Source organism: Pseudomonas sp. ArH3a, assembly GCF_022648765.1.
Lineage (GTDB): Bacteria > Pseudomonadota > Gammaproteobacteria > Pseudomonadales > Pseudomonadaceae > Aquipseudomonas.
In genome coordinates this window covers 3161088-3218758 of record NZ_CP080330.1, presented here as the reverse complement: position 1 = coordinate 3218758, position 57671 = coordinate 3161088, and the positions used below count along the sequence as shown (strand labels likewise).

Below are 57671 nucleotides of genomic sequence, written 5' to 3'. Positions count from 1 at the left end.
AACACCACGCGCCGGAATACAAATGGGAGCAAAAGAACCGTCAATCCGTACTGGCAAAAATCACCGAGATGGACCCTAACCAAAGCTTCCCCTTCACCCACTACCACCAACTCTCTGAGCCTTGGGGAACCCCCATAGCAGAGGTGCCTCTGTCGCCACTTGAAACCCTGGCGCAAGCCGTCAAACAGCCCAAGCAAAAGCGTCAGCGAGCCAATAGCCGCGCATAGGCACGAACCGGCAGGCCAGGTTTGATCCAAAAGGGCAAAAGTGACGGCGGTGGAACGCCAGTGCTTTTCCCCTGCTGTTAGGTGAACCGTTTTACCCCGCCCCACCACGAGTGCAAAAAAGTATCAGTCCAAGTGCGCCCAAGGATTTGTCTTAACCCCATTTGAAGGCTGTAATCAACGCACACTCTTCCTGGCTACCTGTAGGAAGACACAACAACAATAACTGTCCTTCTGTAGCCCCTGGGCGCAGAAATGGAGTGCGCGATGAAGTTCACAGCAAAAACGCTGCTTGCCTGTTCTTGCATGACTGTATGCATGACCCTCAGCGCCGTCAGTTTTGGCGCGCAAACCCTGACCATTGCTACCGTCAACAACAGCGACATGATCCGCATGCAAAAGCTCTCGAAAACCTTCGAGGCCGAGCATCCGCAGATCAAGCTCAACTGGGTGGTGCTCGAAGAAAACGTGCTGCGCCAACGCCTGACCACCGACATCGCCACTCAAGGCGGGCAGTTCGACGTATTGACCATCGGCATGTACGAAGCCGCACTCTGGGGTGCCAAGGGCTGGCTGGAACCGATGAAGGACCTGCCGGCCTCCTACGACCTCGATGATGTTTTCCCTTCGGTGCGTGATGGCTTGTCCGTCAAAGGCTCGCTGTACGCCCTGCCGTTCTACGCCGAAAGCTCGATCACCTATTACCGCACTGACCTGTTCAAGGACGCCGGGCTGACCATGCCTGAGCACCCGACCTGGACGCAGATCAGCGAATTCGCGGCAAAACTCACCGACAAGACCAAAGAGCAGTACGGCCTGTGCCTGCGCGGCAAAGCCGGTTGGGGTGAGAACATGGCGCTGATCACCACCTTGGCCAATGGCTACGGTGCGCGCTGGTTTGATGAGAAGTGGCAGCCGCAATTCAATGGCCCTGAGTGGAAAGACGCGCTGAACTTCTACGTCGACAACATGAAAAAATCCGGCCCGCCGGGTGCTTCCAGCAACGGTTTTAACGAAAACCTGGCGTTGTTCAACAGCGGCAAGTGCGCGATCTGGGTCGATGCCAGCGTGGCCGGCTCGTTCGTCACCGACAAGACTCAGAGCAAGGTCTCCGAGCATGTCGGCTTCACTTTTGCCCCGCACGAGAAGACCGACAAAGGTACCTCGTGGCTGTACTCCTGGAGCCTGGCGATCCCGACCAGCTCCAAAGCCAAGGACGCCGCCAAGGTGTTCACCAGCTGGGCGACCTCCAAGGAATACGGCCAGCTCGTGGCCAAGACCGACGGTATTGCCAACGTGCCGCCAGGCACGCGCAAGTCGACCTACAGCGACGAATACATGCAGGCTGCGCCGTTCGCCAAGGTGACGCTGGAATCGCTGAAAGTTGCCGACCCGACCAGCCCGACGCTCAAGCCGGTACCGTATATCGGTATCCAGTTGGTGACCATTCCTGAGTTCCAGGCGATTGGCACCCAGGTCGGCAAGTTCTTCTCGGGCGCGCTGACCGGTCAGCAAACGGTCGATGCTGCCTTGACCGCCGCGCAGACCACTACCGAGCGTGAAATGAAGCGGGCGGGTTATCCCAAATAGTACGCAACCCCGTCATTAATGTGGGAGCGGGCTTGCTCGCGAATGCGCAGTGTCAGTCGACACATGCAGCGAATGACACAGCGCATTCGCGAGCAAGCCCGCTCCCACAGTTCTGTCTGCATCTGACTGGCCATGATCACCATGAATACACCCTCCAAAAACCGCCTGGCCAACCCCGGCTGGTTCCTTGTCAGCCCCTCGGTGGCCTTGTTGCTGCTGTGGATGATCGTGCCGCTGGGCATGACCCTGTACTTTTCGCTGATCCGCTACAACCTGCTCTACCCCGGCGAAAACCAATTCGTGGGGCTGGAAAACTTCACTTACTTCATCACCGACTCGGGCTTCCTGCCCGGCGCCACCAATACCCTGTTGCTGGTGGGGAGCGTGCTGCTGATCAGCGTGGTGTTCGGCGTACTGATCAGTGCTTTGCTTGAGGCCAGTGAATTTTTCGGTCGCGGCCTGGTGCGGGTGTTGTTGATTTCACCGTTCTTCATCATGCCCACCGTCGGTGCGCTGATCTGGAAGAACCTGATTTTCCACCCGGTGTCGGGGGTTCTCGCCGCCGTGTGGAAGCTGTTCGGCGCCGAGCCGGTGGACTGGCTGGCGCATTACCCGTTGCTGTCGATCATCATCATTGTGTCGTGGCAATGGCTGCCCTTCGCGATCCTGCTGCTGATGACCGCCATGCAGTCCCTCGACCAGGAACAAAAGGAAGCCGCGCGCCTGGACGGTGCCGGCGCCATCGCGATCTTCTGGCACCTGACCCTGCCCCACCTGGCACGCCCGATTGCCGTGGTGGTGATGATCGAAACGATCTTTTTGCTCTCGGTATTCGCCGAAATCTTCACCACCACCAACGGTGGCCCCGGCTACGCCTCGACCAACCTCGCCTACCTGATCTACAACCAGGCGCTGGTGCAGTTCGATGTGGGCATGGCCTCGGCCGGCGGCTTGATTGCCGTGGTCATCGCCAATATCGCGGCGATCATCCTGGTGCGGATGATCGGCAAAAACCTGACTGACAAGCCTTGAGGGCCGCGCCATGACGCTTCAACAATCCCGCCGCCTGCAAAGCCTGTTGCTCGGCACCTTGGCCTGGGCCATCGCGATCCTGATTTTCTTCCCGATCTTCTGGATGGTGCTGACCAGCTTCAAGACCGAAATCGACGCGTTTGCCACGCCGCCGCAGTTCATCTTCACGCCGACGCTGGAGAACTACCTGCACATCAACGAGCGCAGCAACTACTTCGCCTACGCCTGGAACTCGGTGGTGATTTCGTTCAGCGCCACCGCCCTGTGCCTGCTGATCTCGGTGCCGGCCGCCTACTCCATGGCGTTCTATGAAACCAAACGCACCAAGGGCACGCTGCTGTGGATGTTGTCCACCAAGATGCTGCCGCCGGTGGGCGTGCTGATGCCGATCTACCTGCTGGCCAAGAGCCTTGGCCTGCTGGATACGCGCGTTGCGCTGATCATCATCTACACCCTGATCAACCTGCCGATTGTGGTGTGGATGGTTTACACCTACTTCAAAGACATCCCCAAGGACATCCTCGAAGCCGCGCGCCTGGATGGCGCCACGCTGTGGCAGGAAATGGTCCGCGTGCTGCTGCCGATTGCCAAGGGTGGCCTGGCTTCCACGGTGTTGCTGTCGCTGATCCTGTGCTGGAACGAGGCGTTCTGGTCGTTGAACCTGACCTCCTCGAGTGCCGCGCCGTTGACCGCGCTGATCGCCTCCTACTCCAGCCCCGAAGGCTTGTTCTGGGCCAAATTGTCGGCCGTGTCGACCCTGGCCTGCGCGCCGATCCTGATTTTCGGCTGGTTCAGCCAGAAACAGCTGGTGCGGGGTTTGTCCTTCGGCGCCGTTAAGTAACGATTGCTTATAAAAATTCCAAGTGGAGGCCCATCCCATGGCCAACCTGAAAATCAAAAACCTGCAAAAAGGCTTCGAAGGCTTCTCCATCATCAAGGGCATTGACCTGGAAGTGAATGACAAGGAATTCGTGGTCTTCGTCGGCCCCTCGGGCTGCGGCAAATCCACCTTGCTGCGCCTGATCGCCGGCCTGGAAGAAGTCACCGAAGGCACCATCGAACTGGATGGTCGCGACATCACCGAAGTGACTCCGGCCAAGCGTGACCTGGCGATGGTGTTCCAGACTTACGCGCTGTACCCGCACATGAGCGTGCGCAAAAACATGTCGTTCGCCTTGGACCTGGCCGGTGTGGACAAGAAACTGGTGGAAAGCAAGGTCAGCGAAGCCGCGCGCATTCTGGAACTCGGCCCGTTGCTGGAGCGCAAGCCCAAGCAGTTGTCCGGCGGCCAGCGTCAGCGTGTGGCCATCGGCCGCGCGATTGTGCGCAACCCGAAGATCTTCCTGTTTGACGAACCGCTGTCCAACCTAGACGCCGCGTTGCGCGTGCAGATGCGCCTGGAACTGGCGCGCCTGCATAAAGACCTGCAAGCGACCATGATCTACGTGACCCACGACCAGGTTGAAGCCATGACCTTGGCCGACAAAGTGGTCGTACTCAATAGCGGCCGCATCGAACAGGTCGGCTCGCCGCTGGAGCTGTACCACCAACCGGCCAACCTGTTTGTGGCGGGCTTTTTGGGCACGCCGAAAATGGGCTTTCTCAAGGGCAAGGTCACCCGTATCGAGAGCCAGGGCTGCGAAGTACAACTGGACGCCGGCACCACCATCAGCCTGCCGTTGAGCGGCGCCAGCCTGAGCGTGGGCAGCGCGGTGACCCTGGGGATTCGTCCGGAGCATCTGGAAATCGCTTCACCCGGCCAAACCACCTTGACCGTCACCGCCGACGTCGGCGAACGCCTGGGCAGCGACACCTTCTGCCACGTCATCACCGCCAACGGCGAGCCGCTAACCATGCGGATTCGCGGCGACATGGCCAGCCAGTACGGCGAAACCCTGCAGCTGCACCTGGACCCGGCGCACTGCCATCTGTTCGACACCGACGGCGTGGCCGTGGCCCGACCACTGCGCGCTGCCGCCTGATTTCGCGAGATTTGTGATGAAACTGAATAAACAGAACCTCACCCAGTTGGCGCCGGAAGTCAAAACCCCGACCTACACCATTGCCAGCACCACGCAAGGTATCGCGCATATCGGCGTCGGCGGCTTCCACCGCGCGCATCAGGCGTATTACACCGATGCGCTGATGAACACCGGTGAAGGATTGGACTGGAGCATTTGCGGCGTCGGCTTGCGCAGCGAAGACCGCAAAGCCCGCGACGACCTGGCCGGCCAGGATTACCTGTTCACACTCTATGAGCTAGGTGACACCGACGACACCGACGTGCGCGTGATCGGCTCGATCAGCGACATGCTGCTGGCTGAAGACGGCGCCCAGGCGCTGATCGACAAACTGGCCAGCCCGCAGATTCGCATCGTCTCGCTGACCATCACCGAAGGCGGCTATTGCATCGACGACAGCAATGGCGAGTTCATGGCCCACCTGCCGCAGATCCAGCATGACCTGGCGCACCCGAAGTCGCCAAAAACCGTGTTCGGCTTTATCTGCGCCGCGCTGACCCAACGCCGTGCAGCCGGGGTTGCGGCGTTTACCGTGATGTCCTGCGATAACCTGCCGCACAACGGCGCCGTCACGCGCAAGGCGCTGCTGGCCTTCGCCGCCCTGCACAACGCCGAGCTGCATGACTGGATCAAGGCCAACGTGAGCTTCCCGAATGCTATGGTCGACCGCATCACACCGATGACCAGCACCGCCCACCGCCTGCAATTGCACGATGACCATGGCATCGACGATGCCTGGCCGGTGGTCTGCGAACCCTTTGTGCAGTGGGTGCTCGAAGACAAGTTCGTCAACGGTCGCCCGGCCTGGGAAAAGGTTGGCGTGCAGTTCACCGATGACGTCACGCCCTACGAAGAGATGAAGATCGGCCTGCTCAATGGCAGCCACTTGGCACTGACTTACCTGGGCTTTCTCAAGGGCTACCGGTTCGTACACGAGACCATGAATGACCCGGTGTTTGTGGCCTATATGCGCGCGTATATGGACCTGGACGTCACGCCAAATCTGGCGCCGGTGCCGGGCATTGACTTGACCGAGTACAAGCAGACGTTGGTGGATCGCTTCTCCAATCAGGCGATTGCCGACCAGTTGGAGCGGGTGTGTTCGGATGGCTCGTCGAAGTTTCCCAAGTTCACCGTGCCGACCATTAATCGCTTGATTGCCGATGGGCGTGAGACGGAGCGCGCTGCGTTGGTAGTTGCCGCCTGGGCGTTGTATTTGAAGGGTGTCGATGAGAATGGCGTGACTTACAAAATCCCAGATCCGCGCGCTGAGTTCTGCCAGGGTTTGGTCAGTGATGATGCGTTGATCAGCCAGCGGTTGCTGGGTGTGGAGGAGATTTTTGGCAAGGCTATTCCCAACTCGCCTGAGTTTGTGGCAGCGTTTGAGCGGTGTTTCATCAGCTTGCGCGACAAAGGCGTCACAGAAACCCTGCAACAACTTCTGAAGAAACCGGCTTAAACCTGTGGGAGCTGACTTGCCTGCGATAGCGGTGGCCCAGCCCGCCATGATCTGACTGATAGACCGCCATCGCAGGCAAGCCAGCGCCCACATTGGCCGCATTTTCACTCCAACAATAATGCTGAGCACTCCACCATGACCCAGCAAAACCTTTACCTCGGCATCGACTGCGGCACCCAGGGCACCAAAGCCATCGTCCTCGACGCCACCCACGGCAAGGTACTCGGGCTGGGCGCCGCGGCGCATACGCTCATCAGCGGCGCTAATGGCCGGCGCGAACAGCACACCCAGGAATGGCTGGACGCCTTCACGGAAGCCACCCACCGCGCCTTGCAACAGGCCGGTGTGGACGGCCAGGACATCCTCGGCATCGGTGTTTCCGGCCAGCAACATGGCCTGGTTTTACTCGATGACCAAGGCCAGGTACTGCGCCCGGCCAAGCTGTGGTGCGACACCGAAACCGCACCGGAAAACGAGCGCCTGCTGGCGTATTTGGGCGGTGAACGCGGCTCGCTGGAACGCCTCGGCGTGGCCATCGCCCCCGGTTACACGGTATCCAAATTGCTCTGGACCCGCGAGCAGCACCCGGACGTGTTCGCGCGCATCGCGCATATTTTATTGCCCCACGACTACCTCAACTATTGGCTCACCGGGCGTGCCGTCGCGGAATACGGCGATGCCTCGGGCACCGGCTATTTCAACGTGCGCACGCGTGAATGGGACGTGGCGCTGCTCCAGCACATCGACTCCAGCGGCCGCCTGGAAGCTGCCTTGCCTGAGCTGATCGAGGCGAATCAAAGCGTGGGCACGATCCTGCCGGCCATCGCCGAACGCCTGGGCATCAACCCCAACGCGCGCGTTTCCAGCGGCGGCGGCGACAACATGATGGGCGCGATCGGCACCGGCAATATCGCCCCCGGCGTGATCACCATGAGCCTGGGTTCGTCCGGCACCGTGTACGCCTTTGCCGAGCAACCGAATGTGAGCCCGCAAGCGTCGGTCGCGACCTTTTGCTCCTCCAGCGGCGGCTGGTTGCCGTTGATCTGCACGATGAACCTGACCAACGCCACCGGGGTGATTCGCGAACTGTTCGACCTCGACCTGGCCACCTTCAACGCCTTGGTCGCCGAGGCGCCGATTGGCGCCGACGGTGTGAGCATGCTGCCCTTCCTCAACGGCGAGCGCGTGCCCGCCCTGCCCCACGCCACCGGCAGCGTGCACGGCCTGACCATGACCAACCTGACCCGCGCCAACCTGTGCCGCGCGGTGGTCGAAGGCACCACTTTCGGCCTGCGTTATGGCCTCGACCTGCTGCGCCAGACCGGCCTGCAAAGCCACAGCATCCGCCTGATCGGCGGCGGCTCGAAAAGCCCGGTGTGGCGGCAGATGGTTGCCGATATCATGAACACCGAAGTGATCTGCACCGAACAAAGCGAAGCCGCCGCCCTGGGCGCGGCGATCCAGGCGGTGTGGAGCCAGTCCGGCGAACCCTTGGCCAGCGTGTGCGACAAATGCGTGAGCGTCGACCCGGCCAGCCGCACGCTGCCGGTGGCGGCCAATGTCAGCGCCTATCAACAGGCCTACGCGCGCTATCAACAACTCGTGGCAACCCTTTAAGAGCGAACGACTATGTATCTGGTGTGTGGCGAAGCGTTGTTTGATTTTTTCAGCGAAGAAGATGCCAGCGGGCAGCCTTCCAAGGTCAATTACAAAGCGATTGCCGGCGGTTCGCCGTTTAACGTGGCGGTGGGTTTGCGCCGCCTGGGCATCGACTCCGCGCTGTTCGGCGGCGTGTCCAACGACTTTCTCGGCCAGCGCTTGTTGCAGGTGCTCAAGGACGAAGGCGTCAGTGAGCAATTTTTGGTCGAGTTCCCCGCGCCGACCACCCTGGCGATGGTCGCGGTGGGCGCCAATGGCTCACCGCAATACAGTTTCCGTGGCGAAGGCTGCGCCGACCGCCTGCTGCAGGTTGTGCACTTGCCCACGTTGGGCCAGGAGATTCGCGGGCTGCATGTCGGCTCGTTTTCGCTGGTGGTGCAGCCGATCGGCGACACCCTGCTGAGCCTGGTCAAGCGCGAAAGCGGCAAGCGCCTGATCAGCCTCGACCCCAATGTGCGCTTGAACCCGCAGCCGGATATCCAACTGTGGCGTGACCGCGTGGCCGAGTTGGTCAAGCACGCCGACCTGATCAAAGTCAGCGATGAAGACCTGCACCTGCTCTACCCCGACCAGTCGCCGGAAAGCGTACTGCAAGGCTGGTTGCAGCACCGCTGCCAGTTGGTGTTCCTCACCCGTGGCGGTGACGGCGCTACGGTATTCAGCCGCCAGCACGGCAGTTGGTCGGCACCTGCAGTGAAGGTGGTGATGGCCGATACCGTCGGCGCCGGTGACACCTTCCAGGCCGCGTTGATTGCCTGGCTGACCGAGCAGCAGTTGGATTCGGTGGAAGGCCTGCAACAGCTCACGCGCACGCAGATCGACGCCATGCTCGCCTTTGCCATTCGCGCCGCCGCCCTGACCTGCAGCAAGACCGGGCCGGACCTGCCGTATCGCGCCCAACTTGGATGAACGCAACGTTTCATGAAGGTTTTGTCAGCCACGGCAAAATTAATCGATGGTTAATCGCGCGCGCCGAGAGTGAAGGTGTACCCACTTGCGGAGAACCACCATGAAACTGCGCACTTTGATGCTCGGCGGCGCCTTGGCACTGGCAGCCGTTTCGGGCCTGGCCCAGGCCGACACTCAAGCCACGGCGGCCAAACCTGTGCCGTATCGGTACGGCATGCCCTTGAACATCGACAAGGTCATTGCCATGAACGAAACCCAAACCAACGACTGTAAAGTCATCAATGCGGACATCAAGTTCGTCGATAATGCCGGCAAGATCAAAGACGTGGGCTACCTGAAAATGTCCGAAGCCTGTGATTTCCAGAATTGAAGCGTTGGACCAGCACCACAACCAACAACCGAGCCTTATTGGGCCTGGCGTTTACCAGGCCCACCGCTCTTTCGGTGACTCAACCTCACACTGGGCTTAATAATAGCTGCGCCCTGACACTCTTTGCAGAGGTAGCCTCTGTAGAGCAGGTGAATGGGAGTGTTTGAGGTCTTCGCGCAACCCGGCGATCAGGTTGCAAATGGCTCGACTGCTGTCGAGTTTGTCGGCGTTTATACCTTTGACTTCCAAATCCACTCGGTCGCGGTCACGGTCGTCATAGACTTTGATCGTCAACGAAGCATCTTCGGCTTTGGTGCATTCGCACCGTTTAGGCAGGAAACTTCCTTCAATAATGCTGCGAAGTTCTAATTCCGAAAGCATGGCCAACCTCTCCTTTTATGAGACTGCCAACAGATTATTGTGTGCCCGGCAGGCGCCTGCCTGCCACGTCTTACCGACCTTGGAAGACGCTTACAACCCCCAAGCCTACTCGGCAAAATCCGCTCTCGTTGTAACTTTTCCTCATAAGCGACACGCGCAGCTATATAAGTCTGCAGGTTCGGTGTACATCATCGGCGAATAGCATTGATTAAACGTTTATGCACTAAATTGAACATTGCGCTGCGACTCTTTCTGCAACATGTCGCAAACTATCAAAGTTGATATTGGCACCGGAATTCACCGCCACCAGGGTTTGCCCGCGCACGCCGTTTTGCTCGACAAACTGGCGAATGCCCGCGACGGCCAAGGCGCCTGAGGGCTCGGTGATGGAACGCGTGTCGTCGTAGATCAGCTTGATGGCGCTGCACAATTGGTCGTTGCTGACGGTGATGACTTCATCGACCCAGTCGCGGCAGATCTCAAAACCATAGGCGCCGACCTGCGCCACGGCGGTGCCGTCGGCAAACCCATCGACACTGGGCAGCACCACCCGCTCGCCCGCGCGCAGCGCTGCCAACAGGCAACTGGAACCTTCGGGCTCGACACCGACGATGCGCACCTCGGGCCGCAGGTATTTAACGTACGCCGCGATCCCGGCGATTAAGCCACCGCCGCCCACCGGTACAAAGATCGCGTCCAACGGGCCTTGTTGCTGGCGCAGTATTTCCATTGCCACGGTGCCTTGGCCGGCGATCACGTCCGGGTCATCGAAAGGCGATACAAAGGTGCAACCCGAGGTCTGGGCCAATTGCAACGCGTGGGCCAGGGCAAACGGAAAGCTCTCGCCATGCAACACCGCCTCGGCACCGCGCGAACGCACGCCCAGCACCTTCAACTCCGGCGTACTGTATGGCATGACGATCCGCGCCTTGATCCCCAACTCCCGCGCCGCCAGCGCTACACCCTGCGCATGGTTGCCCGCCGACGCCGTCACCACGCCACGCGCTCTTTGCTCGGCAGTGAGCTGCACCAACGTGTTGTAAGCGCCGCGAATCTTGAAGGAGAACGTCGGTTGTAAGTCTTCGCGCTTGAGCAATATCTGATTGCCCAGCAGTACCGACAACGCCGGTGCCACCTGCAACGGTGTGCGCACCGCCAGGTCGTAGACCGGTGCAGCGAGGATCTTCTTCACGTAGTGCTCAAGCAGGCCCGGGTCGGCGGTGTGGGGCGCAGTGCAGGTGCTCATGGGTGTCTCCTGGCTTTGTATACATGGCCCTGGAGACGGAAAAACAAAACCCGCCTCTAGGGCGGGTTTGGGTGCAGCCGTGTGCTATCCCGCCAAATGAGGAATGGCGGTAATAATGCTTGGCTGGCTGCGCAAGGTTTGAAAGGTCATGCAGCGAAATTAACCGGCGGTCACCGGGCAAGTCAATGGCCGCCCGCCATTTAGCCGGCGGGGGTTTACTAGAGATATACGAAACGTATACGCTTTGTATATCCATTTAACACAGTGAACCTCATGGGCATCGTCAAGATCACCGACCAACTGCACGAACAGCTTCGCCTGGCCAGCGCCGCCATGGACCGCTCCATCAACGCCCAGGCCGAGTTCTGGATCAAGATCGGCCTGCTCGCCGAACTCAACCCGCACCTGCCCTACAACGAGCTGATCAACAAGCTATTGCTGGACAAGCCCGACCTGATCCGGGGGCGCAGCTGATGATCAAGACTGCCGCGCAACTGGCTGTGATGCGTGAATCCGGGCGCCTGCTGGCCCAGGTATTCACGATGCTCGACGGCTTTGTCGTCGCCGGCCGCTCCACCCTGGAACTGGACGCCGCCGTCGAAGCGTTCATCCGCAACGACTTGAAGGCCCGCCCGGCGAGCCTTGGGCAATACGACTATCCCTTTTGCATCAACACCTCGATCAACGAGGTGGTGTGCCATGGCATGCCCAGCGCCAAGGACGTGCTCAAGGACGGCGACATCATCAACATCGACATCACCCTGGAAAGAGGCGGCTTTATCGCCGACTCCAGCAAGATGTACATGATCGGCAACGTGGCGCCCAAGGCGCAGCGCCTGGTGGAAAAGACCTTCGAGGCCATGTGGACCGGCATTCGCCAGGTCAGGCCCGGCGCACGCCTGGGTGACATCGGGCATGCGATCCAGAGCCATGCGCAGGCCAATGGCTACAGCGTGGTACGTGAGTATTGCGGCCACGGTATTGGCCGTGAGATGCATGAAGAGCCACAGGTCCTGCACTTCGGCCGCCCCGGCACCGGGCTGGAACTGCGTGAAGGCATGGTGTTTACCATTGAGCCGATGCTGAACCAGGGCAGCGCCAAGGTGCGCGACTTGAAGGATGGCTGGACGGTGGTGACCAAGGACAACAGTTTGTCGGCGCAATGGGAGCACACCGTGGCGGTGACGGCGGACGGGTTTGAGGTGCTGACCTTGCAGCAGGTAATGGGTTGAGCATTGTCGATGTGCAGGCGGGTGCTGCGGGCATATCTGCTATTTGGGTGATGGCTGAAATGGGTTGTGCCTGATAGAGCGAGGTGCCTGCATCGCAGGCAAGCCAGCTCCCACATTTGGAGCTCAGTACATCAGAAAGAGAGTGCGCTGCTGTGCTTCTGCCCTGCTTTTGCTTCAACCACTCAGGTCGGCTACTAGGCCGCCGTGCTCTGCTTTTGATCTGCTTTTGATTTTGATCTGAGGCGCCCCGTTAACCACGCTGGCCGAACGCAGGCTTTGGAGCGTGGGTAAACCGGCAGGACGCCGGTTTAGCCGCGATGGGCCAAGGATGGCCCATGGCGGCGGCCCACGGTCCAAAGCCTGCGTGAGGGCACACCGAGCCTAAGCGAGGTGCCGAGTGGTGGGGCAAGAGCCTTTTGGTTACTTTTGGGCTCTTTCAAAAGTGACCCGCCGTAAGGGCGGAACCCATATCAGCCGTTACCGCAGCAACGGATATGTACTTACATCACCTCAAATCACACCACACTCGCCCCACCCGCAATCCGCTTCAACCCCAACACCATCAACCCCGCCCCCAACGCCATCGCCGACATCAGCAGCGGATACGACACCCACCAAGGCGTCCCCGCCGTCATCATGCTGAACTCCGACATCCCACCCACACTGGCAATCAAATTAAGCGGCAAAAACACCACATTGATCAGCGTCAACTTACGCAACAGATTATTCATGCTGTTGTTCATCAAGTTCCCACGCGCATCGATCAACCCGGAAAACACATTGGAGTAGATCTCCGCCTGCTTGTAGCACTGGTGATTCTCGATGATCAAATCATCGATCAACCCCAAAATCTCAGCACTGAAATGCTCCTTTTCCGCATGGTTACGCAGCCGCGAAAGCACCGCGCCGTTGCTGTGCAGCGCATTGATGTAATAGATCAAACTCTCGCTGAGGCTGAACATCTGCATCAAGTGATGGTTGCTCATCGACGCGTTGAACTGCTGTTGCAACTCCCGCGCAACCAACTTGATCACCTTAAGGTGGCCCAAGTAGTGATGAATGTTATTGAGCAACAAGTCGAGCAACACATCCAGCGGTGTGTGCAGCGGCCGGCGTGCGCCGAGCCCAGACAGCGGGGTTTCATCAGTGGCGATCACCAACAGGCGATCCTGGGAAAACAACAGGCCGCAGGACGACACCTCAAACACCAGATTGCCGCCGCCGGAATAGTTTTCCGGGCGCTTCCAGATCAGGAACAGGTTATCGGGGTGAAACTCGATACGTGACACCTCATCCGGGTCCAGCGCCGAGGCCAGGGCATGTTCATCCAGCTTGTGGTGGTCACGCAGCCACTCACGCTCTGCAAGGTCGGGGTTGTTGAACAGCATGATCGGGGCATCTTCGCTCTCCCCACTGCGCAACTTCCCACCGGAGAACTCAAAGCGCTGGATCATCGCGCGTCACCACACCTGGCCTTGACGCTTCAACTCCAGGCGCCGCACAAACTCCTCCAGCACCAGGGCATACAGGTCGTCTTGCAGGTAGGCGTCTTCGATGCCGGCGTCCATATTGGGGTTGTCGTTGACCTCGATCACCACCACTTTGTCGCCGGACTGTTTGAGGTCGACCCCGTAGAGGCCGTCGCCGATCAAGTTGGCAGTCTTCACCGCCAGTTCCACCACCGCCTTGGGCGCTTCGTGGACCGCCAGGGTGCGGCATTCGCCGTTGATGTCCTGGCCGATGGCCTTGTGGTTGTAGATCTGCCAATGGCCCTTGGACATGAAGTACTGGCAGGCAAAGATCGGCTTGCGGTTGAGTACGCCGATGCGCCAGTCGTACTCGGTGTAGAAGAATTCCTGGGCCAGCAACAGCACCGAATGCTCGAACAACTCGGCGGTGGCCTTGAGCAAGGCCTCCTGGCTTTCCACCTTGATCACGCCCCGGGAGAAACAGCCGTCGGGGATCTTCAATACCAGCGGGAAGCCCAGGCGCTCGCCGACCCGCTCGAAATCTTCCGGTCGTTCCTTGTACAGAATTTCGGTGGCGGGCATGCCCAGTTGGTGACTGTTGAGCAGGTCGGTGAGGTAGACCTTATTGGTGCAGCGCAGGATTGACGCCGGGTCGTCCATCACCACCAGGCCTTCGCTTTCGGCCTTTTTGGCGAAGCGGTAAGTGTGGTTGTCGACGCTGGTGGTCTCGCGGATCAGCAAGGCGTCGTATTCGGCGAGGCGCGAATAATCCTTGCGTTCGATCAGTTCCACATCAATGCCCAAGCCCTTGCCGACCCGCACGAAGTTTTCCAGGGCGCGGGCGTTGGATGGCGGCAGTTGCTCCTGGGGATCGTGCAAAATCGCCAGGTCGTAACGGGCCAACCGGCGTGAGCGCGGTTGGCGCCAGATCTTGCGGCTGAAGTTGTCGAGGGCGTGGGCGAACTGGTCTTCCTGGTCGTCGCGTAACTTATGCAATACGCCGGACTTGACCCCTTCGATGTGCCAGCCGTTATTCTTGCGAAACTCAACTAACAGAATCGGGCACGGGAAGGTTTCAAACAACTGACGGGCCAACTCCTGCAACGGTTCTATATTGGTTCGGCCAAAGTAAAGCGTCAGGGTAAAGCCTTCGGTATTGCTGTAAAGGTGATGGCTCAAGGCTTTATCGAGGGTTTTATCCAGGTCATCCAGCGACAAGCCATACAACGACTTCTTGGTCAGTTCGCTGATGGTACGCACCGATGGAATCACCTTGTGCCCACGCGCCTCGGCCAGCAGCGAGCAGTAGTAACCGTGCCCCAGGTACTTGTAGCTGCGGCACAGGTTGATCACCTGTACACGCTTGCCCGTCTCGCTCTCGCGGGTTTGCTCCAGGTACTCCTGGGCGGTGACGATGTCTTCACTGGGAAAGTAGGAGGCCCAATCTTCCTTGCGCTCGACAATGATCACGACTTGGCTGGAACCTTTGAGGGGAGGCGAAAAATAACCCTTGGAAGTTATTGTCGCCGCGACTGTTTGCTCGGATACTTCACGCCAATGACTTTGTACCGCCGACATAATATTTGATCCGCTTTAGAGAACTCGACCTTTTCTATTAAGCACGATCTTTTAGAGAAGTCCCGTTTCGTTACGCAACTTTTACGGCGGTCATATGGCTCTTTCCTTTCGCGTTGCAACACCCGCTGACGTGCCCGAATTGGTGGCACTGGAACAGCACTGCTTCACCACCGACCGGCTGTCGCCACGCAGTTTTCAGTGGATGGTCAGCCGCGCCCATGGCCAGTTGCTGGTCGCTGAAAATGACGACGGTTTGCTCGGTTATGCGCTGGTGCTGTTCCATAGCGGTACTTCACTGGCGCGGCTGTATTCCATCGCCATCGCCGAGCACGCACGCGGCATGGGCCTGGGCAAACAGTTGCTCGCGCGCATCGAGGCTTGCGCCGTGGCCCACGATTGCGCCTACCTGCGCCTCGAAGTACGCACCGACAACCCCGGCGCCCTGGCCCTGTATGAGCGCAATGGTTACCGGCGCTTTGCGCTGATCAACGACTACTACGAAGACCACGCCCCGGCCTTGCGCCTTGAAAAACGCATCGTCCAGCACCAGGACGCGCGCCCGCAAAGCGTGCCGTATTACCAGCAGACCACCGACTTCACCTGTGGCGCCGCGTGCCTGCTGATGGCCATGGGCGCGCTGGTGCCTGCGCGTGTGGCTGGTCGGCGCGAGGAGCTGCAAATCTGGCGTGAAGCGACTACCGTGTTCATGACCGCAGGCCACGGTGGCTGCAGCCCGCAGGGCCTGGCACTGGCGGCGTGGCGCCGGGGCTTTCGCGTACGTATGCAGGTGAATGTGCGCGGGCCACTGTTTCTGGATGGCGTGCGTGACCAGCATAAAAAGGACGTCATGCGCTTGGTGCACGAGGCGTTTGAGGAAGAACTGACGGGCAGCGACGTCGAGCAGGTGCTTGGCGGCGCGCTGGATTTACCTCAGGTACTGCGCGATGGCGGGCAGCCGCTGGTGCTGATCAGCAGCTACCGGCTGACCCGCTCCAAGTCGCCGCACTGGGTGATGGTCACCGATTGCGACGACGACTTCGTCTACCTGCACGACCCGGATGTGGACCACAGCCAGCACCGCCAGCCCCTGGACTGCCAGCACTTGCCGGTCAGCCATGGGGAGTTCGAACGCATGTGCCGGTTTGGCAACAACAAGCTGCGCGCGGCCGTCGTGCTCTTCACTCGGTAAAGGCTCAGGCCACCTGCTTGATGCCGGCCTTGGCTTCCAGCTCGCGCACCAGCGGCAGTACGCGTTTGCCGAAGTACTCGACTTCCTCCTGGAAGTGCAGGAAGCCCGCCAGCACCAGGTCCACGCCGACGGCCTTGAGCGCAACAATGCGCTCGGCAATCTGTTGCGGCGTGCCGATCAGGTTGGTCTTAAAGCCGTCGTTGTACTGCACCAGGTCTTCAAAGCTGGATTTGGCCCAGTTGCCCTCGCCTTCCGGTGAGGCTTTGCCGGCCTGCTTGGCCGCGTCACCAAAGGCATTCACGGCTTCCGGGTCGGCCTTGTCGATGATCTCGGCGAGCACGGCGCGGGCTTCTTCCTCGGTGTCGCGGGCGATCACAAAGGCGTTCACGCCAACTTTGACCGAATGGTTATTCGCCGCCGCCTTGGCGCGAATATCATCGACCTGGGCCTTGATGCCTTCCGGCGTGTTGCCATTGGTGAAGTACCAGTCTGACACCCGCGCGGCCATGTCCCGCGCCGCTCGCGAGCTGCCGCCCTGGAACACTTCCGGCTGGCCCAGTGGCTTGGGCTTGAGGGTGTAATGGTTGAACCGGTAAAAGTCGCCTTTGAAGGTGAAATCGTCCTGGGTCCAGATGCCTTTCAGCGCGCGGATAAACTCCTCGGAACGCCGATAACGCTCATCGTGTTCCAGCCAGTGTTCACCGATCGCCTGGAATTCGCCCTTGAACCAACCGCTGACGATATTCACCGCAATGCGACCGTTGGTGAGCTGGTCGATGGTTGCCAGTTGCTTGGCCGCCAGCGCCGGCTGCCACGGGCCGGGCAGGATCGCCGCAATCACTTTGAGCGTGGTGGTCGCCGCCAGCAATGCATGGCTGAACGCCACGGATTCATGCTGGTTTTCCGCGCCGTAACCTGCGGTGAAGCGGATCTGCGTCAGCCCATATTCAAAGCCGGCCGCTTCGGCCAGCTGTGCCAGTTTGCGGTTGTAGTCGATGCCCCAATGGGTGCGTTGCTCGATCTTGCTCACCACCAGCCCACCGCTGACGTTGGGCACCCAATAGGCAAATTTCACGGCTTGCTGACTCATCTGGGAGTACCTCGCATGAAGGGATGTACCCAGTGCTTGAGCAGCAAGCGTGCCAGGCCGCGGCAAAGGCCCGGCGCAAAGACGTTGGCGACTTAGAACCGATGTTCAGCGGCGCTGGCTTGAATGTCGTGGATCGTGCCGGTTTGTCGGTTTGCTGTTGCCGGGGCAACAGTTGTACGTATCCAGGCGCCGTAAACACGGGCCCCGGTGCCCGGCACGGACTGTGCAATCGGCTACCTATTGATCACTGCCCAGGAGCCGTCCCCATGACCGAGCAACACGTCATCAACCCACTGTCCACCGGCGTCGACTACCCCACGTTGGCCGCACGCTTTCGGCCGATCTTCCAGCGCATTGCCGAGGGTGCCGTAGAGCGCGAGCACAGCCGCACCCTGCCCTACGAGCCGATCCAATGGCTCAAGCAAGCTGGTTTTGGCGCGGTGCGGGTGCCGGTGGAATACGGCGGCGGCGGCGCGTCGTTGCCACAGCTGTTCGAACTGCTGATTGAACTGGCGGCCGCCGACTCCAACGTGCCGCAGGCCTTGCGCGGGCATTTCGCCTTTGCCGAGGACCGCCTGAATGCGCCACCGAGCGCCGGCCGTGAGCGGTGGTTCAAGCGCTTTGTCGATGGCGATATCGTCGGCTGCGCCTGGACTGAAATCGGCAACGTGGCCATCGGTGATGTGGTCACCCAGGTCAGCCCCGACGGTGACCGATGGAAGCTCAACGGTGAAAAGTTCTACAGCACCGGCAGTCTTTTCTCCGACTGGATCGACGTGTATGCGCAGCGCAGTGACACCGGTGGAAATGTGATCGCCGCCACCCGCACGCGCCAGCCTGGCGTGGTGCAAAGCGATGATTGGGACGGCTTTGGCCAGCGCACCACGGGCAGCGGCACTACGCGCTTTACCGATGCGGAGGTGGAAGCGGAAAACGTGATCGACTTTGCCACCCGTTTCAAATACCAGACCGCTTTTTACCAGCTGGTGTTGCTGGCAAGCCTGGCCGGGATTGGCCGCGCGGCGCTCAACGATGTGGCGCATCAGGTGCGTAATCGCACGCGTATTTACAGCCATGGCAATGCCGCGCATGTCAGTCAGGATGCGCAGGTTCAACAGGTGGTGGGTGACGTGGCGGCATTGGTGTATGCCGCCGAGGCCAGTGCGTTGAAAGCTGCGGTGCCGGCGCAACGGGCGTACTTGGCACGGTTTGGTGGGGATGACGTAGCGGAGCGTGAAGCGAATGTGGCGGCCGAGATTGAATCGGCGACGGCGCAGGTGGTGGTGTCGGGGTTGGTTCAGCGGGCTACCACTGAGTTGTTTAATGCGCTGGGGGCGTCGGATGTGCGCCAGGGCAAGGCGCTTGACCGGCATTGGCGGAATGCGCGGACGGTGTCTTCGCATAATCCGGTGATCTACAAGGCGCGGATTGTGGGGGATTGGGTGATCAATGGGGCGGAGCCGCCGTTTGTGTGGCAGATCGGGAATGGGCCGGGCAAGGGGTAGGATTTATCACGACCGGGTACATATCCATTGCTGCGGTAACGGCCGCCTAGGGTTCCGCCCTTACGGCGGGTCACTTTTGGAAAAGAGCCCCAAAAGTAACCAAAAGGGCTCTTGCCCCACCACTCGGCACCTCGCTTAGGCTCGGTGTGCCCGCACGCAGGCTTGAATCCGTGGGTAACCCGGCAGGACGCCGGGTTAGCCGCGATGGGCCAAGGATGGCCCATGGCGGCGGCCCACGGTCCAAAGCCTGCGTGAGGGCACACCGAGCCTAGGCGAGGTGCCGAGTGGTGGGGCAAGAGCCCTTTTGGTTACTTTTGGCTGGGCCGGCATTCCGGGCTCTTTTCCAAAAGTGACCCGCCGTAAGGGCGGAACCCTAAGCCGCCGTTACCGCAACAACGGATATGTACTCAATCCAGGCGAAAAATCAAAACGCCAACTTATACCCAATACCCATCAACATAACCGCCAGACACGGCCGCAACACACCATCCGGCACCTTGCCGGTCATATGACTGCCCAGATAAATCCCAGGCAACGACCCCATCAGCAAAAACCCCAACAGATGCCAGTCCATATTCCCCATGCTGGCATGCCCCAATCCCGCCACCAGCGTCAGCGGCACCGCGTGGGCAATCTCCGTCCCAACCAACCGCCGCGTAGCCAGAAACGGATACAGGATAAACAGCGCAACCGTCCCCAGCGCACCCGCGCCGATAGACGTCAGCGCAACCATGGTCCCCAGCACCGCCCCGGTCACCACCGTCAACGCGTTCAAATTACGCGGGGTCATGTGATAGTCATCACCCGCATGACGCTGGGCAAAAGCCAACAAACTTTTCTTAAACAGAATCGCCAGCGCCGTCAGCAGCAACACAAAACCCAGAGCCTGCTTGATCACCGCGTTCATGGCACTGGGATCAGTGTGCAGGCTTGCGAGGAACCACAGCGTCAGCAGCACCGCCGGCACACTGCCCAACGTCAGCCAGCCGGTGATGGTCCAGTCGATGTTCTTATTCTTGCTGTGCACCAGCACGCCACCGGACTTGGTGATAGCCGCATACAACAAGTCAGTGCCCACGGCGGTGGCCGGGTTAATGCCGAACCACAACAGGATCGGCGTCATCAACGAACCACCACCGACACCGGTCATGCCCACGATAAAACCAACGATCAGGCCCGCAATTACAAAACCAACATTACCCACATCCATTACAACTACCTGCGGCCTTATAAATTTCTGGCCGCAGGATAGCGATTTTTCTTATAACGACTTATATCAATATGATCTGACTTTATGCTTTTTACGCCAGCCGATGACAGACATAGGCCTGGGTCTGATACGGAAAAGCCACCGTGTCGCGCCCGCGCAACGCCGGGTGGGTTTCGATCAACGCCTGCAATTGCGCAGTGACCGTGGCTTTTTGCGCCGCTGGCAGCGCCGCGATAAAGCTCACCGAGAGGAAACGATCCATGATCACCTCCTGCGGACTGCCAACATGTTGATACGCAAAAGTGGTCATTTCGGGCGCAGTAAAGTACTCCCCCGTGAAGGCTTCGCGCCAACGACCAGAGTGAAAGCGCGGCGTGTCGCCCTCGTACGGCGTGATGATGTCGGTAATGGCCGCGACCCAGTCCACCGACTCATCGCGCACATTCCACACCAGCCCCAGCCGCCCACCCGGTTTGAGCACCCGGTGGATTTCCGTCAGCGCCGCCTCGGTGGAGAACCAATGGAAGGCTTGCGCGCACACCACCGCATCGGCGACGGCGGTTTGCAACGGAATGGATTCGGCGGTGCCATTGACCAGGCGCACATCCGGCAACAGTTTACTCAGCTGCACGCCCATGGCTTGCACCGGCTCGACGGCGATTAACGCAGGCGCCAGAGTGTTGAGTAAACGGGTGAACTTGCCGGTGCCGGCGCCCAGGTCGATCACCGTCGAGTGCGCGTCGATGTGCAGCGCCTCGGTCAGCCAGCCGGTGAGTTGTCGTGGATAGTCGGGTCGGCCCTGGGCGTAGGTGACGGCTTGGGTAGAGAAACCCTGTTGAGCAGACGTGTGGACACCAGTCATTGCCAATCTCTCCTCGGGTATAGCGGGGCGACAGTGTGCGCCCTTGCGCGTTTATTTTCTAATCACTGCATCCAATCGTGCGCGTCCCGGGTAGTGCTTACAGTTGTCCCGCTGTTTTACTCAATGGAGAAACACCGATGAACGCTAAAGCACTGTTCTGCCTGACCGCCCTGCTGGCCGCTGCGCCAACGGCTTTCGCCCAGACCGGCTTGCCCGACAGCATCAAGGTGCCGGATGGGCACAAGGTGGCGCTGGAGACCACCGGCGTCGGCGAAATCACCTACGAATGCCGCGACAAAGCCAACGCCGCCGGCCAGACCGAATGGACCTTCGTTGGCCCCAAAGCCGTACTCAACGATCGCAGCGGCAAGCCCGTCGGCACTTACTTCGGCCCGCCGGCCACCTGGCAGGCCAATGACGGCTCGAAAATCACCGGCACTCAACTGGCCGTGGCGCCGTCGAGTGCGGGCAACCTGCCCTATCAGTTGGTCAAGGCCAACCCCGCCGAAGGCAAAGGCGCGATGAGTGGCGTCAGTTACGTCCAGCGGGTCGCGCTTCAAGGAGGTGTAGCGCCGAGTACCGAATGCACCGCCGCCAACAAGGGCAAGCAAGAGAGGGTGAAGTACCAGGCCGACTACATTTTCTGGGCGGCCAACTGAGCAATTTCAGCTACGCTGCTGAGCTAGCGCCCCGCCCTCTGGGTCGGGGCATTGGTTTTGTTCTTGCTGCGGAAAACAGTGTCCTTGCCCGAAACCACTTTTGATTACGAAGCCTGTTTGGGCGCTTGTGCCCGTGGCGACCAACGCGCCCTGCGCCGACTGTATGAGCACGACAGCAGCCGACTGCTCGGCGTGGCCATGCGTATCGCCCGGGACAGAGCCCTGGCCGAAGACATCGTGCATGATGCGTTTATCAAGATCTGGCGCGGCGCCGGCAGTTTCGACCCCAACCGTGGTTCGGCGCGTGGCTGGGTGTTCAGCGTAACTCGGCACTTGGCATTGAATGGGGTGCGCAACCATCACCGCGAAGTGGCGTTGGGCGAAGAACATGAATACGTTGCAGCCGCCGACGACAGCTTTGAATTCACTGCGCGCTCAGGGCAGATTCAGCACTGCCTGGAACAACTCGACCCGGCCCGTCGCCGTTGCGTACTCCACGCGTATGTCGACGGCTATTCCCACAGCGAAATCGCGCAGAAACTGGACACCCCACTGGGGACAGTCAAAGCCTGGATCAAACGTAGCCTCGCCGCGCTGCGGGAGTGCATGGCATGAGCAACCCATTGGACGAACTGGCCGGCGAATACGTGCTGGGCACCCTGCCCTTTGAGCAACGCGCCGAGGTTGAACAGCGCTTGCCCCAGGATGCCGAGTTGCGCGCGGCGGTGGATGCCTGGGAGCAGCGCCTGTTGCCGTTGACGGCACTGGCCGAACCGGTGCCACCCTCCGCCCAGCTATGGCAGCGCATCGAGCGCACTGTCGCACCCGCCCCCGCCAACACCCAAACCCCGTGGTGGAACCTGCTCGCACTCTGGCGTGGCTTGGCCGGTGCAGGGCTGGTCACCACGTTAGTATTGGCAGCGCTGCTGCTGACGCGCCCGCCAACCGCTGAACCGACCTTTGTGGTGGTGCTGGTAGCGCCACAAAGCCAGGCGCCAGGCTGGGTGATCCAAGCCAGCAATACTCAGCAGATCCAGCTGATTCCATTGGGTGTGATGCAGGTGCCTGCCGACAAGGCCCTGCAATTCTGGACCAAGGGCGATGGCTGGCAAGGCCCTGTATCGCTGGGGTTGGTCAAGCCCGGCCAGACGTTGTCGGTGCCGCTGGACAAACTGCCGCCACTGGCGCCAAACCAGCTGTTCGAGCTGACCCTGGAAGATCTACAGGGCTCACCGACCGGCAAACCGACCGGGCCGATCCAGGCAATCGGCCGTGCCGTCAAAGTGCTCTGATCAGCCGACGCTGGGCAGCCACAGCCGAAACCGCGCCCCACCCAGGGGCGAGGCCAGGGCCGTCAAGCTGCCGCCCTGGGCTTCCATCGCGCGCCGGCTGATGGCCAGGCCGAGGCCGAAGCCGCCGGTGGCGCGGTCGCGGCTGCGGTCCAGGCGATAAAAGGGTTCGAAAATGCGCTCACGCTGGTCCACGGGAATGCCGATGCCATCGTCATCCACCCAGATTTCACAGCCGTTGGCACACACCTTGACGCCCACTTGGATGCGCTTGTCGCAGTAGCGCGTGGCGTTGCGCAGCAGGTTCTGCAACGCGCGGGCGGTGAGGCGCGGGTCGAGGCTGAAGCGCTCCACGGCGCAGTCGAGCGCCACGTCGATGACAATCTCGGGGTTTTCCAGCTCGTCATCGACGCTGCCAAGCACGCTGTCGATAAACTCGTCGAGCACCACATCTACGCGCTCCGGCAGTTGCGCCGGGTTTTGCAGGCGGCTGTAGGAGAGCAATTCCAGCACCAGCTCATCCAGCTCACGGATGTGCGCCACCAGGCTTTGCAGGCGCTCGCGGCTGGCCGGCGGCAAGTCTTCGGACAACGCCAGGGCCAGGCCGAAATCCAGGCGAGTCAGCGGCGTACGCAGTTCATGGGAAACCGCGTTGAGCAGGTCACGCTGCTGGTTGAGCAGGCGCTCGATGTCGTCGGCCATGGTGTCGAATACCGATGCCAGGCTGCCGATGTTGGAGCTGGCAGGAATACGCGTGCGCTCGGCCAGGTTGCCCTTGCCCAATTGCGCGGCGGTGGTTTTCAGGCGTTCCAGGTCACGCCAGTGCGGGCGCAGCCAGAACAGCAGGCAGGCCAGCAGCGCAGCGCCGATCAGCACGTTCATCGACCAGTACAACAGGTTCATGTCCAGCGGGTCGGGCGGGATAGTCAACTTGACCGCGAATTGCTGGTTGATCGGCGAGCTGATTTCTTCCATCCAGCCCCACTCGCCCAGGCGGATCACCGGCTTGCCGTGTTCCAGCAGCTGTTCTTCTTCAGGGGTGTAGCTCGCATCCTGGCGCAGCAGCAGTTGCACTTTCAGCGGCGCAAAGTCGCGGCTCAGTTGGTCAGTGACCTGGGACCAACGCTCCACCGGCGCGCGCAGGTATTGCTTGACGATGAGCTTTTGCAGGCCGCGGGTTTGCTCGACGTTGTAGTTCAGGTAACGGTGTTCGAACACCTGGATCACCAATTTGGGGATCAGGTAGATCGCCGCACTGTAGGTGACGATCGTGATCAGGTAGAGGCGCAACAGGACACGAAACATGGATCAGCATTCCCACTCGGAACGGCTGAACAAGTAGCCCTTGCCCCACACGGTCTTGATTTTGCGCGCTTCACCGGCGTGGTCATCGAACTTGCGGCGCAGCTTGGAGATGGCCACGTCTACCGAACGGTCGGTGCCGTTGAACTCGATACCGCGCAGGCGTTGCAGGATTTGGTCGCGGCTAAGCACTTCACCGGCATGCCGAGCCAACACCACCAGCAGGTTGTATTCACCGCTGGACAACTCCACCGCCTGCTCGCGCCAGGTCACGGTGCGTTCCGACAGGTCAATGCACAGGTTGCCCATGACGATCTGGTCATTAGCCACCTGGGGTTCGGACAGGCTGCTGCGGCGCAACAAGGTGCGCACACGGGCCAGCAGCACGCGCGGCTCGCAGGGTTTGGTCACATAGTCGTCGGCGCCCATTTCCAGGCCCAGCACCTGATCGTGGCTGTCATCGCGTGCGGTGAGCATCAGGATCGGCAAGCCCGCCGAGTCGGTGCGCAACAGGCGGCACACTTGCAGACCGTCGAGGCCGGGCAGCATCAGGTCGAGAATCACCAGGTCCGGTGGGTTCAGACGCGCTCGTTCACGTACGTGGTCGCCACGGCTGAGCACGCTGACGTGGTAGCCATTGCGTTCCAGGTAGCTGGCAATCAGCTCGGAGAGTGCGGCGTCGTCTTCCACCAGGAGGATATTGGGCATGGTGTTTCCAGATAATACGGTTCGTCGGCTGTAGCCAGACCCTTGTGGGAGTGGGCTTGCTCGCGAAAACGATGGTTCAGTTGGCAGACTTATGGCTGATACAGCGCTTTCGCGAGCAAGCCCGCTCCCACATTTGATCTTTGCTGTTTGCAGGATTGTGCAAGGATATACGCCCTCAGGCGGCTGTGGGTCGCACCTTACATTTCTTCACAGACGAGCTACACAGCTTCACAGCACCACGACGCAGGTGTCTTTAGGATGCGCCAGTCAATATTGGGATATGAGCATGTCGAAGAATCTGTTTGCGCCGTTTTGCCTGCTGGCACTGACACTCGCCCTCAGCGCGTGTGGCCCATCGGCGGACGAAGCGCCGGAAACGCCCCTGGCCAAGGTCCGCATCGAAACCCTTGAGGCCAAGCCCCTCTCCATCACCAGCGAACTGAGCGGGCGTATCGCCGCGCCGCGCATTGCCGAAGTGCGCGCACGGGTCGCAGGCGTAGTGATGCAGCGCGTGTTCAAGGAAGGCCACGACGTGAAACAGGGCGACGTGCTGTTTCGTATCGACCCGGCGCCATTCAAAGCCGACCTCGACAGCGCCCAGGCCAACCTGAGCAAGGCCCAGGCCAACGCCTTCCAGGCACGCCTGCAAGAGCAGCGTTACAGCCAGTTGGTCGAAGGCAACGCCATCAGCGGCCAGGACTACGACAACGCCCGCGCCGCCGTGCGCCAGACCAATGCTGAGGTGGCCGCGAACAAAGCCGCCGTCGAGCGCGCCAAGCTCAACCTGGGCTACGCCACCGTGACCGCGCCGATTTCCGGGCGTATCGGCCGGGCGTTAGTGACCGAGGGCGCGCTGGTCGGCCAGAACGAGGCCACGCCGCTGGCAATCATCCAGCAACTGGACCCGATTCACGCTGACCTCACCCAGTCCACCCGCGAACTCAACGACCTGCGCCGCGCCTTCCGGGCCGGCAGCTTGAAACAGGTCGGCCAGGACCAGGCCAAGGCCACGCTGATCGAGGACGACGGCAGCCTGTACCCGCTGCCGGGCAAGTTGCTGTTTGCCGAAATCAGCGTGGACCCCGGCACCGGGCAAATCATCCTGCGCAGCGAATTCCCCAACCCGGACCTCGACCTGTTGCCCGGCAGCTTTGTGCGCGTACGCCTGGAACAGGCCGTGGATAAACAAGGCATCAGCGTGCCGCAACGCGCCATCACCCGCGACAGCGCCGGTATCCCGATGGTGCTGCTGTTAGACGCCGAACACACCGTGAGCCTGCAACCGGTGGAGCTGGGTGCGGTGATTGAGGATCGCTGGATCGTCAGCAGCGGCCTCAAGCCCGGTGACCGCATCGTCGTCGAAGGCATGCAACACGCGCGCCCCGGTGAAAAAGTCGAGGTGGATAACAGTCCAGCCTCCGGCCAGCCAGTCAAGGAATAACCCGCCATGCCGCAGTTCTTTATTGATCGCCCAATCTTTGCCTGGGTGGTCGCCCTGTTTATCCTGCTGGCCGGCGCGCTCGCCATCCCGCAGCTGCCGGTGGCCCAGTACCCCGACGTCGCCCCGCCGAAGGTGGAAATCTACGCGGTGTACCCGGGCGCCTCGGCCCAGACGCTGGACGAAAGCGTGGTCAGCCTGATCGAGCAAGAACTCAACGGCGCCGACCACCTGCTGTATTTCGAATCCCAGAGCAGCCTGGGTTCGGCCACCATTACCGCGACGTTCCAGCCGGGCACCAACCCGGAAATGGCCCAGGTCGATGTGCAGAACCGCCTCAAAGCGGTAGAGCCGCGCCTGCCGCAGGCGGTGACCCAGCAAGGCTTACAGGTGGAGAAAGTGTCCGCCGGCTTCCTGCTGCTGGTCACCCTCACCTCCACCGACGGCAAGCTCGATGCCGTAGCGCTCAGCGATTACCTGGCGCGCAACGTGATGAACGAGCTCAAGCGCCTGGACGGTGTGGGCAAGGCGCAGCTGTATGGGGCCGAGCGCGCCATGCGTATCTGGATCGACCCGCAGAAACTGATTGGCTTCAACCTCACGCCGGCTGACGTCAACGCCGCGATCAGCGCGCAGAACGCCCAGGTTTCGGCAGGCAGCATTGGTGATTTGCCAGGCACCAAAACCCAGGAAATCACCGCCGCGATCCTGGTCAAGGGCCAGCTGTCGACCCCGGCGGAATTCGCCGACATCGTGCTCAAGGCCAACCCGGACGGCTCCACCGTGCGCGTCGGCGATGTGGCACGGGTGGAAATCGGCAGCCAGGAGTACCAGTTCTCCACGCGCCTGAACGGTAAGCCGTCCACCGCCGTCAGTGTGCAACTTGCGCCGGGGGCCAACGCGTTGAACACCGCCACCCTGGTGCGGGCGAAGATGGACGAGCTGTCGCGCTACTTCCCGGCCAACGTGGAGTACAAAATTCCGTACGACACCTCGCCATTCGTCAAAGTCTCGATCACCAAGGTGGTCTACACCTTGCTCGAGGCCATGGCGCTGGTGTTTGCGGTGATGTTCCTGTTCCTGCAAAACGTGCGCTACACCTTGATCCCAACGTTGGTGGTGCCGATTGCACTGATGGGCACCTTCGCCACCATGCTGTTGCTGGGGTTCTCGATCAACGTGCTGACCATGTTCGGCATGGTGTTGGCCATCGGTATCCTGGTGGACGACGCGATTGTGGTGGTGGAAAACGTCGAGCGCATCATGGTCACCGAGGGCCTGTCGCCCAAGGACGCGACGAAGAAGGCCATGGGCCAGATTACCGGTGCCATCGTCGGTATTACCCTGGTGCTGGTGGCGGTGTTTCTGCCGATGGCGTTCATGCCGGGTTCGGTGGGAGTGATCTACCAGCAGTTCTCCCTGTCGATGGCCACCTCGATCCTGTTCTCGGCGTTCCTCGCCCTGACCTTGACCCCGGCCCTGTGCGCCACCTTGCTCAAACCGATTGCCAAGGGCGAGCACCATGCCAAGGGCGGTTTCTTCGGCTGGTTCAACACACGCTTTGAACGCCTCACTGACCGCTACGAAGGCTGGGTGGCCTATGCCCTCAAGCGCAGCGGGCGTTACCTGTTGATCTATCTGGTGCTGCTGGTGGGCCTGGGTTGGATGTTCAGCCGCCTGCCCTCCTCGTTCCTGCCGGTGGAAGACCAGGGTTACACCATCACCGATATCCAACTGCCGCCGGGTGCAAGCAAGAACCGCACGGTGCAGGTGGCCGAGCAGATCGAGGCGCATAACGCCGAGGAGCCCGGGGTGGGTGACACCACCATGATCATGGGCTTCAGTTTCTCTGGTTCCGGGCAGAACGCGGCGTTGGCGTTTACCACGTTGAAGGATTGGTCGGAACGCGGCAGCGATGACTCCGCCGCATCGATTGCCGACCGCGCCAACGAAGCCTTCAGCGAACTCAAGGATGCGATTGCCTACGCGATCCTGCCGCCGCCGGTAGACGGCCTGGGCACGTCCAGCGGCTTCGAATTCCGCCTGCAGGACCGTGCTGGGGTCGGCCATGCCGCGTTGATGACTGCGCGTACCGAGTTGCTAGCCGCCGCCGAAAAAAGCCCGATCCTGGCCAACGTGCGCGAAAGCGCCCTGGCCGAGGCGCCGCAAGTGCAGCTGGAAGTGGACCGCAAGCAGGCCAACGCGCTGGGCGTGTCGTTTGCCGATGTGGGCAATGTGCTGTCCTCGGCCATTGGTTCTGCGTATGTCAACGACTTCCCCAACCAGGGCCGCATGCAGCGGGTGGTGGTACAAGCTGAAGGCGACCAGCGCAGCCAGGTGGCGGATTTGATGAAGATCAACGTGCGCAACAATGCCGGGAAAATGGTGCCGCTGTCGGCGTTTGTCGAAGCCAAATGGACCCAGGGCCCGGCGCAGTTGACGCGCTACAACGGCTACCCCGCCATCGCCATCAGCGGCGAGGCGGCGCCGGGGCACAGTACGGGTGAGGCCATGGAGGAGATCCAGCGTCTGGTCAGCCAACTGCCAGCGGGCCTGGGGCAGGAATGGACCGGGTTGTCGCTGCAGGAACGCTTGTCCGGCTCCCAGGCACCGTTGCTGTTGGGCCTGTCGCTGCTGATCGTGTTTCTGTGCCTGGCGGCGCTGTATGAAAGCTGGTCGATCCCGACGTCGGTGTTGCTGGTGGTGCCGCTGGGCGTACTCGGCGCCGTGGTGGCCGTGAGCTTGCGTGGTATGCCTAATGACGTGTTCTTCAAGGTTGGCTTGATCACCATCATCGGTTTGTCGGCGAAGAACGCGATTTTGATCATCGAGTTTGCCAAGGACTTGTATGACCAGGGCGAAGACCTGATCGACGCCACCTTAAAAGCCGCGCGCCTGCGCCTGCGGCCGATCATCATGACGTCGCTGGCGTTTATCCTCGGCGTGGTGCCGTTGGCGATTGCCACCGGTGCCAGCTCGGCCAGCCAGCAGGCGATTGGTACCGGGGTGATCGGCGGGATGATCACCGCCACACTGGCTGTGGTGTTTGTGCCGGTGTTCTTTGTGGTGGTCATGAAGCTGGTGCGCAAGAAACCCTAAGTGGCGGGCGGGCCCGTTGTTATCAGCGGGCTTGCCACAACAGGCGTAGGTATCGACGCAAGTCTTTGTGTTGCTCTGAGGTTGTGACGGGGGTTTGTAGATTGAGTGCATATCCGTTGCTGCGGTCACGGCTGGTTAGGGTTCCGCCCTTACGGCGGGTCACTTTGGAAAAGCCCCAAAGTAACCAAAGGGCTCTTGCCCCACCACTCGGCACCTCGCTCACGCTTCGGTGTGCCCTCACGCAGGCTTTGGACCGTGGGCCGCCGCCATGGGCCATCCTTGGCCCATCGCGGCTAAACCGGCGTCCTGCCGGTTTACCCACGCTCCAAAGCCTGCGTTCGGCCAGCGTGGTTTAACGGGGCGCCTCAGATCAAAATCAAGAGCAAGAGCACGGCGGCCTAGTAGCCGACCTGAGTGGTAGAAGCAAAAGCAGGGCAACAGCACAGCAACACCCTATCTAGCTGATGTAATGAGATCCCAATGTGGGAGCGGCGGTGCGACGACTCGACTTGCTCGCGAAGGCGGTGGGTCAGTTACACATGAGCTGGCTGACCCTCCGCATTCGCGAGCAAGCCCGCTCCCACAGTTTTGACCGAGTTCGACTGTCAGCACCGCAGTGCTCTGCTTTTCTGTGGGAGCTGGCTTGCCTGCGATGGCATCAACTCGATGTACTTGATGGACCGAGGTGTCTGCATCGCAGGCAAGCCAGCTCCCACAGTTGATTGAGTATCAGCTTCCACTATCAGGTCGGCTGTCAGGCCGCCTCGGCTTTGCTTTTGATCTAACCACTCAGGTCGGCTACTAGGCCGCCGTGCTCTTGCTTTTGATCTTAGGCGCCCCGTTAAACCACGCTGGCCGCACGCCGAGCCTAAGCGAGGTGCCGAGTGGTGGGGCAAGAGCCCTTTGGTTACTTTTGGCTGGGCCGGCATTCCGGGCTCTTTTCCAAAAGTGACCCGCTGTAAGAGCCAGCCCTTTCAAGGTCTTTGGAAAAAGCCTCAAAAAATGATCATTTTTTGACCAAGAGAGATGCTGGCTGAACCAAATTCAACTCGTTTTTTTCTTAATTTCAGCCTGGAATTGGCGTAGGACGCGATTTAGGCAAAGACCTTGAAAGGGCTGGCTGTAAGAGCAGAACCCATATCAGCCATCACCCAAATAACGGATATGCTCCCAGCGCCCCCGTGAAAATCCAGGCCAACAGGCTCACCCCAGCAAGTTAGCCTCTGGAGAATGCGCTATGGTGCTCACAACATCCTCTGTTGTGAGCACCTATGGCCTTCCTTGCCCGCACCCACCCTCGCCTCTCATCCGCCGCCGTGCTCGGCCTTGCCGTGGGCATTCTGGCGCCTGCCGATACGCTGATCAGCAAGGTCCTCATCGGCTGGAACGCCGGGGTGTGGACCTACCTGCTGCTGATGGTGTGGCTGGCGACCCGCGCCCGCGCCGACGACGTAAAACGCATCGCCGAAGTCGAGGATGAAAACGCAGGCCTGGTGCTGTTTATGGTGTGCATCGCAGCGATTGCGAGCCTGGCGACCATCACGGTCAACCTGGTAGGCAGCAAGGACCTGGACAGTACGGCGCGCCTGCTGCATTACGGTTTTACCGGCATGACCGTGATCGGTTCATGGTTGCTGACGGGGGTGATTTTCAGCGTGCACTACGCGCGGCTTTTTTATACCTGGGAAGGTGACGAGCCAGCGCTGCGCTTTGCCGAAGGCTTGCGCAACCCCAACTATTGGGACTTTCTGTACTTCTCGTTCACCATCGGCGTGGCGGTGCAAACGGCGGATGTGGGGGTGGCCACGCGCAGTTTGCGCAAAGTCGTGCTGGGCCAGTCGTTGATCGGGTTCCTGTTCAATACCGCAATTCTGGGTTTCTCGATCAACATTGCCGCAGGGTTGTTCAGCTAGGCCGGCGTACAGATCTGGCAGGCAAAAAAATGGGAAGCCGAGGCTTCCCATTTTCAACTGCGTGAACTGCTTAGAAAGCCCACTGCACGCCTACAGTAGCGCCCCAAGGCTGGTCATAGGCCTTGCCTTTCATGTGAGTGCCTTCGGCATGCACGCTCAGGCTGGGTGACAACGAAACAGCCAAGCCGGCCGCGACCTCTACACTGCCGCCCGACAGGTTGTTTTTAAATTGCTGATCGTTGACATAGACCTTGTTGTCCGGGCTGAAATCACGCGCCACGGCAGTACGCAGGTACGGCTGCAGGATGCCACCGCTTTCGAGCTGGATATTTTTACCTGCGGTTACACCGACCTTACCGATCGCTGAAGTGGCACGGTCGCTCTTTGCCTTCAAACCGTTGTCCATCGTGTAGTTGGAGCCGCCGATAGCAGCGACGGCCAACTGAGCGAAGGGTTCAAGATACAAACCGTCGTCATCGAGCTTGATATTCTTGCCGACCTCAACCGATGCACTGACCGCGTCTTGCGAGTATTTGCCTTTGGCGCGCTGACCATCGCTCATGTTGACCTGACTTTGGCCGTTCAAGCGGTTGACCTTCGCCGTGAGGTCTACATACACACCACTCTCGTCATCACGCAAAATGCCATAGACACCCGCGTAGTAGCTGTTGACCATACCGCTGCTGCCGCGGCTCAGGCCCAGGGTGGAATTGCTGTAACCGCCCATCACACCCAATGTCCACAGTTCATCGACCGCCCAGTCTGCACCGATGGTCAGACCCGACTGATTCTGTGAGTAGCCCACGCCGTTGCTGTTGGCCGCCACGTCCACCTTGTTACCGTAGCCACGCATCCACAGGCCTTGGCTCTTGCCTTCGCCGAAGCGTACTTCACCCATGCGGGTGCGCAGTATGCTCGATTCGCCGAGCAATACGGCCGGCGCCGCGTTCGCGAGTGCGAGCACCGCCTTGGCGCTGGTACTGGTACCCCGTTTCTCGGTGTCCAAGTACCAATCGGTGCCTTCCTGCTTGAGCCCATATTCGAAAGCGCCGACATCGACGGTATCGCCCACCAGGCCAAACTTGGCGCCGCCGCTTTGAGTGTGCACCACCTTGATGGCCTCGCCGGTGGCCAACTCCGAGCCACTGGCGCCAATCAACAGCTGGTGATTACCTTCGGCGTTGCCATTGACGTTCAACAAGTCGGTCTCGCCGGTGTTGAAGTTGGTGTGCATTTTGAACGTGCCGTTGCCGGCCAAGCTGTTAGTGTTCAGTTGAAAGTACTGGGTTGGGCTGCCAAAGACGACGTTACCGCCGGCCATTCTCAGCGCATTGACCTGGCTGTCACCCACCAGCATCCACTGGGCATTACCGTTGACATCAAGTTGCTTGACGTTGAACAGCTGGCCGGTCAGCGACGCATTGTTGTTGAGTTGCACTGTGCCCGTGCTGCCTGCACCAATGCGCACGTCACCGACCAAGGTGCTGTTGTCGACGTTCATGTTGGCAATGGAACTATTGCCCACCTCAAGCAGAACACCATTGCCGCCAATCAGCCTCGATCCGTTCAGCACCTGAATATCGGACGAGGGTCTATTGTTCGCCGTAGGGTTTACCAAGATCGCCGAACCGGTTTTGCCCTCGACGACAGAATGGTCGAGGATCAAGGTATTGGTCCGGGTCACGTTACCTTCCGCACGCATGAATACGCCGTTGCGCCCCCCTACGATGCTGCTGTTATTCCTTACAAAGGCGTCAGCGTTCGCCAATTGCAAACCGGTGCCCGTGGCACCCGTGGCCTGGACCTGCGCGCGATCAAGGTTGACCGTGCTGTAGGCACTGGCCGTAATACCGAAATCCCTACCGGATACCCGGCTGTTGTTGTTTACCGTGATGGTCGATCCAACCTGGCTGAGGCCGTTCCGGCTGGCCTGCACACCTGCCAAACCGGTATTAGTGACCGTGCTGTTGTTAGTGATCAATACGCTGCTGTTGTTAAGAACGTGAACAGCGGCAGTTAACCCAAATACTCCTGTACGAGCAGTCACCTGAGAGCCATCAACCACTACGGTCGATCCACCCGTAGCATCGATATCTAACGTTGTGCTACCCGGCCGCAGCGTCAAGCCTGCACCCACCGCCTTAATTTGCGTGGTGGTCGCACCGTCAACAATCAAGCTCGAACCTGCGCTAAGCTCGTAATTAGTAACCGGAGCAGTCGACGATATTACCGTGCCAGGCTGAGTTATGATCCGTGCCTGCACATCAGGGGACGCCAGAAGAAACAGCGTAACAGCCTGAGCCGTCAGGGCCAGGCTCAAAGGCGTGGGTTTGAAATTAAATACTGCCGACATCTTAGTTGACCTCTAGTTGGCGTTCCTTCACGAAACGATAGGGCGGGTTCTAAATCTCGTGAGACCCCTCCAATCAAGCGACGCCATAATTACCCAGCAAACACGCCAGTTCTGTAGGATTTTTCCTGAACTGGAGTATCAACAATAAACAGATGCTGTAAGACCGAATCATTGCGACACTTTTTCAACACACAACAACTGACATAACCAAGTAAGCCAGAGACGGTCTCCCGCGCTCTGGCTATTACCTTGGTTTTACACTACTGGCACAGGCGTACCATCACAATACAGCGCAGAGGTAATCGGCCCAGGTCTGATGTGATTCAGGCGATAATCTGCAGGATCAGAGTTCACCAGTTCACCCGCTACCGTCACACTGTATATCAACCTTAGCGAGGCCGCGTTCACCGACCGAGCGTTTTGAATCTGTTTGAAAAAAGCACCGGGCGAAGGAAACGTTAAATCAAACCCTAATGTCGACGCCGACAGCGGGAGTGGGTTTGGGAAAGGTATAGTTGTCGACGCAGCTACAGGTGCCGTCTGGCTAGTATTTCTATACCCCGTAATAGTAATCGAGCCGTTCGTGGCACCGTCTAAATTCACTGAAGGCGGAATAAATACTCTAAGTATGCCGGTATTCAATGGATCCAAGGTCGAGCAGACAACCGTCGTTGTCGCCCGTCGAACGATAGGCGCATTCATTCGCCTGAAGACAGATTCTACAGTGACCTCCGTCGCGTTTAGCGGCTGCTGCTGGTTGGTAGAGGTGGTTCGACGGACCGTGTAGCTAGCAATTTGCAGAGGGCCGCCCAATGCCCTGATAGTGTCCCAAGTAATTGGGAACTCTACGATTCCATTGGCTGGGATGTCCGCAGGGGTCGAAAAAGTCTTTTCCGCCGAATAGGCGCCGTAGCTGAAAGAAATCACGAACGGCGTGGCGGCTGCAGGCAGTGTCGCCACATTCCACAGTGTTACCAGACCCACGGCATCGCGGCCATTGTCAACACGCTCGAGTCTATTGTTAGGTCGGGTTTCACCAGCGGGGCGTACCGGTTGAACAACGACCGGAGGGAGATTAGGGTTAGCATCCGTTCCATCTGTCGTCCCGGGTATTACGATTACATTCAGGTCCAGATTGAATATCGTAGTTGCCGCTACCGGGTAAGTAACCCCGCCGCGTATAACGACGTAAGAAACCGTGACTTGCTGGGTGCCTACTGCATTACCGTAGAGCGTAGCAAGTTGAGCCGGGGTGGCCAGCACGGGAACGGAGAAAGGCGTATTACCCAGTGGCCTATCAGCCAACGTCACGGCAACGCCAGTCGAACCCGGGGTCGCCGTCGGGGTAAGGGTCACTCTGAACGTATCTGTCGGGGTTGAGCGCTGAGGATTGGTATAAGGCGGAATGAGTACTTGCAAGCCGCCTTCAAGCGCCATATCGGCGCGATTGATCAGGTTGTCACCAGGGACTGCATGCAAAACCTGCGGCGCCAAAAAGTCAGTGGCGGCGGGGCCCATGGCTACATCGTTTAGCAGGTAAACATTCGACCATTCACTGCAGTAGTTGGCAACGTCACAAAGCTGGTAGCTGAAACGGAAGTTACCATTAGGCGCAGCCTCGATAGTATCCAATGACAATGGAACGGTAACGGCAACCGCCGGATCGTTGGAAATCGGGTATTTTGTTTCCGCACTGGTTGAATCAATGGGAATAGGATAGGGCAACTCGCCGAATCTAAACTGCGCATAATCGCCTTCCTGACGACCTCTCGCAGCATCGTACGGCAGCGTAAACATCACCCTTCGACCGGGCTGGCTCGCGAAGTAATTGCGATCAAACGGGACCGGTAGAGGCTGAGGGGGCACCGGTGCAGGCGGGGCTATTCGCGGCAGATCATACGGGCTCACACCGTCTATAATGATCAACTGTGGTACAGACATGGTTCTGTTGCCTACAGTCGGGTCGTCGTCGCCGATACCGTACCGTAGCAAGTGTACGCCCGATGAGAAAAGGGATCGAGGAAGAGACACCACCGTATCGCCGATGGGGTCGGCAAGGAATCTAAAAGCGAGGTAAGTCTTAGCCGTTAAAAAATATGGACTATCGGTTGCCTCAACATCAGGAGTAGGAAGGGCAAAGGGTACCGTAACATCAAACGGCACCACCTCAAATGTTAGGGTGTTACCAGCTAGTACACCAGTCCCAAGCGGTATAGTGACAGTTATCGTATCGCCCAATGCCGTCTCTCGGTACAGCAAGCCAGTAAAGTTAGGCACTTCACCCAAAAACGTGGCTGGCGCAAACCTATCGGTATAATTACGAGCAAGAATCGCGGTCTCAAAATCAGTGATAATTTTTCTATTTGCGACATTCATTTTAATTCTCCGTTGTTTTAAACCATACAACCTTCTACCCACTTCGCCACTCGAGCAAACTTACGCTTACCCACCACGAATCTTTAAGGCGCACCTTGAGTGTTTACGTTATTTTCCGAAAACAACGACACGCTGTTCAAAACAGCAAAGGCTCACGTATCTAAAATGATTCCACCCGGCGCGCAATAGCCCCCCGTGGGAAAAGTCAAATCAACACGCAACAAACGTTGCAGCGAGTCGCCCAACTTTGCACCCCCACGCCAGACTTCATATCGACCAATAGCGGATGAAAATTTGCGCAAGGGAAACAGTGCCGTGTAGTACGCATCCATGACGACCGGCATGCCTGTCGTTTGATGCAGTAACGTCCACGTCGCAGTCTGTTCAAATAGGACGTTCGCAAGCAGTGTTTCCCAGTTATTGGTTTGATACCCTTGCCAGATAAACTTTATCTGGTCGCCCACCTGTATGTTGGTGTTCGGAAGAATTGTCCAACTAACGCTTTTCTTCTCGGTAGTGAGCGAACTACACGTCAAGTAACCTAGTCTATTAAGTGTGCTTTCCAGTCTCGGCGCCGGAAGCGTGACAGGCTGGACTACCACAGCAGACCCCACCACGAAAGGGAGATCGGCACTCAAGTCACTGTAATTTCCCGTCGCGTCGTAAATTCTGAAGCGCACGTACGCGTTGCCATTGCTCAGCTTGCGAAAGGCGTCAGCCGCGAGTGTTGCGGTCCATGGGAGGCTACTGACATTCAGCAACGACCCGCCCGCCGCCGCCGCTAAGGGAGCGTTAGGCTGGTTGGATAAAAAGAACTCGATCCGATCCCCTTTCGCCATCACGTTGTAGAGCGGGATGTAAAACGCCACGAGAGGGTTGGCTGTCAAATAGGCCTCGTTGACCGCCGGTACGGGCGGCACCACAAACCGCACGGTATCCGTCGATTTCAGCAGGCTTGGCCGTTCCAGATCGACGAGGATCTGTGTTTTTTGAGATTCCGTCGTGTTGCCGCCATTGATAACCGAGTAAAAAAGCCACGCTGTACGACGGGGACGGCGCCTCAACCACGCCAAAGGGATTTCAAACTCGTATTCGTTGGGAATTGCCGGCGGCGGTGGCTTGATTGTTATTCGCTCGATAAGCCACTCGCCATCGTCGCTGAGCTCTCGAAGCTCAAGGATATGGTCTTCATCACCCGCTACCTGTAACGGCGACCAACGTGGGATCTGGACTTTCAAGGGGGTTAACAAATAGTTGAGCGGCACCACGCCATCGGGGTCGTTAAGGTCGACACCCGTGATCGTCATCGGCGGTAACTCTGCGCCGACCCCCAGGGTCAGTATCTTCGAACCGAAGCGCGGATAGGGTTTTTGGAGGTTAGCCATGTTCCGGCCTCAGGTTAATTTTCATGACGACGCATCACAGGAGAGGATTACTTCTGCCTATCGTCCGTAGGAAAATTAAACGCCTAAAGCCTTTGGCCGGATACTGTCATAACTAACAGGTAGCCCTATCCGTTCGTCGGTTTTCTCACGCCTGGTGCCGTGACCTTTTTTAAATAGTTCTTGACGAAACGGGCTGCCTGGCATTTTATGAAACCGGTTTCAGACTGCCGAATGCTGGCAATCAAACGACTAAATCCAATAAGAAAGGCCCGCCACCGTGACTCCATTTTCCGCCGCCCAGCGCAGCCGCGTGACCATGCTTGACGTCGCCGAGCGCGCCGGCGTGTCCAAGGCCAGCGTTTCGCGTTTTATCGGTGATGACCGCGCCCTGCTCTCCGACGCCATTGCCCTGCGCATCGAGCAAGCCATCAGCGACCTCGGCTACCGCCCCAACCAAATGGCCCGCGGTTTGAAACGAGGGCGCACACGCCTGATCGGCATGCTGGTCGCCGATATCCGCAACCCCTATTCCATTGCCGTGATGCACGGCGTCGAAACCGCCTGCCGCCGGCATGGCTATAGCTTGGTGGTGTGCAACACCGACCGCGATGACGAACAGGAACGCCAACACTTGGCGGCGCTGCGCTCGTACAACATCGAAGGGTTGATTGTGAACACCCTCGGCCATCACCTCGACCAATTGCTCGAACTGCAGCAGGAAATGCCGCTGGTGCTGGTGGACCGCAAGGTCGAGCCGCTGCACAGCGACCTGGTCGGGCTGGATAACCCCGCCGCCGTGCGCATCGCTGTGGAGCATCTGCAACAGCAGGGCTATCGCGATGTGTTGCTGGTGAGCGAAGCCGCCGACGGCACCAGCTCGCGCCTGGAGCGCCAGACCAGTTTCACGGCCGAGATCGCCAGCCGCCCCGAACTGACTGGCGCAGTGCTGGAACTGGATGGCGAACTGGAAAGCCGTTTGCAGGCCTTTGTTGCCAAGCCCGGCCCGAAGGCGTTGTTCTGCGCCAACGGCATTGCCGCGCTGGCCTGTACCCGTGCGCTCAAAGCCCTGGGCTGTAACCTGTTTGACGATGTGGGCCTGATCGCCCTGGATGACCTGGACTGGTACCCGTTGGTGGGCAACGGCATTACCGCCCTCGCCCAGCCCACTGAAGCGATTGGCGCCAGTGCGTTCGACTGCCTGCTCCAACGCCTGCGCGGCGATGACGCGCCGACGCGCACCCTGGATTTTTTGCCGGAATTAATCATCCGTGGCTCCACTCAATCCCTTGTGGGAGCTGGCTTGCCTGCGATGACGGTTCAGCAGACGAAGCAGTAATCGCCTGACACACCGTCATCGCAGGCAAGCCAGCTCCCACACTTGTTTTGCGTAGAAAAATGAAACCGGTTTCAGAGGTACATAACAATGCATAAATACCCCGTCTCCATCAGCCTTTCCAGCTACGGCGCTGACCTGGTACGCCAGCAGGGCCAACTGAGTTTCGTCGAGTTGCTGAGCGCCGCCGGCGCCCAGCGCATCGAATGGCGCGAAGAACTGCTGACCCGCGAACACCCTGCCGCTCTGGCCCAGGCCGCCGCCGCGCATGGCCTGGAATGCGTGTTCTCCTCGCCGCTGGAACTGTGGGTCGCCGGCCGCGCCCAGCCCAACGCCGAGCTGAATGCCACCCTCGACCGCGCCCAGGCATTTGGCGCGCGCTGGCTGAAGGTCTCCCTCGGTTACTTCACCGACACCAACGACCTGCAAAGCCTGCACGCCCTGCTCAACCGCCACCCCGTTCAGCTGCTGGTGGAAAACGACCAGACCCTGCAGGGTGGGCGTATCGAGCCGATGCAGCGGTTCTTCACTGAGGTCGAGCGCCTTGGCCTGCCCGTGAAAATGACGTTCGACATCGGCAACTGGCAGTGGCAGGACCAATCCGCCCTCACCGCCGCACGCCTGCTCGGCCGGCATGTGGATTACCTGCATTGCAAGGCCGTGGCCCGCCGCCAGGACGGCAAGCTGGTGGCCCTGCCGCCCGGCGCCACCGACCTGCATCTGTGGGAACAACTGCTCAAACATATGACTCAAGGTATTACCCGGGCCGTGGAATTCCCGTTGCAAGGCGATGACCTGGTGGAGGTCACCGCGCAGCAGGTCGCCGCCCTCGCCGTCCTTGGCCAACCCCGTGCGGAGAATGCCCATGTCTGAGATCGATATCCTGTCGTTTGGTGAAACCATGGCGATGTTTGTCGCCGAGCAGACCGGCGATTTGGCCCAGGTGGCCCAGTTCCACAAACGTATTGCCGGGGCCGACAGCAACGTCGCCATCGGCCTGTCGCGCCTGGGCTTCAACGTGGCCTGGCTAAGCCGCGTCGGGGATGATTCGCTCGGGCGTTTTGTGGTCGACACACTGAAAAAAGAAGGCTTGGATTGCCAGCATGTGGCGGTGGACCCGCAGCACCCCACCGGCTTTCAGTTCAAGTCCCGCGAAGAAGCCGGCGCAGACCCTCAGGTCGAATACTTCCGCAAAGGTTCGGCCGCCAGCCACTTGTCCATCGCCGCCATCAGCCCCGCGCTGTTACAGGCGCGGCACCTGCATGCCACCGGCATACCGCCGGCCTTGTCTGAGGCGACCCGCGAGCTGTCGGTGGAATTGATGACGCAAATGCGCAAGGCCGGGCGCAGTGTGTCGTTCGACCCGAACCTGCGCCCGTCGCTATGGGCCAGCCAAGCGCAAATGATCGGCGCAATCAACGCCCTTGCCGCGCTGGCTGATTGGGTATTGCCAGGCTTGAGCGAAGGCCGCTTGCTCACCGGTTTCGACGACCCGGCCGACATCGCCGCGTTCTATCTCGACCAAGGCGCCGAAGCCGTGGCGATCAAGCTTGGGCCGGATGGCGCCTATTACCGCACCCAAATGGACCAAGGCTTTGTCGCCGCCGTGCCGGTGGAAAAAGTCGTCGACACCGTCGGCGCCGGCGATGGCTTTGCCGTCGGCATGATCAGCGCCCTGCTGGAGAACCTCAGCTTCCCCGACGCGGTAAAGCGCGGCAACTGGATCGGCAGCCGCGCCGTGCAGAGCCGGGGCGATATGGAAGGCTTGCCGACCCGTTTGGAGTTACCTGCCCGATCCGTTGCATGACCCACACCCTGTTGCCACAACTACAACAAGCTCAGGAGCAACCCCATGGATACCTTGAAACTCGCCACCCGCCGCTGGTGGTACATCATGCCCATCGTATTTATCACCTACAGCCTGGCGTACCTGGACCGCGCCAACTACGGCTTCGCCGCCGCCTCCGGGATGGCCGAAGACCTGATGATCACCCCCGGCATGTCCTCGCTGCTGGGCGCGCTGTTCTTCCTCGGCTACTTTTTCTTCCAGGTGCCGGGGGCGATCTACGCGCAAAAGCGCAGCGTTAAAAAACTGATTTTCGTCAGCCTGATCCTCTGGGGCGGCCTCGCCACCCTGACCGGCGTGGTGTCCAACGCCTACATGTTGATCGCCATACGCTTCATGCTCGGGGTGGTCGAAGCCGCCGTGATGCCGGCGATGCTGGTTTACCTGTGCCATTGGTTTACGCGTGCGGAACGCTCGCGCGCCAACACCTTCCTGATCCTCGGCAACCCGGTGACCATGCTGTGGATGTCGGTGGTCTCGGGCTATCTGGTGCAGCATTTCAGCTGGCGTTGGATGTTTATCATCGAAGGTTTGCCGGCGGTGATCTGGGCGTTTATCTGGTGGAAGCTGGCGGATGAAAAACCCGCCCACGCCAAGTGGCTGAGTGAGCAACACAAAAAAGACCTAGAAAGCGCCCTGGCCGCCGAACAAGTCGGGATCAAGGCGGTGAAGAACTACGCCGAGGCGTTTCGCTCGCCCAAGGTGATCGTCCTGGCGCTGCAGTTTTTCTGCTGGAGCATCGGCGTGTACGGCTTTGTGCTGTGGCTGCCGTCGATCCTCAAGGCCGGTTTGCAGATGGACATGGTCGAAGCCGGCTGGCTGTCGGCGCTGCCGTACCTGGCAGCGGTGATCGGCATGCTCGTGGTGTCGTGGGGCTCGGACAAGCTGCAAAAACGTAAACGTTTTGTGTGGCCGCCCTTGTTGATTGCGTCCATCGCGTTTTATGCGTCCTACGCACTCGGCGCTGAGCATTTCTGGTGGTCCTACACCCTGCTGGTGATTGCCGGGGCCTGCATGTATGCGCCTTACGGGCCGTTCTTCGCCATCGTCCCGGAAATTCTGCCGGCCAACGTTGCCGGTGGCGCCATGGCACTGATCAACAGCATGGGCGCGCTCGGCTCTTTCGGCGGCTCCTACCTGGTGGGTTACCTCAATAGCAGCACCGGTTCGCCTGGCGCCTCGTACCTGCTGATGAGCGGTGCGCTGATGCTGGCCGTGGTGCTGACGATTTTCCTCAAGCCCGGCGCCAGCGACCGTGTACGCGTGCCGATGCCCACTCTTGGATTGAAGGTGAAAACCTGATGAAAAAATCTGTCGTTTTATATAAAAAACTCTCCGCGCCCTTGATGGCCCGGCTGCACGAGCACGCCGACGTCACGCTGATCGACGCGCTGGACGAACCGGGCCTGGCCAAACTGCGCGACGCCTTACCCCGTGCCCAGGGCCTGCTGGGTGCCAGCCTGCGCCTGGACGCCCAGTTGCTCGACCTGGCGCCCAAGCTTGAAGCAGTCGCCAGCGTCTCGGTGGGTGTCGACAACTACGACATCGACTACCTCACCCAACGTGGCATCCTGCTCAGCAACACCCCGGATGTGCTCACCGAAACCACTGCCGATACCGGTTTCGCGCTGATCCTGGCGACCGCGCGCCGTGTGGTCGAACTGGCCGACATGGTCCGCGCCGGCCAATGGAACAAAAACATCGGCCCCGCGCATTTCGGCAGCGACGTACACGGCAAGACCCTGGGCATTATCGGCATGGGCCGCATCGGCGAAGCCCTGGCTCAACGCGGGCATTTTGGTTTTGGCATGCCGGTGATCTACCACAGCCACTCGCCCAAACCGTTGGTGGAAGAACGCTTCGGCGCGCAGTACCGCAGTTTGGTGGCCTTGCTCAAGGAAGCCGACTTTGTTTGCCTGACCTTGCCGCTGACCGCCGAAACCGAAAAGCTGATCGGCGCTGAAGAGTTTGCGCTGATGGGCCCAGAGACGATCTTTATCAATATCTCGCGTGGCAAAGTGGTGGACGAGGCCGCACTGGTCCAAGCGTTGCAGCAACGTACGATTCGGGCGGCGGGCCTGGATGTGTTTGAGCGTGAACCGTTGAACCACGACTCGCCGTTGCTGCGCTTGAACAACGTGGTGGCCACACCACACATCGGCTCGGCGACCCATGAAACGCGTGAGGCGATGGCCAAGTGTGCGGTGGACAACCTGCTGGCGGCGCTGGCGGGTGAACGGCCGAAAAACCTGGTGAATCCAACCGCCTGGAAACACTGATCGCCTAGACTTACACAACACCCATGTGGGAGCGGACTTGCCCGCGATGGCGGTGTGTCAGTCGATGAATTCGGTGACTGACACAATGCTATCGCGGGCAAGCCCGCTCCCACAGTTAGATCACCTACACCGGTAAATCAGCGCAAGGCGCGGCGCAGTACTTTGCCGACGGTGGTCTTGGGCAGTTCGGTGGTGCGAAATTCCACATACCGCGGCACTTTGTACCCTGTCAGGTATTCCCGGCAGTGAGCGAGGATCTGTTCCTGGGTCAGGTTCGGGTCTTTGCGCACGACGATGATTTTCACTTTTTCCCCGGTCACAGCGTCTTCCACGCCGATGGCCGCCACTTCACTCACGCCTGGGTGCAAGGCCACCACGTCTTCGATTTCATTGGGGTACACGTTGAAGCCCGAGACCAGGATCATGTCTTTCTTGCGGTCGACCAGGCGGATATAGCCGCGCTCATCCATTACGCCGATATCCCCGGTCGACAACCAGCCCTCGGCATCCAGCACCTCGGCGGTTTCCTTCGGGCGCTTCCAGTAACCCTGCATCACCTGCGGCCCACGCACTTGCAGTTCGCCCTGCTCACCGATGCCGGCCAACTCGCCGTCCTCGCGCATAAAGCGCACCCAGGTCGACGGCAATGGCACGCCAATGCTGCCGGTAAACTCCATCTCGCGCATGCGTGAGATGTCGATGGGGCTGATGCTCACCACCGGCGAGCATTCGGTCAGCCCGTAGCCCTCGATGATCGGCAGCCCGGTCACCTCCTTCCAACGCTTGGCCACCGCCGTGTGCGTGGCCATGCCGCCGGCAATCACCATGCGCAGGTCGGAGAAGTCCCGCGCGCAGAATTCCTTGTTTTCCAGCAAGCCATTAAACAAGGTGTTGACCCCGGCAATCCCGTTGAAACGCTCTTTGCGCAGGATCATCTGCACGCGCTTCACGTCGCGCGGGTTGGCGATCAGGATGTTGCGCCCGCCCAGGCACATGAACATCAGGCAGTTCACCGTCAGGGAAAAGATGTGGTACAGCGGCAACAAGGTGACGTTGGTTTCTTGCGTGTCCTGGTCCAACTGGTCACCGACCCAGGCCTTGGCCTGCAACAGGTTGGCGATGATATTGCGGTGGCTGAGCATCACGCCCTTGGCGTCCCCCGTGGTGCCGCCGGTGTATTGCAAGAAGGCCAGCTCATCGAGGTTCATCGCCACCGGGAGGTGATTGAGCGCCCGCCCCTGTTTCAGCACCTTGTTGAAGCGCACGGCGCCGGGCAGGTTGAATGTGGGCACCTGCTTTTGCACGCTGCGCAGGATGAAGTTCATCGCCGCGCCCTTCAAGGTGCCGAGCAAGTCGCCGATGGCCGCCAGCACCACGCGCTTGACGCTGCTGCCGGCCACAACCTTTTCGAGGGTGTGGGCGAAGTTTTCGAAGATCACCACCGTTTCGGCGCCGCTGTCCTTGAGCAAATGCTTGAGCTCATGGGCGGTGTACAGCGGGTTGACGTTGACCACCACCGCACCGGCCAGGATCGTGCCCAGCAGGCAGATCGGGTACTGCAAGCAGTTGGGCATCATCAACGCCACACGGTCGCCTTTCTTCACGCCCTGGCCCTGCAGCCACGCGGCAAACGCGATGCCTTGCACCTGCCAGTCGGCATAGGTCATTTCGGTACCGATGCTGACGTAAGCGACGCGTTCGCGGAACTTCTCCAGGTGTTCCAGGAACACCTCACGCAACGACGGATACGCCTCGATACCCGCCTCAATGTCTGCCGGCACGCCGGGCAAGTAAGCGTTCAACCAGATCCGTTCGGCGTGTTCCAGGCTTACAGCGTTCATGGCAGTCTCCTTGTTATTGTTTTGGGTAACGCTACTTTTCGACGATGGCGGTAATGCCCAGCCCGCCCGCCGCGCAGATCGAAATCAAGCCGCGCCCGCCACCGTTCTCATGGATGGTTTTGGCCAGCGCCGCCAGTTGCCGGCCACCGGTGGCGGCGAACGGATGACCGCAGCCGAGCGAGCCGCCGTTGACGTTCATCTTGCTGCGGTCGATGGCGCCCAACGGGGCGTCCAAGCCTAGACGCTCGCGGCAATAATCGGCGTCCTCCCAGGCCTTGAGGGTGCACAGCACCTGAGCGGCGAAGGCTTCGTGAATCTCAAAAAAATCGAAGTCGGCAAAGCTCAGGCCTTCGCGTTTGAGCATGCGTGGCACCGCATAGGCCGGTGCCATCAACAGGCCCTCGGCGCCGTCGACAAAACTCACCGCCGCCGTCTCGCCAGTGCGCAGGTAGGCCAGTACTGGCCAGCCATGTTCAGCCGCCCATTCTTCGCTGGCCAGCAGCACCACCGAGGCGCCATCGGTCAGCGGCGTGGAGTTGCCCGCCGTGAGGGTGCCGTTCTGGCGGTCGTAGGCCGGGGACAGCCCGGCGAGCTTCTCCAGGCTGGCGTCGGCGCGCAGGTTGTTGTCGCGCACCAGGCCACGGTAAGGGCTGATCAAATCGTCAAAGAAGCCACGTTGGTAGGCCGCATCCAGGCGCTGATGGCTGGTCAGGGTCAACTCGTCCTGGGCCAGGCGTTTGATCTGCCAGCGCTTGGCCATTTCTTCGCAGTGCTCACCCATCGACAAACCGGTGCGCGGCTCGCCATTGCGCGGCAGCAACGGCTTGAAAAACATCGCCGGTCGCACCTTCAGCAGCGCTTTCAACGTGTCGCCAAGGCCTTTGGCGCGATTAGCCGAGAGTAAGGTGTGGCGCAGGGATTCATTGATGCCGATGGGCGCATCGGAGGTGGTGTCGGCCCCCCCGGCAATGCCCACTTCGATCTGGCCCAGGGCGATTTTATTCGCCACCAGCAACGCCGCTTCCAGGCCCGTGCCGCAGGCTTGTTGCACGTCGTACGCGGGCGTTTCTGGCGACAGCGTGGTCGACAACAACGACTCACGCGCCAAGTTGAAATCCCGCGAATGCTTGATCACCGCGCCCGCAGCAAACTCGCCCAGGCGCTGGCCGTGCAGGTTGTAGCGCTCGACCAGGCCTTGCAAGGCGGCGACCAGCAGGTCCTGGTTGCTGTCATGGGCATACACACTGTTGGAACGGGCAAACGGAATACGGTTGCCGCCGATAATCGCCACACGGCGGGTCGGGGCCGGGTTGAAGCTGTAATCACTCATGGGTGGCTCTCATTCCAAATAAACAGCCCACGCATATGCGGTTTATCACCGGCAAAGTTGCGCACTTCGAACTCACGGCGCGGGCCGGTTGCCGGGCGACTCCACAGGGCGACCTGGCCGGGCAGGAAGATCGGCAGTTTGAAGTCGCAATGCGCTTGCGCCTGATCCAGACCACCCGGCGGTTGCTGGGCCGCCAATGCGCGGCCCAAGGTCCACATGCCGTGGGCGATAGCACGGCGAAAGCCGAATATTTTGGCGCCGATCACCGAGGTGTGAATCGGGTTGAAATCCCCCGAAACCTTGGCAAACCGTCGGCCGAGGTCGGCGGGCAGCACCCAGCGTTGGGTGCGTAACAGGCCGTCTTCCTGCAACCCCAGCACGTCATCCCACGGTTCACCGACCGGTTTTTTCACGGCGCGACGCAGGTACAGGCTGTCGCTCTCCCACACCAGCGCGTCGGCGCTGTAGGCCCGCGTGGCGATACTCAGCGCCTGGCCTTTGGGATGCGCGACCCAACGCTCGCAAAATACCTCCAGGCGCAGCGCCTGGCCTTCGTGCAAGCGCTGGTGCTGACGAATGCGATTGGCCAGATGCACCATGCCGCTGGCCGGGTACGGAAAGCTTGGCCGCGTCAGCAGCATCAGGTGCAACGGGAACGCCAGCACGTGCGGATAGGACAGCGGCACGCCCTGCTCACGCCGGAAACCACAGGCGCGGCCATACGCGGCGATGTCACTGGCCGACAGCTCCACCGCCGCGCGCACCAACAGTGCCTGGGGCAGCAACGGCGCGCCGTCGAGCTTGGGTTTGCGCAGCGCGCGCACACCATCCAGTAACAGCTGGGTGCGTGAGGGTGGTGGGTCGATGATCTGCGTCACGTAGTCCATGGCTCAGGCTCCCAGCAGGCTTTGGCCGCACACGCGTACGACTTGGCCGTTAACCCCGCCGGACGCCGGATGGGCCAGCCAGGCGATGGTCTCGGCCACATCAATCGGTTGCCCGCCTTGGGACATCGAGTTCATGCGCCGCCCCGCCTCGCGAATCATCAGCGGAATTTTCGCGGTCATCTGCGTCTCGATAAACCCGGGCGCCACGGCATTCACCGTGACTTGCTGCTGCGCCGCCAACGGCGCCAGGCCCTGCACCAGGCCAATCACACCGGCCTTGGAGGTGGCGTAGTTGCTTTGCCCCAGGTTGCCGGCAATGCCGGAGATCGACGACACGCACACAATCCGCCCGCCCGGGTTCAACCCTTGGCTGTGCAACAAGGCATTGCTCAGCTGCAACGGCGCTTGCAGGTTGACCGCCAGCACACTGCGCCAGGCCGCCTCGGTCATCTTGGCGATGGTTTTGTCGCGGGTGATCCCGGCGTTGTGCACCACCACGTCGAAGGCGCCGTATTGGCTGACATGCGCCTGCAACAACGCGACGGCATCCGCGGCGGTGATGTCCAGCGCCAAGGCTGAGCCGTTCACACTGTCAGCGGCCTGGCGCAGCGCCTCCTGGGCTTGGGGCACGTCGACGCAAACCACATGGGCGCCGTCGCGGGCCAGCACCTGGGCGATGGCCAGACCAATCCCACGGGAAGCACCCGTCACCAGCGCACGCCGACCGGCGAAGGGTTTGTCCCAGTTCACGGCGACAGCGCCGTCCACCGGTTTTTCCAGGCGCACCACTTGCCCCGACACATAGGCCGAACGGCGCGACAGGAAGAAGCGCAAGCTGCTGTCCAGGGCGTGTTCGGCACCCGGCGCGACGTAGATCAATTGCACGGTGATCGCCCGGCGCAGCTCCTTGGCCAGCGAACGCACCAGGCCTTCAAGGGCACGCTGGGCGATGGCCTGGGGCAAATCCTGGCAATGTTCCGGCGCAGTGCCGAGCACCACCACGCGGCCGTGGTGGCCGAGGCGTTTGGCGTTGGCGTGGAAAAACACGTACAGCTCATCGAGCTGCTGTAAATCGAGCACACCCGTGGCGTCAAACACTGCGCCTTGCACCTTGACCGTGGACGGCGCCTTGAGGGTCGCCGGGGTGGCGGCGACGGTGTCGGTGGCCTCGAAAATCTGTTGCACCTGCGAGGCAAGCCGCCCTGCCCCGGCGACGATCACCGGGTTGGCCAGACCTGACTGGCCGCTGCGATGACGCTGCAACGGCAAGGGTTGCGGCAGGCCGATAGCCTGGGCCAAGCGCCGGCCCCAGGGGGAATTGACGAAGGATAGGTAGCTGTCACTCATAAAAGGTCCCACTCACAAAACAATCCTGCCTTGTAAACCCGATCAACTGTGGGAGCTGGCTTGCCTGCGATACAGACGGCTCGGTCTTGCCGATACACCGAGGTGATCCCTTCGCAGGCAAGCCAGCTCCCACATTCAACGCGTTCATTCAGTAAACGTATTCACTCACACCACGTGCCTTGCCTTGTAAACCCGCCACCTGTGGGAGCTGGCTTGCCTGCGATACAGGCGACTCGGTCTTGCCGATACACCGAGGTGATCCCTTCGCAGGCAAGCCGGCCCCCACAGGTGGACCGCGCTTCTCCTAGTTCACCGAGGCGTTTTCGCCTTGGGGGGTGCGGCGTTTGGCCTTGGGCTCCAGCGCTTGCTGACGCTGCTGCAACGCTTCGAGCAAGCCGAAATCCTGCGGGAAGTCGTCGACTTGAATGCCATGGTCGGCGTATTCCACATAGCGCCCCAGCAAGCTGTCTTCCTCGTCACTGATCAAGTCCAGCGCCCGCGCTTTGACGCGCCAGCCGGTGAAGGCCGTGGCGCAAATCGGCATCGGTTCGATCAGGCCTTGCTTGACCGCCGACTTGAGCCGCGCTTCGATCAGTTCTACCTGCGGCAACAAGCGCAAGCCCAATTCGCCGTAAGCCAGCTTGTCGATTTCCGGGCGTGGAATGTAGGAATTGGCCAGCAACCGGTCGCGGGTTTCGCCTGGGGTTTGCACCACATCCGCCACTTGCGCCAGCAAGCGGTCCGAGGGTTTACGCAGTGGAATACCGAACGGGAAACTCAAACCGCGCACCACGACTGCAGCGGCTTTGGAGGGGTAGTTATCGAGCACTTCGGCCAGGGCTTCATGGGCACGCAACAGCGCGTCTTGGGCCGACCAGTGCACCAGCGGCAGGTCTGCCTGGGGCCGTCCGTCATCCTCAAAGCGCTTGAGCACGCAGGACAGGATGTACAGTTGCGACAGAATATCCCCCAGGCGCCCGGTGATACTTTCCTTACGCTTGAGCGCACCGCCGAGTACGCCCATGGACACGTCCGAGATCAACGCCAGCACCACCGACAGCCGATTGGCCTGGCGGTAGTAGGACGCCAGCGCCGGGTCGGTCTTGGCCGGTGCAGAAAGCAGCCGCCCACCCGTCAGCGAATGCACCGCCGCGCGTACGGTATTGGCCAGCACAAAGCTCACATGGCCGAACATCGCGCTGTCGAATGCCTCCAGCGCCTTGCGCCGGTCCGGGTTGCGCGCGGCTTCCATCTCGCGGAACACATAAGGATGGCAGCGGATCAGGCCCTGACCAAAGATGATCAGGCAACGGGTCATGATGTTCGCGCCCTCCACGGTGATCGCAATCGGGCTTTGCTGGTAAGCGCGGGCCAGGAAGTTATTCGGCCCCATGCAGATACCCTTGCCGGCGACGATGTCCATGCCGTCGTTGACGATGATCCGCGCGCGCTCGGTGACGTGGTATTTGGCGATGGCCGAGATCACCGAGGGTTTTTCGCCGGCATCCAGGGACGCCACCGAGACCTTGCGCACCGCATCGCAGGCATACAAATGCCCGGCCATGCGCGCCAATGGCGCCTGCACGCCTTCAAACTTGCCGATGGGCAAGCCGAACTGTTTACGCATCGCCGCGTAGGCGGTGGTGCCGCGCACCGCGACTTTGCCCAGGCCGACGTTGGCCGAGGGTAAGGAAATCGCCCGCCCGGCTGCCAGGCATTCCATCAACATGCGCCAGCCATTGCCGACCTGTTCGCGGCCGCCGATGACCCATTCCAGCGGAATAAACACATCCTTGCCGGTGGTCGGGCCGTTCTGGAACACGGCGTTCAGCGGCCAGTGACGACGGCCGCTGTTCACACCTGGGTGGGACGTTGGAATCAACGCGCAGGTAATCCCCAGCGAGCCCGCCTTGCCCAGCAAACCGTCCGGGTCTTCGGCACGAAACGCCAGGCCCAGCACCGTGGCGATGGGGCCAAGGGTGATATAGCGCTTGTCCCAAGTCACTTTGAAACCCAGCACTTGCTCGCCTTCGTGCACGCCTTTGCAGACGATGCCCAGATCGGGAATCGCCCCGGCATCGGAGCCGGCATACGGGCTGGTCAGCGCAAAGCAGGGAATGTCTTCACCCCGCGCCAGGCGCGGCAGGTAGTAATTGCGCTGGGCATCGGTGCCGTAATGCAGCAGCAGTTCAGCCGGGCCCAGGGAGTTGGGCACCATCACCGAAATCGCCGCCGCCGAGCAGCGCGTCGACAGCTTCATCACCACTTGCGAATGCGCATAGTGGGAGAAGCCTTTGCCGCCGTACTGCTTGGGGATGATCATGCCGAGGAACCCGGCGTCCTTGGTGTACTGCCAGCCTTCGGGGGACATGTCCTGCCAGACCTGGGTGGTTTCCCAGTCGTTGGCAATGTCACAGAGGGTCTCGACCTCGTTGTCGAGAAAGGCTTGTTCTTCAGCGCTGAGGCTGGCCGGTGCGGCCTTGAGCAGGCGGTCCCAGTTGGGTTTGCCGCTGAACAGCTCGGCATCCCACCACACGGTGCCGGATTCGATCGCGGCGCGTTCGGTGTCGGACATGGCCGGCATGATTGTACGAAACAGGCCCAGGGCCTTGCTGGTCAACAACGCGCGGCGCAGGGGCTTGATCGCCAGCAGCAACGCGGGCAACACCACCAGTATCGCCGCGACGGTGGCGCCAAACCCGGCCACCACGTTGAACAGGTAACCCGCCGCCAGCCAGATAAGGCCAGCGCCCAACCACAGGGCGGCGACGGCTTGTCGATACGCCAGGGCAATCGCTGCTGCGAAGCCCACCAATAACCAGATAACCATGGGGATACCTCTACTTGATTCAGGGCGTGGCCGATGCGCAGGTCACTCGAAATGAGCGGTGGCGCAAGACCACACTACAAACTTGAAAAGCTAAATTCAAATTATGTTTTGAAATTTTTATTTAATGTTTTCGCGCAACAATAACGGGCTGAACGCGTCAGCCTGCTTGAACAGCAATCAGGGGGTTAAGCCGCGAGCACCTAGATGCGCTGGGTGCCCGGGCCGCAATGGTTTTAGAACTTGTAGGTAGCAGACAGACTGACGATGTCGCCTGAAGACTCAGCCGTACCGTCTAGTCGACCGCCACCAAGACGATCAACGTTTTGGGTTTTGATGTTGACCTTCTCGACAAACTGGTGCGAATACGCGGCATCCAGCGTCAAGCCCGGAATGGCCTTGATGTCGTAACCCGCACCCAGCGAGGCAAAGTAACGATCGCCGTCCGGGATACGTGGGTCACGCGTGGAGTTGCGCGTGGGGGTTTGGTCATACGCCACACCGGCCCGCAGGGTCAGCTCATCCGTGGCCTTGAAATCGCCACCCACGGAGTACATCCAGGCATCCCGATAGTTGTAAGGAATGGCAACGATCGTCGAGCCCTCGGACTTGAGTGTCAGGTCCTTGAAGGACGACCATTGCGTCCACATGGCGCTGAGACCCAAGGTCCAACGGTCGTTGAACTGGTGCACCCAGTCGATCGCGGCAGTCGCCGGAATATCCAGCTGAGTGCTGGCATTGGCGCCGTTGGGGTACAACTTCAGCCCAGGGTACGCCGTTTCGACCAGCGTCTTACCGGTACCGAAGACGGTGTCGTCGGTCATCAAGCCGTTGTTCAACGCATCAGCCCGGATGTTGTATTTACCGGTCAGCTTGTTTTTGATTTTGGCGTGGTAGTTAAGGCCCAACGAGTCTTGGTCAGTCGGTTTCCAGACAACGCCAGTAAACCAGCCAACGGAGACGTTATCGACCTTGACGCGCATCAGCGCGCTGCCGACGCCCGACGGAAACGCCCCATTGCCCAAACCGGGAGAGACCGACGCAGCCGAAAACAGATCGATGTTCTGGCTGACGAAGCCTTGGCTACGCTGGACGATCATGCCACCACCGATGGAGAAGTCGTCACGCACTTTGAACGATAACGACCCCGTCAAGCCGACGGTTTCGATTTTGGTGTCGACGGCGAAGTCGCGAAACTTGGAGTTTTCATTCCAAGTGGTACGCATCCCTTGTGGCACGACCTGACTGAGGCCGAATGCAAAACGGTCACCCATCGGGATGACCAGAAAACCGGTCGGCAACCAGGCGGTGAAACCGCCCTGGCCACCGTCATTGTTGTTGACGACTGCCGTACTCGGATCAAAGCTGGCATCGGGCATCACGGCGGTATTGGAGACTGGGTTGCCGGCGTAGTCGTAAGCCTGGCCGCTGTATTTGATCTTCACACGCGCATAGTCGACGGTCTGTTGAACCACGGCTTGGTCAACAAATGCCATGGCCGCCGGGTTGTTGTAAGCAGAACTTGGGTCGTTCTTGAACAGAGAACCGCCGCCGAACGCCCGCCCCCACCCAGGGGCACCGTAAGTCGGCGTCGAGAAACCACCCGCCTGCACGGGCGCTGTCGTCATCAGCCCCCCCAGTAATGCCAGCCCCAGCAGTGTTTGAGCCTGTTGTTTCTTAGTGATCATGCGGCACTCCTTATTATTATGCGCTCCCGGTATTGCCGGGTTTCCACGTCAGCCGGCACCTCTTGCGAGACACCGGCCTTTCATCGGGAGATCAACCCTTTGTCCTGCGACGCGCGCCCTTTATGGGTTAACGGTCAGACCGGCGGCAGTAGTGGTCAGCGATACAATGTTGCAGCCGCCGCTCAGCGCCTGGTTAGCCGCGGTGAGGGTGTGAGTCGCAGCGTTCCAGGCCACACTGATGGTGGAAGGGCCGCAATCGGTGGCTGGGATAACGATGGACTTTTTGATGGTGTAACCCACGTTCTCCACCTGGCCTGTAGTGCCCGACAATGCGGTCAGCTTCCAGCCTGGCGACGGGATGCTTTTGAGGGTTGGCAACGAGCAGAGGCCACCACCGGTCAGGGCGGCATTGTTGATAGTGGCAACGCCGCCACTCACATTACCGCTGAAGGTAATACCGCACGTCACAGAGCCCCCGAATGAAGACGGTGACTGCACGACGATGGAGCCTGCGGTGGTGGTAAAAGGACCTTCCGGGCTGATCGAAGCCGCGCTGGCCAGCGAAGCAGCACCCATGCAAACAGTCAGAGCAGTCAACGACACGAGAGTTTTCAAGCTTTTCATTGTTTTTCCTCACATGTTATGGCGAGTCATTTCGCCAGGGGTAATGGCCATGATCGAGAGGTCACGGTGAAACTGCAGAACTTCCCTTCCCAGCCAAATCTCAATTCAATTACCGCACCGTTTATTCGACCACTTTGAAGGTCGGCGGCATCTTGATCGACACTGTCTTGATCGTGCAGTCTTCGCCAATCGGCACATTGACGGCTTCCAACTTGCCGGTGGCGTTATCCCAAGTACCGTCGGCGGTTGAAGGGCCGCACTTGCCGCCCAGGCCAAAGGCATGAACATCCACGCTGATCTTCGACATGGAGCCGCTCTTGGTATCCTTGGCAACTAATACCCAAGGCAAGTTGATGGCTTCGACGCGGCTGCACTTAAGGCCGCCGTCAAATTCAACTTTATCGACATTCACCGATGAACCATCGGCCGCGACCTTGCCAGCCACCTTGATGGTGCAGTCGGCGCTGATCAGCGCGCCCTTGGAAAAGCTGATCGGCCCCTGGGCCGTAAAGGCGCTGCCGGCAGGCTCTATACGCGCGGCCTGGGCCTGGTGGTAGACAATCAGGCCCAGGGCGGCCAATACGACATGGGCGGTGAACTTGGCAGGGCTTTGCATAATGTACGTCCTTCCCTTGAAATTATTGTTGTTCGGGTCAAACCACTTTCTTGCAACTAAACCGCTAAACCTTGGGCGATAAAAACCTGCGCGATACACAGATCCCGAGTACGCCCATCCTGTTTTTAATTCAGATCAAAACGGCCTGGCACTGTTGCTGTACTTCTCCAGGTACTTCAAACGTTGTGACGGTTGAAGGTTAGCCAGGCTGATATCACCGGCGTAATGATTGAGTACCCGATGGTCCATGCGGCGTCGCCACAAGTACGGCACATAGGCCCAGACAATCATGCTCGCGTAGCCATAAGGCAGTTGCGGCGACTCATCAAAGTGGCGCAACGACTGATAACTACGGGTGGGGTTAGCATGGTGATCGGAATGACGCTGCAGTTGGAACAGAAAGATATTGGTCACGATCCGATTGCTGTTCCACGAGTGCCGTGGCGAGCAACGCTCATAACGGCCGTTGGGCAACTTCTGGCGTTTAAGCCCGTAGTGCTCCACGTAGTTGACCACTTCCAGTAACGAGAACCCATAAATGCCCTGGATGATCAGGAACGGAATCACTGACGCCCCCAACCAGGCAATCATTGCGCCCCACAACACCACGCTGTACATCCAGGCGCTGAGCACGGCGTTCTTCCAGTGCAACGCCGGCAGGCCGAGTTTGCGCAGGCGTTCGCGCTCCAAGTTCCAGGCCGAGACGGCGCTGAACCACACCGAGCGCGGCAGGAACGCCCAGAAGCTTTCACCCAGGCGCGAGCTGGCCGGGTCTTCCGGCGTGGCCACGCGCACGTGGTGGCCACGGTTGTGTTCGGTGTAGAAGTGCCCGTAGAAGGTCGGCGCCAACGTAACTTTGGCCAGGAACACTTCCAGCGCCTTGGGCTTGTGCCCCAGCTCGTGGGCGGTGTTGATCGCAATGCCGGTGGCGGCACCGGTGGACATCGCCATGCCCAGGTAAGTGAACCAGGTGATTTCGCCGTGCAACTCGGTGCGTGCGGTCATAAACGCGGCGGTTTTGGCCAGCCAGCTGGATGGTTCGAGGGTGGCGGTGGCGTTGAGCAGGCCGCCGTTGATGATCCAGTCGATACCGCCGGCAGCCAGCCAGCCGGTGATCACCACGGAGGCGATCACAAACAGCACGCCGGTGTAGACGATCCAACGGTAATAGCTTTGCGATTCAAGGTTGCTGACGGCAGATTCGGGTGGGTTGCTGACGTCTTCGCCGAGCAGGCCGTCGATCAAGGGGATGAAACCAAAGATCACCAGTACGCCAACCCACCACAGTTGCTGCACGCCGGTGGTAATGGCCAGCGCGCCGGAAAGCAATGGGGTTGCCAGGGGCATGATGCCCAGCCACCAAAGGTGACGTTTGCCGTCGGCCCAGACGGTCGGAGTTACCAGAGTCTGATTCATGGCAGCCTCCGAACGAGACAGATTGGAGATGCGATAAAAGGCGTTTTTTTCATTATTTTATTCGCTCTTAGGCATTTCAAAAATCGTTTCAAATTTCACATTGAAATAATTTTTTTAAATAAATAGCGCGGAATCGTTAGGTCGTCAACTAGTTTCTCGAAGGCTTTTTGACGTGACCGGGCAGTCTCTTTTTCAGCCATCTGGTCAGGTGTCTAAAGCAGGCATCGACGCCGTTGAACCGCGAGTCGGGTAGCACAATTATTTACTCGCCAGGGCAAACGGCGGGTGCAACACGGTGGCACTTTCTACCGGCCTGACGCGCTTGGCGACCTGCTCCACCACCGCCACCACGCGCTCTGTGGCGGTGATCGGCAACATATGCCCACGGCCCTCCACCACCTGCAGCTTCAGCCCAGGCACCTTGCTGGCCAGGGCCTGGCCGTGCTTCTGGAAGTCCAGCACCTGGTCGCGCGCGCCATAGATCAGGCCGATCGGCAGGGTCAGTTGCGGGTAGCGCTTGACCATGTCCGGCAGGTGATCGTTGACCGTGTTGATCTCGGTGGAGGCGGCGTAGAAGTTGGTTGGGCGCATACCCAGCAACCCGCCACCGCGCGTGGCGAAGTCCGCCGGCGCGGCATCAGGGGCGAACACGCCCTTCACGACCGAACCTTTGGTCAGCAGGCCAACGGGCATGGTCAGCGTGTGTGACACCCAGCGCCGCAACCACGCCGGGCGCACCGCCAGGGACAGGAACACCAGCGGCAGCAGGCGCTGGGGATGGGTCAGCGGCGCCACCAAGATCAACCCGGACACCGCGTGGGGATGGTCAAGCGCCAGCGCTAAAGCAAGCGCCCCGCCGAGGGAATGCCCCAGCACCAGCGGTTTATCCAGGTCCAGGGTCTTGATAAACGCAGCGATTTGCCGAGCCTGGCCCGGCAGGTCTGCCGCCGTGCCGTTGTGGCGCGTGGAATAGCCCGACCCCGGACGATCCAGCGTGATCACCCGAAAATGCTCACGCAACTGGCCGGACAAGGCATACGTCAAGTTGCGACTGCTGCCCATCAGCCCGTGAATCATCACCAGCGGCGGGCCCTTGCCTTCCTCTACATAATGAAAGCGCTCGCCATCGACCTCGACAAAACGCCCGTTGATCGGCACACGGGCTTCTATGCGCCGTGTCATCCAGGCACTGAAGCCCCATAACACCACGCTCGCCCCCACCAATACGCCCGCAGCGACAACCCATTCAACCGCCATAGCTCGGCCCTCTGCTTCCCTGCTGCTGGCGACCCGACCGGTATTGATCAAGGCCTCAGCCATCGTCCACACCTTGGACCTAAACTTCATGCAACCCGTGCTCGTCCGTCGGACAAGTCGCACATGAGGAACAAGGTCCTAGCGTAGGCGATATTTTCAGGTAGATTATTTAAAATCTTTTTTAAAATAATTAATTCATTTTTCCTTTGCAATGGTGTTCTATCTAAAAGACAAAACAAAAACAGGAGCACATCTGATGCCCAAGAGGGACAACTCATGAATGCCCACAGCGACTCAATCGACATCGCCATCATCGGTTCAGGGTTTGCCGGCCTGTGCATGGCGATCAAACTCAAGGAAGCCGGGCTCACCGACTTCTTTGTCGCCGAACAGGCCGCCACCCTCGGCGGCACCTGGCGCGACAACCATTACCCGGGTTGCGCTTGCGATGTGCAGTCCCACGTGTACTCGTTTTCGTTTGCACCAAACCCGGACTGGACCCGCCAGTTCGCGCCCCAGGCAGAGATCCGCGCGTACCTGGAGCAATGCGCACAGCGTTTCGAGCTGGCGCCCTACCTGCGTTTCGGCATGGGCCTGCAACGAGCAGTGTTTGATGAGCAGCAGCAACGCTGGCAATTGAGCTTCAGCGATGGCCGCCAAGTCAGCGCGCGGGTGCTGGTGTCGGGCATGGGCGGCTTGTCGCGCCCGGCGCTGCCGGATATTCCTGGGCTGGACAGCTTCAAGGGCAAAAGCTTCCACTCCCAGCACTGGGATCATGACTATTCATTGAAAGGCAAACGCGTGGCGGTGATCGGCACCGGCGCCAGCGCTA

The 57671-nt window shown here is 60.1% G+C and carries 47 protein-coding genes (2 of these 47 cut by a window edge); 25 read left to right on the top strand and 22 right to left on the bottom strand.

What is annotated here, in order from left to right; genetic code table 11:
• The 9 genes from K0P33_RS14685 to K0P33_RS14645 form a co-directional block, all read left to right on the top strand.
• Nucleotides 1-227, top strand: the 3' end of a protein-coding gene (locus K0P33_RS14685) for a hypothetical protein (RefSeq protein ID WP_242155884.1). Its footprint begins 1315 nt before the window's first position; only the last 227 of its 1542 coding nucleotides appear in the window; its start codon lies off the left edge, out of view; its stop codon occupies nucleotides 225-227.
• A 264-nt stretch (nucleotides 228-491) separates the two neighbouring features.
• Nucleotides 492-1814, top strand: a complete 1323-nt coding sequence (locus K0P33_RS14680) for a sugar ABC transporter substrate-binding protein (protein ID WP_094953363.1) — start codon at nucleotides 492-494, stop codon at nucleotides 1812-1814.
• A 141-nt stretch (nucleotides 1815-1955) separates the two neighbouring features.
• Nucleotides 1956-2846, top strand: coding sequence for a sugar ABC transporter permease (locus tag K0P33_RS14675; RefSeq protein WP_242155882.1), 891 nt, complete (start codon nucleotides 1956-1958; stop codon nucleotides 2844-2846).
• A 10-nt stretch (nucleotides 2847-2856) separates the two neighbouring features.
• The gene (locus K0P33_RS14670) at nucleotides 2857-3687 is read left to right on the top strand and encodes a carbohydrate ABC transporter permease (RefSeq protein WP_094953612.1); all 831 of its coding nucleotides are present in this window, start codon (nucleotides 2857-2859) and stop codon (nucleotides 3685-3687) included.
• 37 nt (nucleotides 3688-3724) lie between these two features.
• Complete coding sequence (gene ugpC / locus K0P33_RS14665; RefSeq protein WP_094953613.1) at nucleotides 3725-4828, top strand: sn-glycerol-3-phosphate ABC transporter ATP-binding protein UgpC; 1104 nt, start codon at nucleotides 3725-3727, stop codon at nucleotides 4826-4828.
• Between the two features lie 16 nt (nucleotides 4829-4844).
• Complete coding sequence (locus tag K0P33_RS14660) at nucleotides 4845-6326, top strand: mannitol dehydrogenase family protein (protein ID WP_242155881.1); 1482 nt, start codon at nucleotides 4845-4847, stop codon at nucleotides 6324-6326.
• 135 nt (nucleotides 6327-6461) lie between these two features.
• On the top strand, nucleotides 6462-7943 hold the full coding sequence (xylB, locus tag K0P33_RS14655) for a xylulokinase (RefSeq protein ID WP_242155880.1): 1482 nt from the start codon (nucleotides 6462-6464) through the stop codon (nucleotides 7941-7943).
• Nucleotides 7944-7955: 12 nt separating this feature from the next.
• Entirely contained in the window at nucleotides 7956-8894 is a 939-nt protein-coding gene (locus K0P33_RS14650; protein ID WP_242155879.1) for a carbohydrate kinase, read from the top strand.
• A 100-nt stretch (nucleotides 8895-8994) separates the two neighbouring features.
• Nucleotides 8995-9264 carry a DUF2790 domain-containing protein gene (locus K0P33_RS14645; RefSeq protein WP_094953617.1) on the top strand — a complete coding sequence of 90 codons (270 nt, stop codon included), beginning with the start codon at nucleotides 8995-8997 and terminating at the stop codon, nucleotides 9262-9264.
• 96 nt (nucleotides 9265-9360) lie between these two features.
• Here the strand turns inward: K0P33_RS14645 and K0P33_RS14640 are convergent, their stop codons facing one another.
• Nucleotides 9361-9645 (bottom strand): DUF1652 domain-containing protein, encoded by a 285-nt coding sequence (locus tag K0P33_RS14640; protein WP_094953618.1) that lies wholly within the window; start codon nucleotides 9643-9645, stop codon nucleotides 9361-9363.
• A 223-nt stretch (nucleotides 9646-9868) separates the two neighbouring features.
• Nucleotides 9869-10891 (bottom strand): threonine ammonia-lyase, biosynthetic, encoded by a 1023-nt coding sequence (gene ilvA / locus K0P33_RS14635; protein WP_094953619.1) that lies wholly within the window; start codon nucleotides 10889-10891, stop codon nucleotides 9869-9871.
• A 273-nt stretch (nucleotides 10892-11164) separates the two neighbouring features.
• Between ilvA and K0P33_RS14630 the strand changes: the two genes are divergently transcribed.
• Entirely contained in the window at nucleotides 11165-11365 is a 201-nt protein-coding gene (locus K0P33_RS14630; RefSeq protein WP_003190946.1) for a ParD-like family protein, read from the top strand.
• Entirely contained in the window at nucleotides 11365-12123 is a 759-nt protein-coding gene (map, locus tag K0P33_RS14625) for a type I methionyl aminopeptidase (RefSeq protein ID WP_242155878.1), read from the top strand. The genes K0P33_RS14630 and map overlap by 1 nt, the downstream gene beginning before the upstream one ends.
• Before the next feature lie 515 nt (nucleotides 12124-12638).
• On the opposite strand, the gene K0P33_RS14620 is transcribed toward map, so the two are convergent.
• On the bottom strand, nucleotides 12639-13577 hold the full coding sequence (locus K0P33_RS14620; RefSeq protein WP_094953808.1) for a magnesium transporter CorA family protein: 939 nt from the start codon (nucleotides 13575-13577) through the stop codon (nucleotides 12639-12641).
• Between the two features lie 6 nt (nucleotides 13578-13583).
• Entirely contained in the window at nucleotides 13584-15170 is a 1587-nt protein-coding gene (locus K0P33_RS14615; RefSeq protein ID WP_242155877.1) for a RimK family protein, read from the bottom strand.
• Between the two features lie 94 nt (nucleotides 15171-15264).
• Here K0P33_RS14615 and K0P33_RS14610 point away from each other — a divergent pair, with 94 nt between their 5' ends.
• Nucleotides 15265-16359 carry a GNAT family N-acetyltransferase/peptidase C39 family protein gene (locus K0P33_RS14610; RefSeq protein WP_242155876.1) on the top strand — a complete coding sequence of 365 codons (1095 nt, stop codon included), beginning with the start codon at nucleotides 15265-15267 and terminating at the stop codon, nucleotides 16357-16359.
• 4 nt (nucleotides 16360-16363) lie between these two features.
• Here K0P33_RS14610 and sfnG read toward each other — a convergent pair whose 3' ends face one another.
• A complete protein-coding gene (gene sfnG, locus K0P33_RS14605; RefSeq protein WP_094953805.1) occupies nucleotides 16364-17449 on the bottom strand; it encodes a dimethylsulfone monooxygenase SfnG in 1086 nt (361 codons plus the stop codon).
• A 266-nt stretch (nucleotides 17450-17715) separates the two neighbouring features.
• Here sfnG and K0P33_RS14600 point away from each other — a divergent pair, with 266 nt between their 5' ends.
• Nucleotides 17716-18954 carry an acyl-CoA dehydrogenase family protein gene (locus K0P33_RS14600; protein ID WP_242155875.1) on the top strand — a complete coding sequence of 413 codons (1239 nt, stop codon included), beginning with the start codon at nucleotides 17716-17718 and terminating at the stop codon, nucleotides 18952-18954.
• Nucleotides 18955-19378: 424 nt separating this feature from the next.
• On the opposite strand, the gene K0P33_RS14595 is transcribed toward K0P33_RS14600, so the two are convergent.
• Together K0P33_RS14595 and K0P33_RS14590 are read right to left on the bottom strand one after the other, a co-directional pair.
• A complete protein-coding gene (locus K0P33_RS14595) occupies nucleotides 19379-20164 on the bottom strand; it encodes a sulfite exporter TauE/SafE family protein (protein WP_094953627.1) in 786 nt (261 codons plus the stop codon).
• A 91-nt stretch (nucleotides 20165-20255) separates the two neighbouring features.
• Complete coding sequence (locus tag K0P33_RS14590) at nucleotides 20256-21026, bottom strand: class I SAM-dependent methyltransferase (protein WP_242155874.1); 771 nt, start codon at nucleotides 21024-21026, stop codon at nucleotides 20256-20258.
• Nucleotides 21027-21163: 137 nt separating this feature from the next.
• Between K0P33_RS14590 and K0P33_RS14585 the strand changes: the two genes are divergently transcribed.
• The 3 genes from K0P33_RS14585 (at nucleotide 21164) to K0P33_RS14575 (ending at nucleotide 22977) form a co-directional block, all read left to right on the top strand.
• Nucleotides 21164-21685, top strand: coding sequence for a DUF3455 domain-containing protein (locus tag K0P33_RS14585; RefSeq protein ID WP_094953625.1), 522 nt, complete (start codon nucleotides 21164-21166; stop codon nucleotides 21683-21685).
• Nucleotides 21686-21769: 84 nt separating this feature from the next.
• Nucleotides 21770-22300 carry a sigma-70 family RNA polymerase sigma factor gene (locus K0P33_RS14580; protein WP_242155872.1) on the top strand — a complete coding sequence of 177 codons (531 nt, stop codon included), beginning with the start codon at nucleotides 21770-21772 and terminating at the stop codon, nucleotides 22298-22300.
• A complete protein-coding gene (locus tag K0P33_RS14575) occupies nucleotides 22297-22977 on the top strand; it encodes an anti-sigma factor (protein WP_242155870.1) in 681 nt (226 codons plus the stop codon). The genes K0P33_RS14580 and K0P33_RS14575 overlap by 4 nt, the downstream gene beginning before the upstream one ends.
• Here the strand turns inward: K0P33_RS14575 and K0P33_RS14570 are convergent, their stop codons facing one another.
• Nucleotides 22978-24279 carry an ATP-binding protein gene (locus K0P33_RS14570; RefSeq protein WP_242155867.1) on the bottom strand — a complete coding sequence of 434 codons (1302 nt, stop codon included), beginning with the start codon at nucleotides 24277-24279 and terminating at the stop codon, nucleotides 22978-22980.
• A gap of 3 nt (nucleotides 24280-24282) precedes the next feature.
• Complete coding sequence (locus tag K0P33_RS14565) at nucleotides 24283-24984, bottom strand: response regulator transcription factor (RefSeq protein ID WP_094953622.1); 702 nt, start codon at nucleotides 24982-24984, stop codon at nucleotides 24283-24285.
• Between the two features lie 286 nt (nucleotides 24985-25270).
• On the opposite strand from K0P33_RS14565, the gene K0P33_RS14560 reads away from it, so the two are divergent.
• The 3 genes from K0P33_RS14560 to K0P33_RS14550 all read left to right on the top strand — a co-directional run bounded on the left by K0P33_RS14560 (nucleotide 25271) and on the right by K0P33_RS14550 (nucleotide 31434).
• Nucleotides 25271-26425, top strand: a complete 1155-nt coding sequence (locus K0P33_RS14560; protein ID WP_094953628.1) for an efflux RND transporter periplasmic adaptor subunit — start codon at nucleotides 25271-25273, stop codon at nucleotides 26423-26425.
• 6 nt (nucleotides 26426-26431) lie between these two features.
• The gene (locus K0P33_RS14555; protein WP_242155866.1) at nucleotides 26432-29521 is read left to right on the top strand and encodes an efflux RND transporter permease subunit; all 3090 of its coding nucleotides are present in this window, start codon (nucleotides 26432-26434) and stop codon (nucleotides 29519-29521) included.
• A 1271-nt stretch (nucleotides 29522-30792) separates the two neighbouring features.
• A complete protein-coding gene (locus K0P33_RS14550) occupies nucleotides 30793-31434 on the top strand; it encodes a DUF1345 domain-containing protein (RefSeq protein ID WP_094953824.1) in 642 nt (213 codons plus the stop codon).
• A 70-nt stretch (nucleotides 31435-31504) separates the two neighbouring features.
• Here K0P33_RS14550 and K0P33_RS14545 read toward each other — a convergent pair whose 3' ends face one another.
• The 3 genes from K0P33_RS14545 to K0P33_RS14535 all read right to left on the bottom strand — a co-directional run bounded on the left by K0P33_RS14545 (nucleotide 31505) and on the right by K0P33_RS14535 (nucleotide 37548).
• Complete coding sequence (locus K0P33_RS14545; RefSeq protein ID WP_242155864.1) at nucleotides 31505-33787, bottom strand: autotransporter outer membrane beta-barrel domain-containing protein; 2283 nt, start codon at nucleotides 33785-33787, stop codon at nucleotides 31505-31507.
• Between the two features lie 255 nt (nucleotides 33788-34042).
• Entirely contained in the window at nucleotides 34043-36163 is a 2121-nt protein-coding gene (locus K0P33_RS14540; RefSeq protein WP_094953825.1) for a hypothetical protein, read from the bottom strand.
• A 152-nt stretch (nucleotides 36164-36315) separates the two neighbouring features.
• Nucleotides 36316-37548 carry a hypothetical protein gene (locus tag K0P33_RS14535; protein WP_242155862.1) on the bottom strand — a complete coding sequence of 411 codons (1233 nt, stop codon included), beginning with the start codon at nucleotides 37546-37548 and terminating at the stop codon, nucleotides 36316-36318.
• 277 nt (nucleotides 37549-37825) lie between these two features.
• Between K0P33_RS14535 and K0P33_RS14530 the strand changes: the two genes are divergently transcribed.
• The 5 genes from K0P33_RS14530 (at nucleotide 37826) to K0P33_RS14510 (ending at nucleotide 43006) form a co-directional block, all read left to right on the top strand.
• Nucleotides 37826-38884 (top strand): LacI family DNA-binding transcriptional regulator, encoded by a 1059-nt coding sequence (locus K0P33_RS14530; RefSeq protein WP_277933792.1) that lies wholly within the window; start codon nucleotides 37826-37828, stop codon nucleotides 38882-38884.
• 87 nt (nucleotides 38885-38971) lie between these two features.
• Nucleotides 38972-39754, top strand: coding sequence for a TIM barrel protein (locus K0P33_RS14525; RefSeq protein WP_094953524.1), 783 nt, complete (start codon nucleotides 38972-38974; stop codon nucleotides 39752-39754).
• The gene (locus tag K0P33_RS14520; RefSeq protein ID WP_242155859.1) at nucleotides 39747-40688 is read left to right on the top strand and encodes a sugar kinase; all 942 of its coding nucleotides are present in this window, start codon (nucleotides 39747-39749) and stop codon (nucleotides 40686-40688) included. Before K0P33_RS14525 ends, K0P33_RS14520 begins: the two co-directional genes overlap by 8 nt.
• A gap of 45 nt (nucleotides 40689-40733) precedes the next feature.
• Nucleotides 40734-42029 (top strand): MFS transporter, encoded by a 1296-nt coding sequence (locus tag K0P33_RS14515; RefSeq protein ID WP_242155858.1) that lies wholly within the window; start codon nucleotides 40734-40736, stop codon nucleotides 42027-42029.
• Entirely contained in the window at nucleotides 42029-43006 is a 978-nt protein-coding gene (locus tag K0P33_RS14510) for an NAD(P)-dependent oxidoreductase (RefSeq protein ID WP_242155856.1), read from the top strand. Before K0P33_RS14515 ends, K0P33_RS14510 begins: the two co-directional genes overlap by 1 nt.
• Before the next feature lie 137 nt (nucleotides 43007-43143).
• On the opposite strand, the gene K0P33_RS14505 is transcribed toward K0P33_RS14510, so the two are convergent.
• From K0P33_RS14505 to K0P33_RS14460, 10 genes are all read right to left on the bottom strand, one after another.
• Nucleotides 43144-44847 (bottom strand): AMP-binding protein, encoded by a 1704-nt coding sequence (locus K0P33_RS14505; RefSeq protein ID WP_242155854.1) that lies wholly within the window; start codon nucleotides 44845-44847, stop codon nucleotides 43144-43146.
• A 31-nt stretch (nucleotides 44848-44878) separates the two neighbouring features.
• Nucleotides 44879-46177 (bottom strand): acetyl-CoA C-acetyltransferase, encoded by a 1299-nt coding sequence (locus K0P33_RS14500; RefSeq protein ID WP_094953519.1) that lies wholly within the window; start codon nucleotides 46175-46177, stop codon nucleotides 44879-44881.
• Nucleotides 46174-47064 (bottom strand): MaoC/PaaZ C-terminal domain-containing protein, encoded by an 891-nt coding sequence (locus K0P33_RS14495; protein WP_242155852.1) that lies wholly within the window; start codon nucleotides 47062-47064, stop codon nucleotides 46174-46176. The genes K0P33_RS14500 and K0P33_RS14495 overlap by 4 nt, the downstream gene beginning before the upstream one ends.
• Before the next feature lie 3 nt (nucleotides 47065-47067).
• The gene (locus tag K0P33_RS14490; RefSeq protein WP_242155850.1) at nucleotides 47068-48411 is read right to left on the bottom strand and encodes a 3-oxoacyl-ACP reductase; all 1344 of its coding nucleotides are present in this window, start codon (nucleotides 48409-48411) and stop codon (nucleotides 47068-47070) included.
• A gap of 304 nt (nucleotides 48412-48715) precedes the next feature.
• Nucleotides 48716-51241, bottom strand: a complete 2526-nt coding sequence (locus K0P33_RS14485) for an acyl-CoA dehydrogenase (RefSeq protein ID WP_242155849.1) — start codon at nucleotides 51239-51241, stop codon at nucleotides 48716-48718.
• A gap of 233 nt (nucleotides 51242-51474) precedes the next feature.
• The gene (locus K0P33_RS14480; RefSeq protein ID WP_094951959.1) at nucleotides 51475-52926 is read right to left on the bottom strand and encodes an outer membrane protein transport protein; all 1452 of its coding nucleotides are present in this window, start codon (nucleotides 52924-52926) and stop codon (nucleotides 51475-51477) included.
• A gap of 120 nt (nucleotides 52927-53046) precedes the next feature.
• A complete protein-coding gene (gene praB / locus K0P33_RS14475; RefSeq protein WP_083358168.1) occupies nucleotides 53047-53550 on the bottom strand; it encodes an alkane oxidation protein activator PraB in 504 nt (167 codons plus the stop codon).
• 121 nt (nucleotides 53551-53671) lie between these two features.
• On the bottom strand, nucleotides 53672-54166 hold the full coding sequence (gene praA, locus K0P33_RS14470; protein ID WP_094951960.1) for an alkane oxidation protein activator PraA: 495 nt from the start codon (nucleotides 54164-54166) through the stop codon (nucleotides 53672-53674).
• 135 nt (nucleotides 54167-54301) lie between these two features.
• Nucleotides 54302-55582, bottom strand: coding sequence for an alkane 1-monooxygenase (locus K0P33_RS14465; protein ID WP_094951961.1), 1281 nt, complete (start codon nucleotides 55580-55582; stop codon nucleotides 54302-54304).
• Nucleotides 55583-55840: 258 nt separating this feature from the next.
• Nucleotides 55841-56839, bottom strand: a complete 999-nt coding sequence (locus tag K0P33_RS14460) for an alpha/beta hydrolase (RefSeq protein ID WP_094951983.1) — start codon at nucleotides 56837-56839, stop codon at nucleotides 55841-55843.
• Nucleotides 56840-57115: 276 nt separating this feature from the next.
• On the opposite strand from K0P33_RS14460, the gene K0P33_RS14455 reads away from it, so the two are divergent.
• Nucleotides 57116-57671: the 5' portion of an NAD(P)/FAD-dependent oxidoreductase gene (locus K0P33_RS14455; protein WP_094951962.1), read on the top strand. Its footprint extends 980 nt past the window's final position; only the first 556 of its 1536 coding nucleotides appear in the window; its start codon is at nucleotides 57116-57118; the stop codon falls past the right edge of the window.

Coding starts and splice junctions, on each gene's coding strand:
- xylB (WP_242155880.1), top strand. CDS start 6,462: ATGACCCAGCAAAACCTTTACCTCGGCATCGACTGCGGCACCCAGGGC.
- K0P33_RS14495 (WP_242155852.1), bottom strand. CDS start 47,064: ATGGACTACGTGACGCAGATCATCGACCCACCACCCTCACGCACCCAG.
- K0P33_RS14670 (WP_094953612.1), top strand. CDS start 2,857: ATGACGCTTCAACAATCCCGCCGCCTGCAAAGCCTGTTGCTCGGCACC.
- K0P33_RS14535 (WP_242155862.1), bottom strand. CDS start 37,548: ATGGCTAACCTCCAAAAACCCTATCCGCGCTTCGGTTCGAAGATACTG.
- K0P33_RS14615 (WP_242155877.1), bottom strand. CDS start 15,170: ATGTCGGCGGTACAAAGTCATTGGCGTGAAGTATCCGAGCAAACAGTC.
- K0P33_RS14640 (WP_094953618.1), bottom strand. CDS start 9,645: ATGCTTTCGGAATTAGAACTTCGCAGCATTATTGAAGGAAGTTTCCTG.
- K0P33_RS14505 (WP_242155854.1), bottom strand. CDS start 44,847: ATGAACGCTGTAAGCCTGGAACACGCCGAACGGATCTGGTTGAACGCT.
- K0P33_RS14515 (WP_242155858.1), top strand. CDS start 40,734: ATGGATACCTTGAAACTCGCCACCCGCCGCTGGTGGTACATCATGCCC.
- K0P33_RS14600 (WP_242155875.1), top strand. CDS start 17,716: ATGACCGAGCAACACGTCATCAACCCACTGTCCACCGGCGTCGACTAC.
- K0P33_RS14480 (WP_094951959.1), bottom strand. CDS start 52,926: ATGATCACTAAGAAACAACAGGCTCAAACACTGCTGGGGCTGGCATTA.
- K0P33_RS14590 (WP_242155874.1), bottom strand. CDS start 21,026: ATGACTGGTGTCCACACGTCTGCTCAACAGGGTTTCTCTACCCAAGCC.
- K0P33_RS14555 (WP_242155866.1), top strand. CDS start 26,432: ATGCCGCAGTTCTTTATTGATCGCCCAATCTTTGCCTGGGTGGTCGCC.
- K0P33_RS14520 (WP_242155859.1), top strand. CDS start 39,747: ATGTCTGAGATCGATATCCTGTCGTTTGGTGAAACCATGGCGATGTTT.
- K0P33_RS14460 (WP_094951983.1), bottom strand. CDS start 56,839: ATGGCGGTTGAATGGGTTGTCGCTGCGGGCGTATTGGTGGGGGCGAGC.
- K0P33_RS14675 (WP_242155882.1), top strand. CDS start 1,956: ATGAATACACCCTCCAAAAACCGCCTGGCCAACCCCGGCTGGTTCCTT.
- praB (WP_083358168.1), bottom strand. CDS start 53,550: ATGAAAAGCTTGAAAACTCTCGTGTCGTTGACTGCTCTGACTGTTTGC.
- K0P33_RS14550 (WP_094953824.1), top strand. CDS start 30,793: ATGGCCTTCCTTGCCCGCACCCACCCTCGCCTCTCATCCGCCGCCGTG.
- K0P33_RS14545 (WP_242155864.1), bottom strand. CDS start 33,787: ATGTCGGCAGTATTTAATTTCAAACCCACGCCTTTGAGCCTGGCCCTG.
- K0P33_RS14540 (WP_094953825.1), bottom strand. CDS start 36,163: ATGAATGTCGCAAATAGAAAAATTATCACTGATTTTGAGACCGCGATT.
- K0P33_RS14485 (WP_242155849.1), bottom strand. CDS start 51,241: ATGGTTATCTGGTTATTGGTGGGCTTCGCAGCAGCGATTGCCCTGGCG.
- K0P33_RS14645 (WP_094953617.1), top strand. CDS start 8,995: ATGAAACTGCGCACTTTGATGCTCGGCGGCGCCTTGGCACTGGCAGCC.
- K0P33_RS14595 (WP_094953627.1), bottom strand. CDS start 20,164: ATGGATGTGGGTAATGTTGGTTTTGTAATTGCGGGCCTGATCGTTGGT.
- ugpC (WP_094953613.1), top strand. CDS start 3,725: ATGGCCAACCTGAAAATCAAAAACCTGCAAAAAGGCTTCGAAGGCTTC.
- ilvA (WP_094953619.1), bottom strand. CDS start 10,891: ATGAGCACCTGCACTGCGCCCCACACCGCCGACCCGGGCCTGCTTGAG.
- K0P33_RS14490 (WP_242155850.1), bottom strand. CDS start 48,411: ATGAGTGACAGCTACCTATCCTTCGTCAATTCCCCCTGGGGCCGGCGC.
- sfnG (WP_094953805.1), bottom strand. CDS start 17,449: ATGAGTCAGCAAGCCGTGAAATTTGCCTATTGGGTGCCCAACGTCAGC.
- K0P33_RS14660 (WP_242155881.1), top strand. CDS start 4,845: ATGAAACTGAATAAACAGAACCTCACCCAGTTGGCGCCGGAAGTCAAA.
- K0P33_RS14620 (WP_094953808.1), bottom strand. CDS start 13,577: ATGATCCAGCGCTTTGAGTTCTCCGGTGGGAAGTTGCGCAGTGGGGAG.
- K0P33_RS14630 (WP_003190946.1), top strand. CDS start 11,165: ATGGGCATCGTCAAGATCACCGACCAACTGCACGAACAGCTTCGCCTG.
- K0P33_RS14570 (WP_242155867.1), bottom strand. CDS start 24,279: ATGTTTCGTGTCCTGTTGCGCCTCTACCTGATCACGATCGTCACCTAC.
- K0P33_RS14510 (WP_242155856.1), top strand. CDS start 42,029: ATGAAAAAATCTGTCGTTTTATATAAAAAACTCTCCGCGCCCTTGATG.
- K0P33_RS14680 (WP_094953363.1), top strand. CDS start 492: ATGAAGTTCACAGCAAAAACGCTGCTTGCCTGTTCTTGCATGACTGTA.
- K0P33_RS14500 (WP_094953519.1), bottom strand. CDS start 46,177: ATGAGTGATTACAGCTTCAACCCGGCCCCGACCCGCCGTGTGGCGATT.
- K0P33_RS14565 (WP_094953622.1), bottom strand. CDS start 24,984: ATGCCCAATATCCTCCTGGTGGAAGACGACGCCGCACTCTCCGAGCTG.
- praA (WP_094951960.1), bottom strand. CDS start 54,166: ATGCAAAGCCCTGCCAAGTTCACCGCCCATGTCGTATTGGCCGCCCTG.
- K0P33_RS14465 (WP_094951961.1), bottom strand. CDS start 55,582: ATGAATCAGACTCTGGTAACTCCGACCGTCTGGGCCGACGGCAAACGT.
- K0P33_RS14560 (WP_094953628.1), top strand. CDS start 25,271: ATGTCGAAGAATCTGTTTGCGCCGTTTTGCCTGCTGGCACTGACACTC.
- map (WP_242155878.1), top strand. CDS start 11,365: ATGATCAAGACTGCCGCGCAACTGGCTGTGATGCGTGAATCCGGGCGC.
- K0P33_RS14525 (WP_094953524.1), top strand. CDS start 38,972: ATGCATAAATACCCCGTCTCCATCAGCCTTTCCAGCTACGGCGCTGAC.
- K0P33_RS14585 (WP_094953625.1), top strand. CDS start 21,164: ATGAACGCTAAAGCACTGTTCTGCCTGACCGCCCTGCTGGCCGCTGCG.
- K0P33_RS14650 (WP_242155879.1), top strand. CDS start 7,956: ATGTATCTGGTGTGTGGCGAAGCGTTGTTTGATTTTTTCAGCGAAGAA.
- K0P33_RS14610 (WP_242155876.1), top strand. CDS start 15,265: ATGGCTCTTTCCTTTCGCGTTGCAACACCCGCTGACGTGCCCGAATTG.
- K0P33_RS14575 (WP_242155870.1), top strand. CDS start 22,297: ATGAGCAACCCATTGGACGAACTGGCCGGCGAATACGTGCTGGGCACC.